The organism is Nocardia sp. NPDC004415, from assembly GCF_053602435.1.
In genome coordinates this window covers 1-56,863 of the sequence record NZ_JBSGDP010000013.1, presented here as the reverse complement: position 1 = coordinate 56,863, position 56,863 = coordinate 1, and the positions used below count along the sequence as shown (strand labels likewise).

Genomic DNA, 56,863 nt, shown 5'->3' with positions numbered 1-56,863 from the left:
TCCGCTCCACCCGCACGTCCACGGTCGCGCCGGGACGGACCATGCCCAGGAACCGGGTGGTCCAGGCGGTGAGAGTGCGTGCGGGAACGGAGCTTTCGGGATCCACCGCGACGACCGCGTGCTGGGCGGCGGCCGAGAGCCACATGCCGTGCACGATCGGGCTGCCGAGCCCGGCCAGCTTGGCGGCGGCCTCGGAGGTGTGGATCGGGTTGTGGTCGCCGGAGACGGCGGCGAAGGCGTGCATGGCGCGCGGGGCGGCCATGGTGACGTCGCGACGACGGCGTCGCGGGGTGTCGGTGGCCGCGTCGGAGACCGCACCGGCCGCCCGCGGCGGATCGGTGAGCTCACCCGCGCCGTTGCGTCCGCGAATCGCGAACCGCTCGACCAGCCGGGCCAGCGGCGTGGGCTCGAGCCCCTGATCCAGGATGAGCCCGACTGACACGGCCACCTCGACCACGCGGCCCATATCGGTGTCGACCACGTCGCCACCCTCGGCCCGCACCACGAGAATGCTGGTCTCGGAAGGCAGTTCGTTCAGCAGCTCGATCTGATGATCCAGGTGCACCAGGTCGAGCATGCCCTCGATCGTCGAGCCACCGGCGGGCGTGCGGGCCGCGCCGAGCACCGCGAACACCGCGGGCCAGCAGGCGCCGACGAGCACATCGGGCGCGGTGCGGCCGAGGGTGCTCAGCGTGGCGGGCAGCCCCGAACCGGTGACGCCCGCGTGGTCGGCCACCAGATCCGGCGTCCAGGCCAGGTTCAGGTGCGCCGCACCGGCTTTCACCTCGGGCAGCGCCTGCCCGGCGGCCACCCCGAGCAGCGCCGACATGGCCACTTCGGCATCGGCCTCGGTGATCACCGGCGCGCCACCGGAGTACACGCTCACCGGCACGGTGATCCGGATGGTCACCGCGTCACAGCTCTGCCCGACTTCGCCCGATCGGGGGCTCTGCGTGGTTACGCGAGCTGCCGCCTCCGAGCCCTGACCGGTCGGGCGGGCAAGCGGCACCGACAGCTCGACATAGCTGAATTCGGTTTCGGGCCCGGTGGTTTCGGTCAGCGTCGCGCCGGTGCGCGGATGCACCGCGCTCCCCTGCTCCACGACCCATTCGGCCAGGTCACCGAGCCGGTGCACCGGATTGACGGTGGTGCGCCCGGCCCACTGCACGTCGGGGGCGGCCAGCACGGTGTCGATCGGGCCCGCCACCACACCGGCCACGCGGCGCGCGTCGACCGGCGCCGGGGTCTGCCCCTCGGCGACCAGCGCCTGCGCGGTGTCGCGCTCGAAGCGGTCGAGCAGTTCACCCACCGGCTCGTCGACGCGGGTGATGCCCGCGACCGCGACGGTGCCCGGGATGATGCACACCTGATCGGCCGAGTAGCGCGGATCGTGGGCCTGCCACAGCGAATCCGAGCGCCACCAGCGCCGCACGTCGGCGTCGACGACCGGCACGAAGTTCACCGGCTTGCCCGGCGTCTTGCACAGCGCCACGAAGAACGGCACATCCGCCGGGTGCAGCACGGTCTCGGCGACCGCCGGGTACTGCTTCTCGAGCGCGCACAGCGCCTGCACCGGGTGGTCGAAGTCCGCGTCGTCGGCGAAGAGGGTCTCGATCTCGCCGCTGTCGGCCGGGTGCAGCCGGGATTCGGTGCGGCGCATCATCTCCGCGAAACGATCGCGCCAGCTGATGTCGAGCCAGTCCGAGCGGGTGGCGTCGAGCAGGGCCTCGCCGATGTCGCTGCCGCAGTCGAAGGAGATCGGCACCTCGCTCGACACCGCCAGCGAGACATAGCGTTCCAGCCACTGCTGGTACGTCATGGTGGCAACGTCACCGAAATACGGCTTGGCGGTGGCGTCGAGCGCGGCGATGATCTCCGCGCGGCGCCGCGCCACGGCCTCGGCGTCGCCGGCGACCTCGTCGAGCAGGCGGCCGGTGCGCGAGGCGGCGTTGTCGATCTCGTGGATGTCGGCGCCGAGCTGGCTGCGGCCCGAGGCCATCCCGCCGCGCGCGGTGCCCGCGCCGACCCACTCCGGCGTGCCGGGGGTGTCGACGAGCAGCTGCTTCACCTCGGGGGCGGTGGTCGCCTCGAGCGTCGCCATGGCGGCGGTGCCGACGAGCACGCCGTCCAGCGGCATCGCCGGGTAGCCGTGCCGGGTGGCCCAGGTGCCGGTGAGATAGTCGGTGGCGCGCTCGGGCGTGCCGATGCCGCCGCCCACGCAGACCACCACATTGGCGTGTTCGCGCAGCTCGGCGTAGGTGGCCAGCAGCAGGTCGTCGAGGTCTTCCCAGGAGTGGTGCCCGCCGGCCTTGCCGCCTTCGATGTGCATGATCACCGGGTAGTCCGGCACCGCGTCGGCGATGCGCAGCACCGCGCGGATCTGGGCGACAGTGCCCGGCTTGAACGCGACATGGCTGATGCCCGCCTCGCCCAGCTCACCGATCAGCGCGACGGCCTCGTCGAGTTCGGGGATGCCCGCGGTGACGATCACGCCGTCCAGCGGTGCGCCCGCCGCCCGCGCCTTCTGCACCAGGCGCTTGCCACCCAGCTGCAGCTTCCACAGATACGGATCGAGGAACAGCGAGTTGAACTGCACCGCCCGGCCCGGCTGCAGCAGCTTGCGCAGCTCCGTCATCCGGTCGGCGAAGATCTGCTCGGTGACCTGGCCGCCACCGGCCAGCTCGGCCCAGTGCCCCGCATTCGCCGCCGCGGCGACGATCTTCGCGTCGACGGTGGTCGGGGTCATGCCGGCCAGCAGGATCGGCGACCGCCCGGTGAGCCTGGTGAACGCGGTCTCCACGACCACCCGGCCGTTGGGCAGGCGCACCGGCTTCGGCGCGAACGCCGACCACGGGGTGGCGGATTCCGGCGCGGCACCCGGGGTGAGCAGGCTGCGCTGGCCGGGGCGAGTGGCGGCGGCGATCACGCCGACACCGGTGCCCTTGAGCGAACCGCCGGTCACCCGGGAGAGCAGATCGCCGGGGCCCAGTTCCAGAATCCAGCGCGCGCCCGCCGCGACGACGGCGTCGACGGTACCGACCCAGTCGATCGGGTCGACGAGCACCTGCTGGGCCAGCGCGGCGGCGAACTCGGCGTCGAGCTCGCACTGCCGGGCCCAGCCCGCGACCAGGTCGACGGTCTCGGCCAGCGCCGGGTGATGGAAGGCGACGTCGACCGGCACGTCCTCGAACACCGGCGCGAACACGGCCCCACCGCGCACCTTCGCCTCACGCTCGCGCGTCTGCTCCTCGGCGCGCTGCGCGCAACGCGCCCGCACCCGGTCGAGCTGCGCGGGCGCGCCCGAGAGCACCACCCGTCGACGCCCGTTACGAATGGAAAGCACCGCCGCGATCGCGGGGTCGACACCCTCGGCGACCTCGGCGACGATCGCGCGCAGTTCCTCGGGATCGACATTCGACACCGCGACCATGGGCGAGCGCTCACCGACCGGCATCAACCCGCGCCGGCGCGCCACGAGCCCGGCCGCCGCGCCGACGAGCTGGGCGATCGCCAGCAACTCGGCGTCCCGCGCCCCGCCCGCCTCGACCGCCGCGGCCGCGAACAGCCCCTGCGAGTGCCCGATCACCGCGACGGGCGCGTTCTCGGCCGGGTCCAGCCCCTGCAGCCGCAGCGCGCGCGTGGCCGCGAGCTGGGCGAGCAGCACGCCCGGCATGGAGACGGCCGCCGAGCGCAGCACCGCGTCCGAAGGCGCCGAGGACGGCTCCTCCGGCTCGTCCAGCTCGCTCTCCAGCACCCAGCCCATCGGATCGAAGCCGCTGGGACGCACCACCAGCAACTGCGCGGCGACCGGCTCGATCAGCGTCGCGGCCTCGCGGACCAGCGCGGTCAGCTCGGGCTCGAGCGCGCTGTCGCGACCGATCTCCTCGAGCTCCGCGAGCCACCGCGCGCCCTGTCCACCGAACGCCAGCGCGTATCCCACTCCGTTGCGCAGCTGTTCCAGCAGCGACACCCGGGCACCCAAGACCTGCCCGGATCCTGTTCCGAGCTCGGCGCTCTCGTTGATCGTCAAGACGCTCGACTTCCTTCTCCTGGCATTCCGCCCACCGACGGCACGCACACGTATCCGGCAGCCCTTCGGGCCTGTTGCGAGCCACGATCGCACAAAATCATGAGGAAAGCCTCACGTTTCCCCCCGCCACAGCAGCTACCGCCGAGTATTTCGGTACGTAAGTACCATTCCAATCTGAAACATGACCTCGCCTCATGTTTGAACCCGCAGGTGAGACCCCTCGCCACCATCCGGAAACATGAGCGCCCCTCACATTGAGCTTTACCGAATCGTTATAACCCCAGGTAGTGTTACCCACCGGTACGCCACGCCGCCGCGACGCTTCGCGTAGCCGGTTTTGCCCGGTAGAGTTTGGACGGTCGTACACATCCAAGCGCGAGTGGCGAAATTGGCAGACGCGCCAGATTTAGGTTCTGGTGTCCACGGACGTAGGGGTTCAAGTCCCCTCTCGCGCACAGATCGGTGGCATACCTGCCACTTTCGGGGCTCCAGCGTGTTCGAGTGCACTCGCACACGGAGGAGAACGACCTTGCACATCACCGACCTGCGGGAACACAAATCACAGGTGGCAGATCTGCCACTTTCCGCCCTGCTCGACACTCCCGGCAGCGGGGGCGGTGAGCGCCGGTGATCGAGCCGATCATCCCGCCCCAGACACCCCTTCAGGAACGCATCCACGGACCCTTGCCGGTCCTGGCCATCCCCCGCACCGCCGACCCCGACATCGTCTACGGCGTCTCCGTTGTCGGCGATGCGGGACGCGTCACAGACCGCGCGGTGCTCTCAGCACTCGACTGGCCACCGGGCACCCGACTGATGGTGTCGTGCCCAGAGGATCGCCTGATCCTCGTCCGCGCCACGACCGACGGATCCGTCCAGGTGACAGGTGCCGGGTTCTTCCGGGTTCCGGTCCGAAAGCGCCGCCGCGTCGGGCTGCTCGAAGGTGACCGAGTGCTGCTGGTGGCGCACCGGAAACTGCGGCGTGTGCTGATCCATCCCCCGGCCGTGCTCGACGGACTGACCGCCCAGAGCCGACGAATCCTGGAGGACTCGCTGTGACGATCCAGAGCCCTGCCCGCCCCGTCCCCACCGCGGACACCTTGGCCGCTGCACAGTTGCTCCTGGCCCAGATGGGCATCACCGCGGCCGACCTCGTCGACACCGTCCCCACGGCACCGACGTTCGCTGAGGTGATCCCACGCGTGCGGGCACGCCTGTCCGCGGGTACCGCCCGCACCTACGGGACCCATTTCGATCTGCTCGAATCCCGTTGGCCGGACCGGTCGTTGACCGATCCCACCCGCCACGAGCTCGAGGAACTCGCACAGGCGGTGCAGGCGAACGCGCGGTCGAATCGCGTGTCCCGGGGTGGGACCAGCGCGGTCGAACACTTCGTGGCCGCCGCGCGCTGCCTCTACCGCCATGCCGAAGAGGCCGGATGGATTCGGCCACAAGACAATCCGGCGCGGCAGCTGCGCATCCCGTCGCGGCGGGCATCCCACCGGTACGCGATCCCCTCGGGGCAGGTCGCCGAGATCTGCCAGGTCGCCTCCACCTCCGGCGACGACCCCGACCTCGATTCGTTGATCCTGCGATTCCACCTCGAAACCGCGTGTCGGCGCGGCGGCGCGTTGGCGTTGCGTCCCCAGGATCTCGACCGTGACCAGTGCCTGGTGTACCTGCGCGAGAAGGGCGGCTCGGATCGCTGGCAGCCGGTGTCGCCGACATTGATGCGGCATCTGGATGACCACGCCGCGCAGCGCGGGGCACCTTTCACCGGTCAGTTGCTGCGGTATCGGCACGGGCGCCCGATCACCACCCGCCGATACGACTACATCTGGAGCCGAATCGGCGAGACGCTGCCATGGGTGACCACTCAAGGCGTGACCGCCCACTGGCTGCGTCACACTACTCTGACCTGGGTCGAACGGACGTTCAGCTATGCCGTGGCCCGGAGCTTCGCCGGGCACCAGGGCAAGAGTTCCGGCACGACCGACACCTACGTCAAGTCACACCTGCACGAAGTCGCCGCCGCACTGGCGGTCCTCACCGGTGAGCCGCATCCTCTCGCGCGCGGTGTCGGATAGGCGGGCACATCGAATGCCGCCCCCTGCGGCGATGCGGGTGTTCGTTTCCGAATCCCCAGGGACGCCTAGAAACTCTGGCTCTTGCGGAGAAACGGCCCGGCAGGAAACCCTGCCGGGCCGCGCATGTCTGATGGGTTAGCCGATGCCAAGTTTTTCCATTGCCCAGTCCGCCGCGCCGCTGTCGTCAGCTGCGGTGAACCTGCGCGTGTAGTAGAGGGGCGGCGTCACCCACCGCACCGAGCGCCACCCGCGATCCGGGCGGACGGCCCACCCGCCGTACTCGCGCCACAGCGGGAACCCTGGACGGTCACTGCGATAGAGCCGCCGGTCACGCACAGCGATCATCCGGCGGCGTAGCCACGAGGTCAGCGCGTTTGCAGCTCGTTTCATCTCGCACATCCTCAGCACGTCATGATTCTGGGCGCTGATGGGAACGCGGTTTGCGTCGTCGACCCATCGGCCGCAGTCTCCCATATGGTGGCGACACCCTTCCATGCCCCGTCCTCACAGTCGGCGTTTGTCGCGATGTTGAGTCGAGGTACGGGGATCTGTATCGACGGCTGGGAGCTGCGGGTGGTCCAGTCGCCGCCGCGTGGCTTGAACTGCAACGTCAGATTGAGCGAGAAGGCGGCCGGGGCCGTGATGCACTCGGCGTATCCGCCGCCGATGATCTGTCCGTGCTGGTCGTAGACGGTGCCGGTATAGAAGGTGAACGTGCACGACGGCGCGGGTGCGGCCGTCGCGGTGCCGCTGGCCGGGTTGGCGATCAGAGCGACCGCGATCGGTAGTACGGCGATAAGGGTCTTGAACGTCATCAGGTGTCCCCTTCGATTCGGCAACTGCGTCGACCGGAGCTAGCTGGAGGTGTGGGTCGCGAGTGCCCGGTTGAGGATTGTTCTGGCGTCCTCTCCGTAGGCGGCCTGGGCGGCGAGTCGATCGAAGCTGCGCGCGGCCAAGGCGACGTCTTCGACACTGGTGGCGGTGACCGCGCCTGTGACGGTCTCGATATCGACCGACACCAGGTCGTTGATGACGAAAAGCGTTGCGGGAGTAACGAATGTGGCGGTGATCGGAATGATTCCGATTTCCACGTTGGTTCGGGCTGCGAGGATTTCGCGGAGGAACCGGATCTGGGATGCCATCACCAGCGGGCTGCCGACCGTGCGCAGCAAGGCGGCCTCGCTGAACAGCAGCCGGAAGCGGTGGTCGGGGGCGTCGAGTAGGGCTTGCCGGTGCAGGCGGGCGGTGACGGTGTCTTCGGTGTCGTCGGGCACCTCGAGGGCGGAGACACACGCGGAGATGACGGCGCGGGCGTAGGCGGGGGTTTGCAACAGCCCGGGGATCAGGTCTGCGCTGTACCCACGCTGGTTGGTGGTGGCATCCTCGAGGTCGACCAGGCTGCGTTGCAGGGTCGCCAATCCGTCGTCACAGGTTTCGTAGTAGCTGGTGTAGGACATAGCGATCTAACCCTTCATCTGAGGTTTGATGGTCGATGGGATCGATGGGTGGTCCCGCCCGGGATCGTGAGTGCGGGTATCCCCCGGAGGCCGCGGCGGGGGCTGCGACCTCCGAGGGAACCTCCCCACCCTCGAGGCCGGTCGGCCTCAGCGCTGGGATCGCTGACGGCCTCGAGGTATTCGGGTGGTTTCGGTGTGCGGTGTGGTCAGTAGGGGCCGTGGTTTCGGGGCTTGGCGGCGTCCAATAGTTCGCGCACGCAGGCCAGGACGGTGGTGCCGGAGGGGCGGAACGGTGTGGTCGCGGGGGCTACCCAGGTGCGGGCGATGTGGTGCTCCGGTCCCGGGGATGGCAATGCGATCTCGCCGTCTCGGACTACGGCTACGTGTGCACGCCACAGTTGAGCGACCGCGACCGGGTCACCGATCGGGTCCATGTCGGCCCGGATGAGAAAGGACCACGTTCCGGCGCGGGGGTGGCCGATGATCGGACAGGGTCCTACGTTGCGGCGGTGCAATTCGACTTTGACCCGCTGGGCGAGGTCGGCGGGCATCATGACCGCGCCGGTCGATCCGGCCGACATCATGATCCGCCCTGTTGTCGGGTCCACGAAGGTCGGCAGGCCACAAACCTTGCGGTAGAACAGGCTTCGCGTCTGCGGCGAATCCTGCGTGGCGCTGGCGTGTGCGTGCGTCACTGCTCACCCCTCTAGCGAGGTCTCGCCCGGGGTCGTGGTGGCGAGAGCAACGATGCGGTCGATGTCGGTGACCTCGCATCCGAACCCGGCGGCCTCGAGTAGATCGGTGAGTTCACCGACTGTCAGCGGCCATTCGCCATAGGTCGACAGCAGCCCGACCGCTTCGGCGTGGGGCAGGTGTGGGTAGAACGTTTCGGCGACAGCGGCGCGCATCGCCTCGACGGACAGGGGCGGGTCGGGTTGGATCTGGTCGGCCAGGATCAACCGTCCGTCTGCGGCGATCACGCGCCGGAACTCCCGCAACACCGCCAACTGTTGGGTGGGCGGGACGTGGTGGAGGGTGAAGGTCGACACGACCAGATCGAACGCGCCGTCGTCGAACGGCAACGCGCACAGGTCGGCGTAGACGAACGCGAGCGCTCCCCGCGGCTTGCGGGGTGCGTGCAGTCGGGCTTGGTGCAGCATCGCCGGTGACAGGTCGCATCCGACGATCTCGGACTCGGGGTGTAGGTCCTGGATCAGTCGCGCCATCGTCCGGCCGCTGCCGGTGCCCGCGTCCAGTGCCACGCATCGGCCGGTGGGCAGTTGCCGCGATATCTGGTTCAGAACCTGTTCGCGGACGGGGGCTTGGGTGAAGTCGGAATCGAACCCGTCGGCTCGGCGGTCCCAGTGGGCTTCGCGCGCTTCGATTCCCGGGTCCTCGGTGTGGGTGTCGTATTCGGTACTCATGCCAGGGCCTCGAGGTCGATCGGCGAACTTGCACCGAGGTGATCGGTCAACAGCGCGGCCAACCGGTCGCGCGCGTCGGTCAGGTCGCCGGGCTCGCGGCCGGGGCCAGCGTGGACGATGAACAGGGTGTCGGTGGTCGCCGAGGTGGCTTTGGACTTCTCGCACTGACGGACCTCGAGGCGACACAACACGTCGGTGTCATCGAGGTAGGCGTACTCCCCGGCAGGCACCGGTACCGGTTCGGTCGCGCCGAGGGGCACGAACCGTTCGGTGCCGGTCGTCATCGCCAACCGCACATCTCCGGTGATCGTCGTCAGGTCGTGTGCGCCGAACGCCAACCGGGTCTGTGCCGACACGAGGTTGTAGATGTCGACGAGTGGATTGATGCGGGGCAGCCGACCGGCGCGGTGCAGCAACCGGTGCAGGGTTTCCGGAGCGGCAACCTCGCTTTTCGCGGCCTTGCCGACCAGGGTGTGTACGGCGCGGAACGCTTTGAACTCGGGTTCGGTCTTGAGGGTCTTCGGATCGGTCGCGGCCAGCAACGCCTTTTCGGCGGTTTCGATGGTGTGGTCGAGTTCGGGACTGGACTGTTCGGGCACGGTGATGCCGACGACGACGAACGCGATGGCCCGGATGCCGAGGTCGCTGACCTGTGGATCGATACTGAACGCGGTCACTACATCTCCTGACTGAGTTGGACGAATCGGTGAAAGGACGCTTTGCTCAGGCTCGGGTAGTCCGCCCGGCACTCGGTTTCCGAGACAGTCGGTACAAACGGTTCAGCATCGACTGTTGTTGTGGTGCAACGGTTGTGATTGCGAGCCATGGCGGTAGCAGGACGGAGGCCGCGCCGCAGGGCGATGGTTCATCGAACCTGTCGTCGTGGTCACCGGTGCCGGGAGATGATTCATCCCGGCACCGGGACGGTTGTGTGGTCCACTCGCGGACGGCGGCGGCGACTCGGGACAGCTCCAGCGCCGAAGCACCGATGTAGTCGGACGGGGCGGGGCCGAAACCGGCGAGGTGGCGACCGGGATTGCGCTGCGGCAGCACGTTCGAGCGGATCAGTCCGAGGCTCTCGAGGTTCGCGAGCGTCGCAGCAAGCTCGCATGCGGCGGTGGATCCAGCTGATTGAGCAGAGGTGGCGGGTGGAATACCACGCGAGGAAGCGACCTGTCGTGTCATGGGTGTGCTCGCTTCAATTCGTCGGAACATCTCATCTGCGGGGCCTCCTGGTGACGCACGTTCCAGCAGCGCGGGGTACCGGTCGAGAGATTGCGACGGATTCCCCTGTAACGGGCTCTGATTCACATCGTCGCGGTCTGACAGTCCCGCTAGGAACCGCGTAGTGGTGGGGTACCGTGGGCGTATCGTGTGCATTTCCCAGGTCAGGGGTGCTGTGAAGCAGGAAGCGGCGATGATACGAGGACGGGGCTGGACCGGATTCGAAGCGGCTGCGCTTCAAGAAGCGATGCGCCTGTCGATACGGGATTTCGCCGGATTGCTGGGTGTCGAGACGACCACTGTCACCAATTGGCGCGCGGGCCTCAGCGGCGTGAAACCTAGGTCTGCGGCGCAATCGATCTTGGACACTGCCTACCTACACCACGCAACTCCGGAGGACAGGGCACGATTCGATCAGATCGTGGCTGAAGGGGAAGCCGCTTGGAGAAGCCGACACCTTCCGTCACAGCGTGCAACCACGGCACCACCGATAGCCGCACTCGCCGCCCGCTCGGAGGGCGGAAGTCTGTCGATACTCGGGACCGAAGTCGACCGATTGTCGGAACTCGCTTCCGTCCCGATGGGCTCGGAGCAAGTGCTCGATCACAGCGCCGCGACATCACTGATGCGGTCGCGAGCGGCATCGGAAAGGTGCCTGGCCAGCTTCGCGGCCGTCACTGATCTGCTGGCCGGCCAGCGTCAGAGCATCGGTCCCGATGCGCTGATCGGACCGATTGAAGCTCACCGAGACGCGGTAGCTGCCCTGTTCCGTGCTGCATCCGACGATCGCAGCAAGCAGCACGCCGGGGCACTCCTGGGTGAGACGTCCGTGGTGGCGAGCCGAGTGTGGAGCGCCATCGGTGACAGGTCGATGGCGCTCACCCACTGCGCGTTCGCCCGCAAACTTGCAGATCAGTTGCAGGACAAGATGATGGGCGGGATCGCGCGCATATTCGAAAGCAACTTGCGGTCCGACGCCGCGACACTCATCAGTTCGGATGGCGATGTCGTCATCGGGCTCCGGATACTGAAGGAGGCTGCCGATGTCGCCGACTTCCTGCCGCCCGCCGCGCGAGCACGGATCGGGGCTGAGCAAGCACAAGCCTATGCGGTACTGGAACTGCGGGAAGAATGCGAGGAAGCGCTGGTTCGTGCGCAGCGCGCCGTCGAGGATATCGACGATACCGATCGCTCAGGCTTGTTCAGCGACTGGAACACCACCCGCATTCAGGTCTATGTCGGTACGTGCCAACTCCTCCTCGGCCAACCCAAGCGCGCGATTGCAGCGCTCACCGAAGCGTTGACCACCTCTGACGGTGACAGTCCCAACGTCGCCCTCGCCGCGAGGGTAGACCTCGCCAGCGCCTACGCGCTGTCCGGCGAGCTAGACGAGGGTTGCCGAATCCTCGGTGACACCTACTACGCACTTGCAGCCATGGGCAATCATCGCGGAATCGAACGCGCACAACGCGCCATCGAAAGGATGGCCCGGTGGCAGCACGAACGTCCCGTTCTCGCGATGCGGGAACGAATCGACAGCATCAACGGCTATTGATCGACCCTCGACCTCATCGTTGCGCGTATTGCCTCCACAACCGTATCCGGCTCGAGTCGATCGACAACTGCATCGGGTGAGTGCTCCGAGAGCTCTTCGGCCGTCAATCGGTGCGCCACGGCGACGACCCCGAAACCCGCATGGCGAGCGGTAGCGATGTCGTTCGGCGCATCGCCGACGATGACCGTTCGTGCCGGGTCGAGCGGATACCCGAACCTCGCTGCATAGCGGTCGGCCACAAACGCGGGCAGATCGAACCTGTCTCGAGCATCCGAGCCGAACGCGCCGATGTCTAGATCGAGCTGTGAATCAAGACCCGCAACAGCAAGTTTGAACGCGGCCGAAACCTTCAGATTGCCAGTGAGTGCGGTCTGAATGTATCCGTGCTCCGCCAGGGCCGCGATAGTGCTGGCGGCACCGGGGTAGGCAGCTTGGTCGCGGGCAAGCTCCGCCTCCCCCTGTGACATGACATCCATCAGCACCTCCGGGTAGCGGCTGAGACCTTCTTCTGCCGCCCCTTCAGCGATCCCGGAGGCGATCGCGGTGTCGACGACGATTGATTCGTCGGTATAGCCATGTACGCGTGAGGAGGGGAAGACGACGGCGGACTCCGCGAGGTGGTACGTGCTGGCCACGGCCCGCCGAAGCCAGCGCAAGTCTGCGGGGATCAGCGTTCCGTCGACATCCCAGACAATGAGTCCCGCATGTGTCTCACCCATGCTCACGGATTCTTGCAGACCGTGTTCCCTCCCGCAGGTGGCGCGCGATCCGCACGGGATTCTCAAGCTGACCCGTTTGGTCGGTGTTGCGATCCTGGCATCGCTCCATCTGCAAGAGGTGAGGTTTTTCGCCGCCCCGTAGCGTCACGACGTGGTGAGTGAGACGGTTGAAGGACCCACCGCATCGAATGCGTCGGCAGTGGCCCGGCGCGATGCTCTGGTGCTGGTGTTCGCCGCTGGGGCGGTGATCGGTGTGCTCGGTGGGCTGATCGGTCTTGGTGGCGCGGAGTTTCGGTTGCCGCTGTTGATCGGATTGTTCGGGTTCGCGGCGCTGCACGCGGTGATTCTGAACAAGGCGATGAGCCTGATCGTGGTACTCACCGCCCTACCCGCCCGGCTGCTAGCGCTCCCCTACACCGAGGTGAGCCAACATTGGACGATCGCCGCGAACCTGCTCGTCGGCAGTCTCGCCGGCGCATGGCTCGGTGCGGGGTGGGCTACACGGATGCATTCGCGCACTCTGTACCGGGTTCTGGCGTTGCTGCTTGTGCTGATCGCCGCGGCGCTGGCGGTAGGCCATCTCGGACACGTCGGCACCCTGGAGCTGCCGACAGTCGCGCGGGTCTGCGCCGCCGTCGTCGCAGGCGTCGGGATCGGGATCGTTGCCGCGCTGATGGGCGTGGCCGGTGGCGAGTTACTGATTCCGACGATCGTGCTGCTGCTCGGGGTCGATATCAAAGTCGCCGGGAGCTTGTCGTTGATGGTGTCGCTGCCGACGATACTGGTCGCGTTCGCCCGCTACAGCCGCGATCAGAGCTTCCAAATCCTGCGCGGCAACACTCGTTTCGTGCTCGTCATGGCGGGCGGGTCGATCGCGGGAACCATCGTCGGTGGCCTGTTGCTGGGTGTGGTCCCCAGTGCGGCGCTCATTCCGATCCTGACTGCGCTGATGCTCATTTCCGCGTTCAAGGTCTGGCGTCACCGGTAGCCGGTAGACAGCGGCGGTGATTCGTCGAGGTCAAGCTGAGCGTGGGGCGTACATGATGACCGCGACGCCGACCAGGCAGATCACCGCGCCGATCACGTCCCACCGGTCGGGCCGGAACCCATCGAGCGCCATGCCCCACAGCAGCGATCCGGCCACGAAAACCCCGCCGTAGGCGGCGAGGATGCGCCCGAAGTTGGCGTCGGGCTGCAACGTTGCGACGAATCCGTAGATGCCCAGTGCGATCACACCAGCACCGATCCAGGCCCAGCCGCGGTGCTCCCGTACTCCTTGCCAGACCAGCCAGGCCCCGCCGATCTCGGCGATAGCAGCCAGGACGAACAGCAGGATCGAGCGCACCACGGTCATCGGCTGAGCCTAATTGTCTGGTTCACGGGGTGGTGACCGTGGCTGAGCACCCACACGCCGAGCCCGCACACGACCCTGCTCCCTCGCCGGTGCCTGCGCTACTGCATCCGCGACGACGTGCCCGTGTGCGGGACCAGACCAACCCGGCAACTCCGATCCCGATCAGCGCGAAGCCGAGCGGTTCTAGCCAGGACACGCTGACCAACACAGTGCCGCTGCCGAGGACCCCGGCCGCGATCAGGATCGGGGCCAGGCAACAGCCGACACACAGCAGCGCTCCCGCACCGATCGGTGCCCACCAGCGCCGTGTCTTGGTGTTCGGTTCAGCAGCCACAGCCGTTACCTCCGGCGCTCGGGGTGGGGATGCCGTCCTCGAATTGGACTGGGCAGGAAGGGATTTCACTGCACGCAAGTAGGTCGTCACAGCCCGCCGCCAGCGCCGCGCGTAGCGTGTCGCGCACTGCGGTCAGTTCGGCGAGCTTGGCGTCGACCTCGGCCAGTTTCTGCGCCGCCCGGGCTTGTAGCCCGGTATCAGTGCGGCGACGCCGAGTCCCGGGTTGTGTGGCTGCCAGTAGCTCGGCGACTTCGTCGAGAGTGAATCCGAGGCGTTGGGCGGCCTTGATGACTCGCATTACGGTGACGGCTTGCTCGGAGTAGAGGCGATGCCCGCCCAGGGAGCGGTCCGGTTCGGCCAGCAACCCGCGGCGTTCGTAGTAGCGCAGGGTCTGCGCGTTTACTCCTGCGGCGGCGGCGAGCTCGCTGGTGCGCAGTCCGGCTGTCATCGCCGGGCCTCGATCGCGGCCTCGACGCGGGCGGCGAACGCGTCGAGTACCTCGACGTAGGCTGCCGGGACGCCGACCTGCATCACCAGGCCGGTGCCGGTGGTGTTGAAGTCGAAGGTGAAGAACGAGCAGCAGCTCGTCTCCCGTGCGGCGAGGTCCCGGGCCACGGCTTCTGCGTCGGCGGCAAGGACCAGGTCCAGCCGCGTCGGTGCGGTCCGGGTCGTACTGTGGACCGACTCGGCGAAGAACCGGTCGAACTCGGCGATCCGGATCGGTTGTTCGGTGGTGGGCAGGGTGCATGCGTCTGGCACCCAGTTGCCCTGAGCTGGTGAGATCGTCATGAATCCACGGTAAGCCTGTACCTGGGTACAGGATGCAAGTGCTGATTCCAGCCAGATCCGACGCTGTCATGGGGCAGATTGACTGGGCGTCCGCAACTACCAGTCGGCCCCGTAGCCGGGGTCGTGCTGTCGATGGTGGTCCGGAGTGAACTCGTCGATGCTGTTGTCTTCCCGGTCGTCCTCTGCGTAGATGTCGCCGAGTACGAGGTCTACGGCTTCGCTGATGGCTCGACCGGCGGGATGAGGTTCGTGGGTGTCCTCGATGGTGTCGGGGGCGGTGAGGTCGGTGTCGGTGATTTCCAGACGTGCCCAGAGCGCGGCGGCGGGCATTTCGTCGGGCAGCGGGCGGGTCCGGCCGGCCTCGGCGAGCTGGTGTTCTATGTCGATTCCGGCGTCGGCGGCGGCGTCGATGTGGGTGGCGATGACGGGCCACGTGGGGTCGGCGCTGATGCGGGGGTCGATGCGGTCGACGGTCGGTGCCCATCGGTGTTGCGGTAAGTCGATGCTGCTGTCGGCCTCGCGGATGCGGCGTTGCAGTCGTTGTTGGTGGGTGCGTTCGATGGCGAGGTGTCGGGTGGGTCCGGTCGGGCAGTGGTCGGTCTCGGGTACGTGCAGTCCGGCACGCCAGATGGCGAGGTCGGTGAGCAGTTCAGGGTCTCGTCCGAGTAGCGGTCGTGCCCACTTGGGGGCTGTGCTGGGAGTCCAGGTACGGGCGGTGTCGCTGATCTGTCGGGCGAGTTCGGCCACGATCCGTTCTCGTGCTTGTACGGGGGCGAGCGTGGCGGGATCGGCGGCATCGGTGGTGGTGATGGGGAGGCCGGGCGTCCAGGCCAGTGGGCCGGGTCCAGCGGAGTGGTTACCGGTGGTGTCCAATCGCCAGTCCAGAACGGCGGCGGGGTCGGTAACTGTATCGAGTTCGCGGGCGGCGATGGCGGTGCGCAGCTCGGCGATCGGGTCGGCTCCGCTGAGGGCGATCATGGCCAGATGCTGGCGTAGGACCGGGTAGGCGTCGCAGTCGGTAAGTCCCGGGACGAGACGTTCGGCGACGCGGTCGATGGTGTCGAGTCGCGTTGTGCCGACAGCGTGTTCGGCGGTCAGGCCGAGTGTGTCGAGGTAGATGTCGACGGCCCGGCCGATGCGGCGTGCGGGGTCGAGGGCGTCGCGGAGTTCGGTGTGGGCGGACTTGCGGGTGCCGTCACGGTCGAGAACGTGGGTCAGGTGTTCTACGGCGGTGCGGGGGTACTGGGCGGCGACGGTGTAGATGTCGCCTTCGGCGCCGTCGAGGGCGGTGGCGATGTAGGCGTGGTTGGTGTGGCGTCCGCGCGTCATCGCGACGTAGAACTGTTGGCGTGACTCACGCCCGGACAGGGCGACGTGGCAGGAATCCGCGGTGATGCCTTCCGCGGAATCGATGGTGGTGGCGTAGCCCAGGTGTAGGTGTTCACGCACATACTCACCCGGCAAGCGCACAACAGCTGCCGTGTCGCGCCCGTGTACGCGCCGCTCGACGGTCACCGATTCGTCGGAATGAACCTGACGAATGGTCCAGGTGTAGCCGTTGCGGACCCAATCGTGGTCTCCCAGTCGGAGTCGGCGATCGTTGCGGCGGGTGCGTACGGTGTCGCCGACTGACGCCACCAACCCGTCACCGAGGAACACATGTAGGTCGGCTGCGGTGCCCATGGGTGGGTCACTGTGGGCGATCCGGTGTGCGCGGGCGCGCACGTTCAACTCGGTCACGATGTCGTGGGTGGGTGCGAGCATGACCGCGTCGGAGCCGTTGGCGGTGTCGGCGGCCCATGCTCGGTAGGTGTCGTCGTAGACGCTGCCGAGGTGTCCAGCGTGGATTCGGCCGTTGTCGAGGTACCAGGCGAGTGCGGTCGAATCGCCGTCGCGGAGGCGTTTGGAGGCGAGCGCTTCTCCTCGTTGGGTGAATCGCACGACCTCGGACAGGGTCGGTGTCTGTTGTGGTGAGGCGTCGGCCATGTCGGCGTCGACGCCACCGGCGTCGATCGCTGGGAGCTGTTGGTCGTCGCCGATGCATCGCACGGTCGCGCCTCGCCCGGTCAGATACCGAAGCAGTTGCAGGCGTTTGGCGGTCGGGAGGGTGACGTGTTCGTCGACGATGACCAGTGTCATGTCGTCGATGTCGAGTACCCATTGCGGTAGGACCGGCGGGTGTTCGGTGGTCGCGGTGTCGCTGTGGTGACGGTCGATGACGTGGAGAAGTTTGTCCACGGTTTCGGCACGTGTGCCGATCGACTCACCCAGCACGGACGCGGCGGCGGCCGTAGGCGCCATGCCCAGCACGGTCCCTCCGGCGGATTCCCATGCGGTGGTGAGGACTTCCATGGCGGTGGTCTTTCCGGTTCCGGCGGGAGCGTTGGCGGTGTGTACGCGCAGTCCGGCGCTGGCGAAGGATTCGATGACGCGGATCTGGCCGGGGTTCAGTGGCCGATCGGGGTTCGCGGTGTTGTAGTCCGCGACCGCGAGTGCTACGTGTCCGGGGTCGAGGATGCGTCCGCCGGGTTCGACCGAGAGGGCGATGAGTTCGGCTTCGTCGGCGAGTGTGGATTCGGTGGTGTAGATCCGGGAGTTCGCGCGGGTGTGCATCGGGGTGCCGTCACGGCGGCGTAGCCAGGTCGGGACCGCGCGGAGGTCGGGTTGCTCGGTCATGTCGGGGTCGCCGCGTGCGATGGCCGAGGTCGGTGAGAGTGCTTGTTCGACAACCTCATCGGCGACGCGTGACCAGTCGTCGGGGGCCACGTTGCCGCGGAGTTGGCGTTCGACTTCGGCACGGAGGTTGAACTCCCGCCAGGTCGCGCGGCGTTCGGAGACCGCCGCCAGCGCTTGGTCGGCGATGTGGGTGATGAACGCACGATCCGGTACCGGACGCGGCGCGTGTGGGGCGGCCAGGACGCGGGGAATAATGGCGTCGACGGCGGCGGGGCCGCCCAGTAGCGCTTCGGCTTCGGCCCGCCAGGTGGCGCGTTGCTCGGCACGGGAACGCGGAGCATGCTTCTTGGGGCGGGTTTCCAAGGTGGCGCGTTGGGCCAGATGGTGCACCTGGTCTGGTCCAGGTTCATGCCCGAATTCGGCTTGCCATTGGGCGGTAAGGGTATCGAGTCGGTCGGTGATCGCGGCTGCGCGCCGGGACCAGTGGTGGATCAGCTCCAGGGGGACGCCGACGATTTCGCGGACTCGGACTTGGTCGGGGGTGCGGTCGGGGCGGGTTTCGAACCGGATTCCCAGTGCGATTTCCAGGTGGTGCTCGACGCGGGTGTCGAAGATTTCCGAGATCGTGACACCACTTTCGTGGAGAATTTTGCCGTCGATGGTGCGCCATTTGCCGTCAAGGGTCAGGACCCGGTTGCTCACCAGGACATGGAGGTGCAAGTCGGGGTCACCGGCGCGGGAGTCGCGGTGCAAGAACGTGGCGGCGATGATGCCTTCCACCTCGACCTGCCGGACACCGTTGCGCCCCAACCGTGTGAACAGAGCGTTGTCCTCGGCGAAGGTCAATGCGTCGGTGACCGCGCGGCGGACGGCGGTCTCGATGATCGTCTGCATATCGGGTGTGCCGATCGCCCACAACACCGCGATGCTCTTGACCGCGCTGAAGGTGAAGTCGTAGCCGGCGACTGCGGTGCGGTCCGGGCGCGTGTTCTTGGCGATCCATCCGGACAGTTCGCGTGCGTCCAGGGGTGGGCGTTTGTACTCGGTGGTGAACATGGCCTTCGCGACCTCGGTGCGGATGTGGGCCCGGGTGTCGTCGGGGATGTGGGCGGTGACGCAGGCTCCCATGCTGGTGTTGTGGTCGCGGTATGCCTGGGACTTGGCTTTTCGGTACTCGGAGACCGAGGTGTAGATCGCGTATCTGTTGCCGAGCCGGGTGGCCTTTTCTGCTCGCTTGGCGGCTTCGGCGGGCGGGACTCCGAGGTCGAGGTGCTGGGCTTCGGCGCGTTCGCGGACCGTATCGGCGTTCGGGTGCAGCCCTTCCCCGAACAGATTCCGCATCTGGTCTTCGGTGACCTCCGAGCCTTCCTCGATGCCGAGTGCGGACAGTCCGGTGCCGTACCAGGTTCCGGGAGCCTCTCCGTGCTCGTCGTAGTACTGCGACAGGGAGGCCCGCCCGCGTTCGGTGTCGTTGGCGGCGGTTCTCCGCATGTAGTACTCGTAGCCGCCACCTGCGGCGACTTTGTGCATTGTCGCGACCATGCCTCTATGAGGCACCCGCGAATTCGACTGCCGCAAGGGGCAATTGAGGCGGTCTGATGGCAGTCGACAACTTTGGACAACTCTGGACAACTTTCGACAACCGCCGTTATCGAATTGTGTCCGGACTGCGGTCCTGAGAACCCGAAGAACCCTGAGATGCAAGATGTCTGATCGTTTTAAGGGGGAAGAGAGAGTGGAGGTTTGGATCGGGAGGTGGTGTGAGCGTGACGGTGGAGTTTGGGCGGCGTGGGCTAGCGGTGTAGCGGGGTGTTTTGCGGAAGTTTGGTTGAGCGGAGTGATGCACGTTCCGATTGATGCCGGGGCGGATCAGAATTGAAGTCAGAGCCGACCCAGGCGAGACGGCCGACGGCCGACGGCCGACGGCCGACGATCAGCGCCAGCAATCATGCAGTGCACGTGCGTATTACCGGTGTCTCGGACCTCGGCGGGCTGGTGGCGTGAGCGGTCGAGTTCAGGTCTACTGGAATATGGAAGAGCCATTGATCGGGCAGAAAGGTTGTCCGATGTTCATTCATGCTCTTCTCGATCTCGGCTCGGCCGTGTGGAATGGCGACCGCGGCGGAATCTTTCGAGTGGTCCGGAGTCGGCGATGACTGAGTCTCCGCATGACATCGCGCGACGGCTTCTCGAGCAACTCGGTGTTCAGGCCGAAGACCTTGTGTCCAGATCGAATCCCGGACCGGTCCCGACCTTCGACGAGTACATCGCCCGCATCATCCCGACGGTCCGGGTGGGAACGTTGCGGACATACCGGCCGTATTGGCAGCGGCTGTGCGAGGACTGGGGTTCGCGGCGCATCGACGATCCGACGACGTTGGAGATGCAGGCGCTGGTCGAGCAGACCCGCGCCCGGGCGGTGTATCGACGTAACTCCCGCGACGGTCGGTCAGCTGCCGAACACATGGTCGGTGCGCTGCGGTACTTGTACCGCTACGCTGCCAGCGAGGGCTATGTCCGAACGGTCAACGCCGCCACGGAGTTGGCGAAGCCGCCCCGGCTTCCGAGCCCACGCGGTGCCATCGCGGCCGATCGGCTGGGCGCGATCATCGAGGCGGTGACCACGACCGGTGATGACACCGAACTGGACGCGCTGCTGCTGCGCCTGCATCTCGAGACGGCGTGCCGCACCGGTAGCGCGCTGGCGCTGCGTCCCTCGGACTTGGATGGCGGGCAGCGGTTGGTCAAGCTGCGTGGAAAGGGTGGCACGGTTCATTGGCAGCCGGTCTCGTCGATCTTGCTGGCGATGCTCACCGCCCATTGCGATCGGGGTGCGGCGCCGGGTGAGCAGTTGTTGCGCTACCGGCACGGTCGTCCGATCACCCGCCGCCGGTATGACCACTTGTGGATGCGCGCGAGTCGTGAACTGCCGTGGGTGGCGACCCAGCAGATCAGTACGCATTGGCTTCGGCACACGGTGTTGACCTGGGTGGAGCGAAACTTCGGCTTCGCTGTTGCTCGAGCGTTTGCCGCCCATGCGATCCAGTACACCCCCGGCGGTGCCACGTTGACCTACGTTCGGGCCAGCGTCCACGAGGTCGCGGGTGCGCTGTCGGCACTCACCGGTGAGGTTCATCCGCTGGCCGGGGACCAGGTGACTACCCCACCGGTGTTGCCGCCGTTGCCACTTCCGCACGGGCCCAGTGCTCGGCGCCGCTGAGCACGGACGCTGTCTAGGCCGAGACGGTCAGCCCGGCGCGGATCTGCTCGGTGAGCTGCGTGATGCGGGTGGCGATGTCGTCGCGGACGAGCCGCATGCGGTCGATGCCGTCGATGCCGCGTTCGGAGGGCTCGTCGGTGATCCAGGTCTGGACGGGAAGCCCTTCGGGGGCTTCGACTTTCGCCTCGGCGCCGAGGACGACGACGAGGTCGATGCCGGAGTAGAGGTTCGGGTCGATCGGTTTGGGGTGTTCGCCATCGGTGCTGGCGCCGACTTCGTCGAGGACCTGCACCGACAGGGCGTTGAGGCCGGAGCCGGGATCGGTTCCGGCGGAGTGGACTTCGATGTCGGGACCGGCGGTCTGGCGCATCAGTGCGGCGGCCATCTGGGATTTGCCGCTGTTGCGGACGCAGACGAACAGCACGGTGGGTCGTTTCGCGGCGGCTGTGTCGGCGGCTTGGTGGGTGAGCCAGCGTTCGGTGTCGATTGCTGCGGCGCAGCCGGATCCGGCGGCGGTGATGGCTTGGCGGTACCGGTGGTCGACGAGGTCTCCGGCGGCGAAGACGCCGGGCAGTGAGGTCGCGGTCGAGGATGGTGCGACGGTGACGTAGCCGTTGTCGTCGAGGTCGACCTGGTCGGCGACGAGGGTGCTGCGTGGTTGGTGACCGATGGCGACGAACACTCCGGTGACGGGCAGTTCGCGGGTCTCGGAGGTGGTGGCGTCGGCGATGGTCAGGCTCGTGACGGTGGTGTCGCCGTTGACGCGCTCGACGGTGGTGTTGGTGAGGAAGGTGATCTTGTCGTTGTGGCGGGCCCGGTCGAGCATGATGCGGGAGGCTCGGAAGGTTTCGCTGCGGTGGACGACGGTGACGCTGCGCGCGAACTTGGTGAGGAAGATGGCCTCCTCCATCGCGGAGTCGCCACCGCCGATGACAGCGATGTCGTGGTCGCGGAAGAAGAACCCGTCGCAGGTCGCGCAGGCGCTGACGCCGCGGCCGAGCAGTTCTTGTTCGCCGGGTATGCCGAGGTAGCGGGCCGCGGCGCCCATGGCGAGGATCACCGTCCGTGCCCGGTACCGGACGCCTCCGGCGACGATGGTTTTGATCGGGTCGCGCAAGTGCAGTTCTTCGACGTCTTCGGTGCGCAGGTCTGCGCCGAATCGTTGGGCCTGTTCGCGCATTTCGGCCATCAGCTCGGGGCCGGTGATGCCGGTGCGGAAGCCGGGGAAGTTCTCGACCTCGGTGGTGGTCATCAGCGCGCCGCCGAATTGGGTGCCCTCGAAGACCAGGGGCGCGAGTTCGGCGCGGGCGGTGTAGATGGCGGCGGTGTACCCGGCCGGCCCGGATCCGACGATGACGACGTCGTGGACTCGGTCGTCATCGACCACCGTCGGCACCAGCGGTTCCGCGGTGGTGATGGTAGTAGCCAGGGTGATCCCGAAGTCGGCGGGCATGGGTCAACGCTCCTGAAACGAGTTGATCGCGGTGGTCAACGCGGGATGTCGGAGAAGGGTGCAGGGCGGCTTGTGCGATCCGTCCTTGATTCCACATTATTAGTCAGCGATGATTGAGTCAATGAACACTGAGTGGAATGATGATGTCTTGGCCCGCCGGGTCGCGGTCCACGCGGCGTTGGCCGATCCCGCGCGCCTGCGGATCGTCGACGTACTGTCGGTGGGCGATGCCTCCCCCACCGATCTGGCGACGATGTTGGGCATGCGGTCGAACCTTGTCGCCCACCATCTGCAAACCCTCACCGATGCCGGAGTCGTGACGCGGCGGCGGTCCGAGGGCGACCGTCGCCGCACCTACGTTCGGCTGTTGCCACACGCCCTGGCGCCACTGCCGTCGACGACGGTGATGGCCGCGCAGCGGGTGTTGTTCGTGTGCACCGCGAACTCGGCGCGCTCCCAGCTGGCTGCTGCCCTGTGGTGTCGGGCCAGCGAGCTCCCGGCGACCTCAGCGGGCACCCATCCCGCCGAGCGGATCAATCCGGGCGCGGTCGGCGTCGCGCAACGGCGTGGGCTGGCGTTGGTGTCGGCGGCGCCGCAGCGGCTCGATGATGTTCTGCGCGAGGGTGATCTGGTGGTGTCGGTGTGCGACCGCGCGCACGAGGAACTGCTGGATGTTCCGATGCTGCATTGGTCGGTTCCCGATCCGGTCGGCGCTGAGGACGGCGCCGCGTTCGATCTCGCGTTCGACGACCTGTCCACTCGCGTCGATGCATTGGCCCGGCACGTCCATTGCGCCTGATCCCCGGTCGGTCCGATGCGGCCGACCTAGGGCGATCCACCGTTGTCGTTTTCCCGGCTTCCACGAGTGCATGGGCGCACGGAGACTGGTGAGGACTGCCGCGCTGGGGCAGCGCTACGGGAGCCCAGGCGGCCGATCCGGGCTGCGGATCGTCAGCTGTTCGCGATGGAAGTCGAAATGCTTTGCTGGATAACGATATACGTCCTCGAGTGTCATGTAGTCGCTGAAGAAGGGATCCCACCGGGTCGGGAAATGCATGCCACGGGCCAGGCTCGCCTCGGGCTCGGATGCCAGGCTCGCGCGGAGCGATCCGATCACGCGGTCGAGCTTGCGACCCATCCGGTGCCGGTCGTACACCCGCGCTGCCGCACACGAGCCTCGGTAGTTGATCCAATCGAACGGCCGCGTCCCCGCGTCGAGCATTCGCGCGAACGCGTGGCTCACCCCCGTCGGCAACCGACCCAGCAGCCGCACCAGCACCAGCAGCCGCTGCACAACCATGTAACCGAACACCATGTGGAACAACAACTGTTCATTGGTCCACCGCGTACCCTGCGAGCGGCGTTCGAAGTCGTCCGCATCCACAGAGTCCAACAGCTCGTGGAACTCCCGGCGGACACGCTCGAGCTCGGCATCGATCCCGGCCCGGTCGACAATGCGATCGTCGCTCATCTCACGCCGCCCTCCACATCACCTATCTCGATTGTCCTCGCTCGCTCGGCTACCCCACCACCTGGTGTCGCCGAGCCGAATCGGCAAGCAAGCGATCCACAGCGGCCGGAAGCCGGTTGGGCCGAGCTGGGCGGGTTCGGCGTCGATGTCGACCTCGATCGCGCCGAAGAGATTGACCTGAAGACCGCATCGACCCTGGCCGATTCTCGGGCGTGACCGCATCCTCCGTGCCGCGACCCGACGCCGGACGGGGTGGTGGTGCGGAGCGTGCAGCTGTACAGGCTGATCAGCTCTGCCTCGCAGCCTGCGTCAAGTCAAACGGGTGAATCATGCGTTGGATGCACGATCCTGGGCAGAGTCGCAGTTCGATCGTCATCATCGCAATGAACGGGATGGATCCCGGCTACCCTAGCTACCAGCTGATTTGGACAACGTGATCATGCTTTCGATGCAATTCTTCGCAGAAGCCTGCTCACCGCGTCATCGCGGTCATGACGACGTCCTTACGAGTCGATGAGCTTGGGTGTGCGTGGGATGGTCGCGATGGCGATGACCGCCGCGACGGCCGCGATGACGGCGAGGACGAGGTAGGTGCGGGCCCAGGTACCGGTCCAGCTCATCAGCGCCGTGCCGGCGAACGGTGCGGTCGCCATCACGACGACCACAGGTGCTGACATCAGGCCGTTGAGTCGACCGTAATGGGTTGCGCCCCAACGGTCGGTGATCGCGGTCGCTTGCACCAGGGTCATGATCCCGCGGATCAGACCCGCACCTATGGACACCGCGATCAGTGCGAATACGGTGGTGACCCAGCCCAGCAGAGCGGTCGCGATGGCGGTGGTGGCGAACGCGCCGACGATGCGGGCGGCGGGGGTGGTGCGGGTCATCAGCGGGATGTAGCCGAGGCGGCCCAGGACTTGCCCGGCGCCGCCGAGGCCGAGGGTCAGTGCGGCCAGCGATGGGGAGAATCCGCGTTCGATGAGCAGGGGGACGAGGTTGAACACCCCAGCGAACGCCGCGAACGCGCCCAGGCTAAGCGCGATCACCAAGGCCAGGAACGCGGGGCTGCGGACGATTGCCTGATGGTCGTCGTCGTGCGGGGTGATCGGGGGCGGTGCTGGTGGCCACGGACCTCTGAGGCCGAACAGATGTCCGGGCACCGTGATGACCGCCAGTACGAGGGTGAGGACGAGATAGGTTGCGCGCCAATCGGTGCGCTGGATCAGGACGGCGGTCAGTGGTGCGAATACGGTGCTGGCCAGACCGGCGGCCAGCGTCAGGATCATCAGGGCTTTGACGTGGTCGGTGCCGTACCAGCGGGTCAGTGCGGCGAACGCGGGCGGGTAGAGTACCGCGCCCATCGCGACCCCGGCGACGAGCCAGCCCAGGAAGAACACCGCCGGGTTCAGGGCGAGTGCCACGACGATCAGGGCGGGGATCGCGAGGACTGATCCCGCGGTCATGACGGTTCGTGGGCCGATGCGGTCGAGGATGCGTCCGACCGGGATACCGGTGAGGGCGGCGGCGAGTTGGCCCAGGGAGAACGCCGCGGTGAGCATCGGCAGCGACCAGCCGGTGTCGGCCGAGATCGATACCGACAGGACGGGGAAGGCGTAGTAGAGGATGCCCCAGCTGGTGATCTCGGTGAGGCACAACGTGATCAGGACTCGCCGTCGCAGACCGGCACCGGGTGAAGCCGGTCCGGTCTGCGTGGCCGTCACGGTTGACGACATGGGCGGGTCAGCGCGCGGGAACCGTGAGCGTCAGCACCTCGGGCGCGGCGGGCGCGCAGCAGCCGCCTGAGCTCGCGCCGTTCGGGTCGTCGAAGACTCCGGCGCCGCCGCAGACACCGGTGTCGGGCAGGGTCAGCTCGACACGGGCGGCGGATTCGTGGTCACCGGCGAGTTCGGCGGCGATGGAACGGACCTGTTCGTAGCCGGTCATCGCCAGGAACGTCGGTGCGCGGCCGTAGCTCTTCATGCCGACCAGGTAGACGCCGGATTCGGGATGGGACAGTTCGGCGACACCGTGCGGGTAGACGGTGCCACAGGAGTGCACGTTCGGATCGATCAGCGGCGCCAGACCCACCGGGGCTTGCAGGACGGGGTCGAGTTCCAGGCGGATCTCCGACAGCCACGACAGGTCGGGGCGGAATCCGGTCAGCGCGATGACGTTGTCGATTCCGTCGAGGCGGCGCCCGTCGTCGGCAACGAGGGTCGTACGGTTGTCGTCGTCGGTTTCGACTGCGGCGGTGCGGAATCCGGTGGCCACGGTGAGCAGTCCGTCCTCGACGGCCTTTTTCGCGCGCAGTCCGAGTGCGCCACGGGCGGGCAGTTCGTCTGCTTCGCCACCGCCGAAGGTGGCATCGGTCTGGCCGCGACGCAGGACCCAGGTCAGTCGGGTGCCGGGTTCGTTCGCCAGTTGCGACAGCGCCACGATCGCGGTCAGGGCCGAGTGCCCGCTTCCGGCGATCACGGTGTGCTTAGCGCGGTAGCGCGCCAGGTCGGCGTCGGATTCGAGGTCGGGCACACGGTAGTCGACGGCCTGGTGGCCACGTTCGCCCAGTGCGGGAAGCCCTTCGCCGCCAAGGGGGTTCGGTGATGTCCAGGTGCCGGAGGCATCGATGACCGCGCGTGCCAGGATCCGGTCTTCGGATCCGTCGGCGCGGCGCAGGTGTACCGACAGAGGTTCGGTGTCGCGTCCGGAGTCCACGACGCGGTCGCGGCCGCGGCGGGCGACGCCGACGACTTCGGTGTCGTAGCGCACCGCGTCGCCGAGAGCGTCGGCGAGTGGCGTCAGATAGTCGCGGGCCCAGTCCTGGCCGGTGGGGTAATCCTCGTCGGCAGGGGCGGTCCAGTCGGTGCCGTCGAGGAGACGACGACCCGCGGGCGCGATGAGTTCGGCCCATCGGGAGAACAAGCGCACGTGATTCCACTGCGCGACCGCGGCACCGGCTCGGGAACCGCGTTCGAACACCACCACGTCCTGGCCACGTTCGCGCAGCTCGGCTGCTGCGGCGAGCCCGACGGGGCCGGCTCCTACGACGACGACAGGCAGATCGGTCATCACAAGGCTCCATTCATCGACATGCATCTATGTATTGACCCGAACTTTATCGGCCACCATCGATGAATGCAACCATCGATTGTCATCTATATAATCGGCACATGACGTCCCTGGACATGCCCACCGTCCGCGACTCCGCCGCGCCCCGCGTCGACGCCCTGTCGATCGACGACGCGACCACCTACGCCGAATGGTTCTCCTGCCTGGCCGAACCCACCCGGGTCCGGCTGTTGCACCTGGTCGCCACGCGGCCGACCGGGATCACCGTCGGCGAGCTGACCGAGTCGCTGGGCATCACCCAGCCGACCGTGTCGCATCACGTGCGCAAGCTGGCCGATGTCGGCTTCGTCGGGGTCCACAAGAGCGGCACCTCCACCGTCGTCACCGTCAACCCGGCCTGCTGCACCGGACTCCCCCACGCCGCCGACGCCGTGATGGGTGTGCTGACTCCGCGCCCGTGCTGCCCGTCGGACCTGCCTGCCGACGTCTCCGTGCGCGCGATGACCGACGGCGATTGGGATGATGTGCGCCGCATCTACGGTGAGGGCATCGCCACCGGCAACGCCACTTTCGCCACCGAGGTGCCTGACCGCGAATACCTCGACGCCGCTTGGCTGCCCGCCCACCGGTGGGTCGCCGAGATCGACGGCGAGGTTGTCGGCTGGGCCACGCTCGCCCCAGCCTCGAGCCGCGACTGCTACGCGGGTGTCGCCGAGAACTCCGTTTACGTCGCCGAGGCCGCCCGTGGACGCGGTGTCGGAAAATCGCTGCTGCACCGCCAGGTGATCGCCGCGGATGCCGACGGCCTGTGGATGGTGCAGACCTCGATCTTCCCCGAGAACCGCGCCAGCATCGCTCTGCACCATTCCGCGGGATTCCGCACCGTCGGGGTGCGAGAGCGCATCGCGGTCCTCGACGGCGTCTGGCGTGACACCGTGCTGCTCGAACGTCGCGCGGCCACCGACAGCCCCGGCATCGCGGCGGATTCCTGCGGCCTGGGAGCCTGCCGATAGCGTCGACGGTCGTCGCGTTCACCCGTTGTTCGCTTGCCCCGTGATTCGATGACCGTCAATATCGATACGTGTCGAAACCGCCCGCATCCTGTCAGCCACAGGCATCACCCTCCTGTGAGGTCATCCCGCTGACGCGTGAACCGCTCTCCGCCGAATCCGCCACCGAACTGGCTGCCGCGTTCAAGGCATTGTCGGACCCGGTGCGGCTGCGGCTGCTGAGCCTGGTCGCCAGCCACAGCGGCGGCGAAGCCTGTGTGTGCGACCTGTCCGCGGGATTCGAATTGAGCCAGCCCACCATCTCCCACCACCTCAAAGTGCTGCGCGAGGCGGGTCTGCTGTCGAGCGAACGCCGGGGGGGCCTGGGTGTACTACCGGATCGAGTCACAGGCACTGGCGCCGCTGTCGCGTCTGCTCGACATCCCTGTGATCGAAGTGGGTGCCCGGTGACCGACCACGTTCGCCGTTTGCTGGCCGAATTCGTCGGCACCGCCGCTCTCGTCGCGGTCGTGGTCGGTTCCGGTATCGCCGCTCAGCAGCTCACCGACGATGTCGCCCTGCAGTTGCTCGCCAACTCCACCGCGACCGTGTTCGGCCTCGGCGTGCTGATCCTGGTGTTCGGCCCCATCTCCGGCGCGCACTTCAATCCTGTTGTCTCGGCAGCTGATTGGCTGGCCGGACGCCGGTATGGCACCGGGCTCACCGCCACCGATGTCCTGACCTACGCCATCGCTCAGATCGCGGGCGCGATCACCGGTGCCGTTCTGTCCAACGTCATGTTCGACCTGAGCGCCTGGCAGATCTCCACCCACGACCGCATCACCACCGGCCACCTCGTCGGTGAAGTCGTCGCCACCGCCGGGCTGATCGCGGTGATCTTCGCCCTGGCCCGCAGCGGCCGCGCCGCGATGTCGGCCGCCGCCGTCGCCTCCTATATCGGCGCCGCGTACTGGTTCACCAGTTCCACCAGTTTCGCCAACCCTGCCGTCACTATCGGCCGGATCTTCTCCGACACCTTCGCCGGGATCGCGCCCGGTTCTGTGCCGGGGTTCATCCTCTCGCAGATCATCGGCGGCGCACTGGGTTTGGCGTTGATCGTCGCGCTGTATCCGCGCTCGGTAGCCGAGGCTGCCGGCAACGCGGTCATCCCCCATCCATCCACCACCGATCACTGACAACCCCCTCACTGGGAGCACACATGTCCGACAGCCCCGTCGCGCCCGCCGTTCACCTGCGCTCGACCCTGACCATCGACCAGCGCCACGCGCTCACCACCGCGGCGACCCGGCTACACGAGGCTTTCGCCGAGACCTACGGACGCGAGACCATCGAACACTTCCTCACCACCAGCTACGACGAGTTCGCCTCCCGCGCAACAGTGATCAACTATCTGCCGCTGCTGGCCGAGCGCTTCGCCCGCCAGCGCCTGCTCGCCCTGGCCAAGGTCGAGGGAAAGCTCAACACCGACAAGCCGATCGCGCTGTTCTTGTGTACCCACAACGCCGGGCGCTCCCAGATGGCGCTGGGCTGGTTCACCCACCTCGCCGGTGACCGGGCGATCGCCTGGTCGGGCGGATCGGAGCCGGGTACCCACATCAACCCGGTCGCGGTCGAAGCGATGAACGAGATCGGCATCGACATCACCGGCGAATTCCCCAAGCCCTGGACGGAGGAGATCCTGCGCGCCGCCGACGTCATCGTCACGATGGGCTGCGGCGACGCCTGCCCCATCTACCCGGGCCGCCGCTACGAGAACTGGGAACTGACCGACCCCGACCGTCAGTCTCTCGAGGTCGTGCGCGGCATCCGCGACGAGATCGGCAACCGCGTCCGCGACCTGCTCACCTCTCTCGACATCACCACCCACTGAAAGGACACCCCGTGTCGACCAAGCCCAGCGTGCTGTTTGTCTGCGTCCACAACGCCGGACGATCTCAGATGGCACAAGGCTTTCTGACCCACCTCGCCGGTGACGCCATCGAAGTGCGTTCCGCGGGCAGCGCTCCCGGCGATGCCCTCAACCCGGCTGCGGTCGAGGCGATGGCCGAAGTCGGCATCGACATCACCGGCCAGGCACCCAAGATCCTCACCCCGGATGCAGTCGAGACCTCGACGGTGGTGATCACCATGGGTTGTGGTGACGCGTGCCCGTACTTCCCGGGCGTCGACTACCGCGACTGGAAGTTGGAGGACCCGGCGGGCAAGGGCGTCGAGGCCGTCCGCCCGATCCGTGACGAAATCCGTACGCGCATCGAGAAGCTCATCGCCGAACTGATCCCGGCGTAGCGAACGCTGTCGCGGCCCCGGGGCACCATCGCTGTCTCGGGGCCGCGACGTATCAGGGATCAGTGCTCGGCGGGCATAGTGGCCAGCTGGTCGACCCTCACGGGGTGACGCCGACATTGCTATCCGACCGAGCTGCCTGCTGCGGGTGACCTCCATGTGGGAGCGCATCCCTGTACCGAGGCAGGGGGATGGTCTCAGGGATTTCCCCGATGCGGTCTCGGCCGACGAACTCGCAGACTGGATGCATCGGTTGGAGATCGAAATGGGGTACCGATGAAGCAGCCTGGTAGTGACACGATCGCGGCGATCTTCGACCGCAACGCGCAGCGCTACGACCGTCAGATGGGCGAGTTCGAGCGTCTAGTGCTCGGTGACGCTCGCCGGTGGGCGCTGGATCACGCGCACGGCCGGGTGCTGGAGATCGCTGTCGGGACCGGACTCAATCTGCCGCTCTATGGCGAGAAGGTGGATTCGGTGATCGGTGTCGATCTGTCCGAGGGCGTGCTCGATATCGCGAGGAGGCGCCCCTGTCGCGAGGGTCTGCTGGTGGAGTTGCGGCGTGCTGACGTACAGGACCTGGACCTGCCCGACGCCAGCGTCGATGCCGTCGTCTCCACCTACAGCTTCTGTACGATTCCGGATCCGGCCCGCGCGTGCGCGCAGGCCTATCGGGTCCTGGTTCCGGGCGGGGTGTTCGTCCTTGCCGAGCACGGGCCTTCGACCTTCGCGCCGGTACGGGCGTTGATGAGACTGGCCGACCCCATCAGTGTGCGATTCGGCGCGGATCATCTACTGCGAGATCCGATTCCCTATGTCGAGGCAGCTGGGTTCACAGTCACCGAGTCGCGCCGCAGCGGCCGCGGCGGGGTCACGTTCCGGGTGTTGGCGCGCAAGCCGAACTAACGGCCCGGCTCCCGGTGGTCATCCCACGATGAGGGTGTTGCCGTCGACGGTGACTGTTCGTTCGGGCAGGGGCTTCTGGGCCGGGCCCTTGGCGACAGATCCGTCGGCAAGCCGGAACTTGCTCCCGTGGCAGGGGCATTTCGCGACGTCACCGTCGATGTCGGTGACCGCGCACCCTTGATGGGTGCACAGTGCGGAGAAGGCCTTGTACACGCCGTCGCTGGGTTGGGTGACCAAGATCCGGTGCTCGGGAAAGACTGCGGCGCTACCGATGTCGATCCCGGCACGCGGGACCCGCACCGGCTGACCGTCCGATTGTGATGCTTGCCCGGTCGCGCAGCCGGTGACCGCGACGGCGCACAGGGTGCACGCTCCGGCTAGGGCGGCGCGTCGGGTGATCGGTGTGGTGGTGGCGGGGTTGGTGTTCATGCGGCCACCAGCAGTCCGGTCGCCCACATCGTGACCAGACCGGCCGCGATCCCGGCGAGCGTACGGACACCGATCGTGGTGGTACCAGGTTCGCGCACGCTGGGGGTGATCTGCACGATCACCTGGACGATCGCGCCGACACCGATACCGAGCAGCAGTGCAGAGACCTCGGGGTTGTTGGCACCGGCCCCGATGACCGCGCCCAGAATCGCCGGTGCACCGGCGATCAGCCCCAGCCCGGCCAGGGCGGCCAGCGAGGGACGGCGCTCGGTCAGCGGCGCGACGACGGCCAAGCCCTCGGTGGTGTTCTGGATCGTGAAGCCGATGACGAGGAAAGCTCCGAGGGCGAGTTCGCCGATGGCGTAGGCGGATCCGATGGCCAGTCCTTCGCCGAGGTTGTGCAGCCCGATGCCGATCGCGATCATCAACGCCAACCGGATGCCATTCGCCGTACCTTGTTCGACGGCGGCTTGTCGGCGCCCGCGCAGCCACTGGTCGACCGCGGTCAGCGTCAGGAACGCCAGGATCGCACCCAGGACGACCAGCGAGGCCCCACCGAACGGGCCGCCGGAGGAATCGGCGATCTCGAATCCTTCGCGGGTGCCTTCCCAAGCGAGGAATACCAGCAGCCCGATGGTGAACCCGAGCAGTATCCGCACGGTGGTTGCGCCGACCGAGCGCAGGAAGGGCAGGAACAGCATGCCGAGCACGACGGGGATGATGCCGACATAGGTGCCCAGCAATGCCATCAACCCGAAGAACGATGCTCCCGCCCTGGGGGTTTCGACCGCGGCGGCGATGTCGTGTTCGATCACCAGGCCGGTGGAGGTGAGCATCGAGATCTTGTAGGGCTGCCCGTTTTGCCACGGGTAGTCCAGCACCAGGTGCGCGGCGGCCAGTCGCCCGATGGGTTCGTCGGCGCCGGTGAAGTCGACGTAGGCGTCGTTGACGAAGATCTGCGCGACCGTGACCGGGTCGGGTCCGGTGTTGCGCAGGTTCAACGCGATCGAGCCGGGCTCGAGGACGACTTGTTCGACACCGATCTCCTCGACCGGTGGCCCTGCGCGGTCGGGCAGACTCGCGCCACCGAGCAACGCGATACCGATAAGAGCCAGTACGAGCAGGATCAATGTGGCCACCCCGAGGAGCCAGGGTCGGCGGGAAGGGGGTGTGGTGGTGTCCATCAGTCGCTCACCTCGAAGAACCCCATCCACCCGAGTTCGGCGAATTCGGTCTTGTGGGCGTGGAACATGTACTTGCCCGGGTGCGGGAACCGCATCTCGCAGATGCCGCGCTGGCCTTGACCTTGCACGATGGTGTCGGTGAATTCCGAGGACTGCAACCGGGTTCCGGTCGGGTAGTAGTCGAAGAAGTTGCCGTGCACGTGGAAGCTGTTGATCGGGTCGTACTCGAGCACGTTGACCAGGTAGACACGGACCAGTTCGTTGCGCTTCACCCGCACCGGTTCGTGCATGTAGTGGAACGGGATCCCGTTGACCGCGTAGAGCTGGTTGCCCTCACCGTCGAAGGTGGTGTTGTAGCCGTGCATCACCATCACCATCTCGTCCGCGGGCGGGCGCGGGCTGGGCGGGTCGACGATGAAGGTGCCGTACATGCCGCGGGCGATGTGCTCGGCCAACGGCCCGACGTGGCAATGGAACAGGTGCAGCCCGAACGGGGTCGCGTCGAACTCGTAGGTGGTGGACTGGCCCGGGTGGATGATCCCGGCTCCGAGTCCGGCGATGCCGTCCATCTCGGCGGGGTGGATGCCGTGGAAGTGCAGGGTGTGCGGATGCTCGGAGCCGTTGCGGAAGTGCACGCGCAGCAGGTCGCCTTCGCGACAGCGCAGGGTCGGGCCGGGGATGCGGGCGTTGAGCGTCCAGGCGGGGAAGGTGACACCGGGCGCGACCTCGATGTCCTCGTCGCTGGCGAAGACCTCCCACTCGCGCAGCGTCCGTCCGTCGGGCAAGCGCGTCGTGGTGCCGTAGTCGAAGTCGCGCAACACCTGGGTCGGGTTGAAACCGTTCGCGTCGTGATCGACGGTCTGCCCGATGCGGAACGTCGGGCCGTCAGCTCCGCCGCCGTGGGCACCACTGTGGCCGGAGGGGGTTTGTGCTTGGGCTTTGGCTGGTGAGGCGTCGAGCAGGCTGCGACCCGCCAGTGCCAAACCGGCGGTGCTCGCCAGTGCACCGCCCAACAGGAGTCGGCGGTTCGGTTCGTTCATAGCATGCATAGTTTGGCATACCGAAATATTTGATTCAATAGCCCGAACTCGAGTCCACCGGTGGGTCAATCTTCCCAGGTGAAGGGCAACCCCGCAGCGAATCATGCGTCACCTACGACGCTGTTCGCTGCGGGTCCTGCGACGGTGCGCCGGCGGCGGTTCGATGGTCAGCGATCCCGGTCCGGTTCTTCGATGTCAGCCATGCGCGATGCTCGGCGTGAGCTGATCGTGGTGCTCACTGACGGTGGTCGGGCCGACGTGCCAGACGGCCGCAGTGGCGATGTCGAAGAACAGGCCCACGATCTGTACCCGACCTTCCGCTACCCCCGCCGACAGCGACGGGTGCTGCGCGACAGCGGCGATCTGTACAGCGACGTTGACCATGGCGAGCTGATCGCTGGCGCTGAAGCCGGCCGCGGCCGCTGCGGCGGCGACAGGATGGTTGTCGCGGTAAGCCCGCAGGCTGGGCTCGGCGTGAGCGAGCCAGTCACGCAGGGCTGGCGAGTTCTTGGTCGGCTTTCCGAGCAGGGCGCCCATGGCTCCGCAACCGGAGTGCCCGCATACAACGATGGAAGAGACTCCGAGTTCGGCGACCGCGAAGTCCAAGGCGGCGTCGACGGAGGTGTCGAGTCCGTCGACGGGAATGAGATTGCCGATGTTGCGGATGGTGAACAGGTCACCGGGCCCGCTGTGGGTGATGAGGTTGGGAACGACTCGTGAGTCCGCGCAGGTCAAGAAGAAGGTGGTCGGGTCCTGGCGGTCACGTAGTTCGCTCAGATGCGCCCGCATCAATGGCGCGTGACGGCGGTGGTAGCGCGAGATCCCGTCGAGCATGGGGCGCAGCGGGCCGAGGCGCAGGAGTGATTGAGTGTTGGTGTCCTGCCAGGCTTTCCACGGTTCCACGCCGCGAGCTTGTGCCGAGGATGCGCGTTGGGGTGGGCCTTGAGTGGTGGCCGACAGAGTATGGGAGCCGAGCTCGTCGATCAGGACGGTACCGCCGGCCTCGCGATGGCGGCGTTCCCAGTCGTGCAGAACCTCGGTCGCGGCATGGTCGATGAAGTCCACCGTCAGTTCCACCGTGACGTCGGTGCCTGTGGGCACCGAGTCCAGCACGCCGGAAAGCTTGGGCAGTGAAAGGAACGTGCAGGTTCCCTCGATGACGACCCGCCATCGCAGCGCGTTCAGTTCACCGACCGGCTCGGCGTGGATGTCCGCGCGGGCGGCACGCCAGACGACGAGAGCGATCGCGACGATCAGGCCGATCAGGACGCCTTCGAGGAGGTTGAGGAACATGACCCCGGCCACCGTGATCAGATAGACCCACAGGTCGCCGGTGCGGCGGGCGAGGCGGATGTGGGCGAGTTTGACCAGCTGGATACCGATGACGATCAACAGTCCGGCCAGCGCGGACTTCGGGATCTGCTGCACGACCCCCGCCAGCAGTACTGAGAACAACAGAATCCAGACACCGTGCAGGATGGTCGAGGCCTTGGTTTTCGCACCGGCGGCGACGTTGGTGGCACTGCGGACGATGACGCCGGTGACCGGGAGTCCGCCCAGCATGCCGGAAGCCATGTTGGCCGCGCCCTGGCCGACGAGTTCCCGGTTCAGATCGGTCCGGGTGCCGGAGTGCATCTTGTCCACCGCCACCGCTGAGAGCAGGCTCTCCACGCTCGCGATCAATGCCACTGTCAATACGCCGGTGGCCACGGCCAGCCACTTCCCGTCGGGCAGGCTCGGCAGGGCGATCGCGTCGAACAACGATCCGCTCATCACGATCCGCTCTACCCCCAGCGGCGCGACCAGTGAAACGATCGTTGCGGCGACGACCGCGACCAACGCGCCGGGAACGCGCCCCAGCGCACCGGGGACTTTCTTCCACGCGAGCAGTGTCACGATGACGATGAGCCCGACCGCCAGGTCTCCCCAGTGCAATCGGGTCAGCTGCGTAGGCAACTGACTCAGGTTCTGCCACACCGAGCTTCGTGATGTTCCGCCGAGCAGCACGTGAACCTGCTGCAGCGCGATCGTGATACCGATTCCGGCGAGCATGGCGTGGACGACGACCGGGGAAATCGCCAGGGCAGCGCGAGCAATGCGGCTGAGCCCGAACAGAATCTGCAGTGCCCCGGCAGCGACAGTGATCGCACAGGTGACCTGCCACCCGAACTTGGCGACCAGCTCGGCGACTACGACGGTCAGCCCCGCTGCGGGCCCACTGGCCAGCAACGGCGATCCACCCACCGCGCCGGCGACGATGCCTCCGATGACCGCGGCGATGAGCCCGGCCATGATCGGGGCATCGGAGGCGATGGCGATGCCCAGCGACAGCGGCAAGGCCACCAGGAACACCACTACCGACGCGGGTAGATCGTGGCGAAGTATTCCACGGAGTCGCTCGTCGAGGGGTGACTGTGCTGGGCGTAGGTCGCCTGCGCGCTCGGGCGCCTCGGCCTGGGACATTGTTTCCTCCACCGGTGTCGGTTCGCGGGTCACGTCGACGGGGTGCCGTCGTCGGTCGAAGGTGGGAGCGGGATCGAAACGATTCCTGCGCTTCCGAACCCGACGAAGCGATGGTTCCCTGCCGGGGGAAGGCATCGCTCCGTCGGGCGTGTGCCAGAACCTGATGAGGGGACGAACGGCACGGCCGGAACCATAAGGGGCGACGCATAGTTGAACCTGTTGCCTGAGTCACAATCCAGCTAACTCTAAGCCACTTCTCAGAAACAACTATGCTGGATAGTACTTAGCTGTGCGTAGAACCAGGAAGGGTCGCAATGGCAGGCGGGGTGGATAGGTCGGCAACGATCAGCGATAGTTGATCGAGCGGCCCTTGCACGTTTGCAGGTAGGAACCGCCACGGCCGCGGCTCACAGCGTGCCTGGAATGGCACATCGGAAAGGCTGGCGATGAACGGGTTGGGCACATTGGAAGCCCGCGTGATGGATGTGTTGTGGGACACCTCCGAAGCGCTGACGGTGCGCGACATCCTCGAGCGACTTCCCGATCCCTACGCGTACACCACCATCCTGACGGTCTTGACCCACCTTCACGAGAAGGAGTGGGTGGTGCGAGTAATGCACCGCCGGGCCTACCTGTACCGCCCGGCGCAATCCCGCGCGGAAGCGACTGCCGAGGTCGTGCGCGGGATCATCGACTCCAGCAACGACCCCGAATCGGTGCTGCTCCACCTGGCCTCCATCGTGACCGAGGCCGAGTCCGACGCATTCCACCGTGGGCGCACCCAGCCCAAGAAGAAGCGGTCGAGGAAGTGATCGTTGCCCTGGGCGCGGCCTGGGCCACGGCGCTGCTGGCGGTGGCGGCGCCAGCCGTCCTCCGGCGCATCACGCCGTCGATGACGCCCCGCGTCGCGGTCGCGTGCTGGCTGACCAGTCTTTCCTCGGTGATTCTGCTCGCCGGCACGGCGGTGATCGCGGCAATATGGCCCGGCCACGCTCCCGGAGTGGACGTTGCGGAGACCGCGATGCTGTGCCTGACTCGCGTCGTCCACTCCGTGCCCGACTGGATGTCCGCACCCCTGACCGGGGTGACACTCGCAGCGGTGCTCGGCATCGCGAGCCGGATCGCGATGAGCGCACGGCGCCATGCCAGAGCGGGGGCGCGCGTGCGCGACTACCACCGCGACGTGGTCAGCATGGTGGCTCGCCGCGGCCGCGGCAGCGAGGAAGTGCCGGTGATGTGGCTCGACCACCCCAAACCGATGGCCTACAGCGTCGACGGGCGTCCTGGGATGGTCGTTGCCACCGAAGGACTTGCCCAGAAGCTGAATGAGAGCCAACGGCAGGCGGTACTCGCCCACGAGCTGGCGCATCTTCGTGGCCGCCATCATCGGCTGATCCGAGGCTGCGAAGTGCTGGCGGCGGCGCTGCCGTGGATCCCGCTGTTCGCGAATGCACCCAAGGAGGTCGCGGCATTGGCGGAGTTCGCGGCGGACGACTGTGCCGCTGCCGCCACCAGTCCCGCGACGATCCGATCGGCGCTGTGCGCTGTCGCCGCCACGACGGGCGACGAGCCGTCGGCGAGGCTGTCTTTGGGTGGGCAGGTGCTGCAGCAACGCCTACGCAGACTCGACGACGTGAGTCGTTCCCGCAGGTCCTCGCGGTGGCTGGCAGTAGTGCTGTCGCCGATCCTGGCGGTGGCACCGGCTGGTGTGCTCGCCTGCGCCGCGGTGGCGTGCCTGGTCACCTCGTGAGCCCAGCCCATCGCTCGTCAACTATGTAGCATAGTTGACGGTGCCCGGTCGCCGCCGGAAGCAGCGTGGCGACGAGTGCCTCCGCGAACGTGATTGATCGAGAGGCCGGAAATGCTCGGACGGACTGTGGTTGTCGCAGTATTGACAGCCCTGGGGTTGGCGTTGACAGTCGGCCCCGCGCAGGCACACAGCCAGCTCGACAGCTCGGTCCCTGCCGCCGACTCGACGATCGACACGCCACTGACGATGATCGAGCTGACGTTCAATCAGCAGATCGGGACGGCATTCGCCAATGTCGGACTGACCGATGCCGATGGTACGAGCTGGGCTGCACAGGTCGCCAAGGTCGAAGGTAAGACCCTGCGTGTCGCCGTGAGCCCGACCATGCCGGCACAAAAGTACACCGTTGCCTACCGGGTGGTTTCCGATGACGGCCATCCCATCACCGGCTCCTACAATTTCACCTACACCGTCGCGTCGGCCACGTCCGCGACCAGCCCTTCCACCACGCTCGCGCCGACCGACGCCGATGCATCCGGCGATTCTTCGGCTACCTCGCCGGTGCCGTGGCCGCTGATCGGCGTGGCGATCGCGTTGATCGGCGCCGCTGCGGTAGCGCTGCGCGTGGCCACCCGAACCAAGCCCTGACCCGCTGCCCATGGTTTTGACCGACCTGCTCGCCACGTCGATCCAGGCGCCCGATTCGGCGCCATCGGTCGGTTCGATGCTGGCCTGGAATCCCCAACCTTTTCCGGTCCTTCCCGTGCTCGCGATCGCGGCCGCACTCGCCTACCTGGCGGGTCTCGCGCGGCTGCGGCGATTGCAGCGCACATGGCCCTGGTGGCGCACCGCGTGCTTCCTCGGCGGCTGCCTGCTGCTGGCGGCAACCACTGGCCTGGGTATCGAGGGATACGGCTACCAGTTGTTCAGCGTGTGGATGTTTCAACATTTGACCCTGTCGATGACGATCCCGCCGTTGCTGGTGTGGGGCTGTCCCGGGCTGATGTTGCTGCGCGCCACACCCCATCGAGGACTGGGTCGCCTGGTCCTGGCTGTCGCGGTGAGCGGGCTGCGTAGCCGTACCGCGCGATGGGTGCTCCACCCCGGGTTCACCATCCCGTTGTTCCTGTTCAGCTACTACGGGATCTACCTGACACCAGTATTCGACACCATGGCCTCGACGATCCTCGGCCACCAACTGCTCGAAATGTTCTTCCTGCTCAGCGGCCTGTTGTTCGTCGTTCCGATCCTGTCGGTCGGTCCGCTGCCCATTCGTCAGACCAACCTCGGGCGGTTCTTCGACCTGTTCGTGGAGATGCCGCTGCACGTCTTCTTCGGCGTCATCTTGATGATGGCGACCACGCCACTGGTGGAGTTCTTCGCCGCTCCCCCACCGCAGTGGGGTATCGACGCGCTGCGCGACCAATATCTCGCAGGCGCACTGGCGTGGTCCTACGGCGAACCGGTCGCACTTGTCGTCGTTATCGTCTTCGCGATCCGCTGGCGCCGCGACGAGGTGCGTGAGAATGCCCTGGCCGATCAACGCGCCGACCTGGTCGGAGATGACGAGCTGGCCGCCTACAACGCGTTTCTGAAAAACCTTCATCCCTCCCGCCCCACCGGGTCACGTCCATCGCTTCTCGCCGACCAGCCAGCCCGCCACACACACGATGCCTCTACCGACTCCACCATCACCATGGCAGCCCCGGCACCGCTGGTGGTTCGACAGCACGAAGGAACACCCGATGAGTAGCAAGACCAGTCGTCCCGGAAAGCACAGCACCAGAGGCGGCCCCCGCACAGGCAAGACGGTCAGCGTCGGGTCGATGGGGCGTAAACAACCACCCTGGCTGCTGATCGGGGCAGCAACAGCCATCCTCGTGTTGACCGTCGGGCTGGCTGTGCATTTCGTCCCGAAATACCGTGAATTCTCCCAGGCTCAGCGCTACGTGCCCGGGAGCAGCCAGCCCGACCCGTCCGAACTCATCGACGGCGTGACCAAACAGGAGTACCCGGCGGGCAAGCATGTGCGGGCGATCCAGCGCGTCGCCTATGACCAGGCTCCGCCGTTCGGCGGCCCACACGATCAGAGCTGGGCGACCTGCACCGGCGAGGTCTACACCATCCCGATCCGTAGTGAGAACGCCGTCCATTCACTCGAACACGGCGCCATCTGGGTCACCTACAACCCCGATCGTCTCGCCGAGCGCGACGTCGAAACGCTGCGAAACGTGGTAGACGGCAAGCCCTACATGTTGATGTCGCCGTACCCGAATCTGGATTCGCCCGTGGCCCTGCAATCTTGGGGCCGCCAGCTCAAGCTCGACCAGGCCGACGATCCCCGGATCGCGCGATTTGTCACAGCGTTGCGCCAGAATCCGAACACCCACCCCGAGCCGGGTGCCAGCTGCGCGACCCCTGGCGCCGGATTCGATCCCGACGCACCGCCTCCGTTCGATCCCACCCCGCCGGGCCCCGACGCGGTCCCTCTCGCTCCATCCGGGGGCGGCGTCCCCGCACCGTCAGGGGGACAACGGTGACATCGGAATCATCAACACCCACACCCGAACCGGCGCCAGCCACGGCGCCCTCATCGCGCCGATCGGCAGCGATCAAGGCCACGGCATTGGTTGCCGCGCTGATCGTGGGACTCCTCGCGGGGTACTGGATACGCGATGTCGTCACTGCGGACACGTCGGAGCCGACGCTCGATGTCGTCGACGTCGGCTTCGCCCAAGATATGGCGACCCACCACAACCAGGCTGTCGAGATGTCGGCGACAGCGTTGCAGCAAGCACAGGACCCGGCAGTGCGGACGTTGGCCTTCGATGTCCTCACAACCCAGCAGAGTCAGCTGGGAATGATGCGTGGCTGGCTGATGCTGTGGGATCGGCCGGTCTCTTCCGAGCAACCGATGCGATGGATGCGCCGAACTGAATCTCACACCTCGAACGCAGATCATCAGATGCCGCAGCAGGATTCGATGCGGATGCCCGGAATGGCGACAACCGAGGAACTCGCGGAACTACGCCGAGCCCGGGGCGCCGACTTCGACACCCTGTACCTGCAACTGCTCCTCCGCCACCACGAAGGCGGAATGACCATGGCGCGCGCAGCTCGTGACAACGCGACAATTCCCGCCGTGGCGGCATTGGCCAAACAGATCGACGACGCACAAACCGCAGAATCGCAGGCTATCGCCGACATGCTCGCCCAACGCGGCGCGCCCCCGCTGCCGATGAATTGAGTTCTGCAACCCGAACCCACCGCCCACGGCATCATCTATCTACCAACCCACCACACCCACTTCCTCGCCCCGACGTTAGGACCCGCTGTGCCGCACCATCGAATGACCTCCGGATCGTTGTCGGTCAACGATCTACTTGGAGGCGCTACCGACGAACCTCGAGCACGACACCGGATGGCACCTGATACCACCGCCCGGTTCAAGGGGATCGCTGGTGCCGCGGTGGCCGCCGGGGCGATAGTCGGCACGATGGCTCAGGCCGCGCCCGCACTCGCGGCGCCGGCTGACCTCGGCGCCGACGGAATTTCCGACACCGACGACAGTTCCGCCGCAGCCGTTTCCGATACCGCACCAGCGTCCGCCACCCCATTCGGCCTGGCAGGCCTACCCCTCGAACTCGCCGCACCGCTCGCGCAAGCCGAGCAGATCATCAAGGACCTGCAGGCGGCATCCCCTTCGGTAGCGCCGCCCGTCTCGGCGCCCGCCGTACTTCCTGTCGGTGGCGAGATCAGCTCCGGATACGGCAGCCGCTGGGGTGCGTTCCACTACGGTGTCGACATCGCCGACGCGATCGGAACTCCGATCCGTTCCGCGATGGGTGGCACGGTGATCGAGGCCGGCCCGGCATCGGGGTTCGGTCAATGGGTCCGTGTGCAGCAGGACGACGGCACTATCGCGGTGTACGGCCACATCAACGAGTACTACGTGCAAGCCGGGGATCGGGTCGACGCCGGCGATGTGATCGCGGCGGTGGGCAACCGCGGTCAATCCACTGGCCCTCACCTGCACCTCGAGATCTGGGACCAGAACAGCAACAAGATCGATCCTGTCGCCTGGCTGGAAGGTAACGGCGTGCTCACCGAACAGCGTTGGGGCACGGATTGATCGGATGAGGTAGCCGAGGCGGAGGCTTGGTGCCGGGCCTTCTGAACTCGGAACCAGCACCGGCAGCTTTCAGCGGCGCGTTGCGGCCAGATGGCCCGGATCAGCTGGGCCGGTGCGCGACACGTGGCGTCACTGCTCTGCTGCCAGGCGCTCGATCACAGGTTGCAGGTCGCTGGTCAGCAGAGCTCGCAAGAACACCGCGGCGACTCGCTGGTTCCTGTCCAGGATGAGGGTCGAGGGAATGACGCTGGTCGGATAGCGGCCGCCGAGGGCGACGAGGGTGCGCATCGGTGGGTCGTAGATCGACGGGTAGCTGACCTTGTTGTCGATCACGAAGTCCTGCGCCTTGTCGCGTTGCGGGTCACGGACATTGATTCCTAGGAACTGCACGCCCAGGTCCTTGGTTGCCGCATAGGCACGTTCGAGGTCGTCGGTCTCAGCTCGGCATGGTCCGCACCATTGACCCCAGAGATTGATCACCACGACCTGCCCGGTGTAGTCGGCCGCCGAGATGGTCTTGCCTTCGGTCATGAGATCCGGGCCCGCGAGGGCGCCGACCTTGCCGCGGCGTTCCGGTGGATCGTAGAAGATGTCGGTCTGCCCTCCGGGGGACACGAAGTCGAACGTGCCACCGCCGGTAGCGACCGAATCGGAGCCGGAGGTGCAGCTTGTCACCGCAGTGATCGCCGCGGCGCACAGTGCCAGCGGCCCCACCCATCCTGATCGACGGAGCCCCGGATGCCGGCGACGGCATACGCGCCATCGGGAAACCGCCGACCGTTGGCTTTGAGGTCGCATGCGTGTGCCCCTTCTCGAATCGCTGGATCGTGCCCAGACACCCGTATCTACTATGCATCGTAGTAGAAGCGGCACCGACCGCGCGGCACACCGGGTCGCCGCGGATTGCCGCGCCGACAACCAGCCAACGGTTAACATGCACATGTGCGCATGTTACGATTTGAAGGAAGGGACACGAAGAGACTCGACGGTGGCGAGCATCGAGACAGGGAGGCGCGACAAGTGGGCTCAGGGCATGGACACAGTCACGGCACCAGCAACCCGGACCAGGGCAGCGCCTCGGCCAAATACACCACCCGACTGGCTGTGGTAATCGGCCTGGGCCTGATCACGTTCGCCACCCAGGTTGTGGTCGGGCTGTCGACTTCGTCGCTGGCACTGCTGTCGGATTCGGCGCATGTGTTCACCGATGTGTTCGGCGTGTCGATGGCGCTGGTAGCGATCCTGATCGCCCGCCACGCCACCCGCGGTGGAGCTCGCTCGTTCGGAATGTATCGCGGCGAGGTGTTCGCTGCGCTGTTCAACGCGATCCTGCTGTTCGCGGTCGCGGGCTGGGTCCTCTACGAAGCGATCGGACGGCTGTCGGATCCGCCAGAAGTCCCTGGTCTTCCGGTGGCGATCGTCGCAGTTGTCGGTCTGGCGATGAACGTGGCCAGCATGCTGATTCTGCGTCAGGGCGCCAAGGAAAGCCTCAATGTGCGCGGTGCGTACCTGGAAGTCATGGCCGACATGCTCGGCTCGCTCGGGGTGCTGGCCAGCGGCCTGATCACCCTGTTCTTCGGCTGGCGCTACGCCGACCCCGCGATCGGTGTAGCGATCGGACTGTTTGTGCTGCCCCGTGCGTTCAGCCTCGGCCGCCAGGCGTTGCGCATCCTCTTCCAGCACGCCCCCACCGGCCTGGACCTCACCGAGATCGAGCAGTCGCTTCATCGACTCGACGGCGTGCGCGAGGTGCACGACCTACATGTGTGGACTCTGACCCCGGGCATGGAGGTCGCCTCCGCGCACCTGGTGATCGCCCCTGATACCGACCCCGACGTGGTGCTGGGTTCAGCCCAGCAGCTCTTCGCCGATAGCTACCACCTGGGCCACGCAACGGTCCAGATCGAAGCCGAAGGCAACACCGAACGTTGCCGCAACACCACCTGGTGATCCGCGGCTTCGACCCACGAACGACAACTCGACATCAACTCGAACCGGGGAAAGAAAAAATGATCGCTTGGTTGGCGCTGGCCCTGTATCTACTGTTCGGCGCGCTGGGATTCGGATGGCGCAGCTGGCGCCAACGACGGGCGACCGGATCGACTGGCTTTCGCGGTATCAGCGGCCGCCCAGGCTCGCTCGAATGGATCGCCGGGGCCGGGTTCATTGTCGCGATTGCCGTCGGCGTTGCGGCACCCCTCCTACAACTGGCTGATCTCACCGCTCCCCTACCGATTCTGTCTGCTCCCCCGATCCAGGGCATCGGAGTCCTCATCGCGGTCGCGGGCATCGCGGCGACGGTGTATGCGCAAAACCAGATGGGTGAGTCCTGGCGTATCGGTGTCGACGAGACCGAAACCACCGCTCTGGTGCGCACCGGGGTGTTCGGGCTCGTCCGGAACCCGATCTTCACCGCCATGCTCGTCTTTGCCGCCGGCATCACGCTGATGATTCCCAACCCAGTCGCCGTGGTGGGTTTTGCGCTGCTGCTGATCACTATCGAGTTGCAGGTCCGCGTTGTCGAAGAGCCCTACCTGGCTCGCGTCCACGGCGCCGATTACCGGGCATACCTTGCCAGCACCGGCCGCTTCGCTCCCGCAATCGGACTGGTGAAAGCGTGAGCATGCCCGCTGCAGCAGTTCGCGGGGTCACGCCAACGCGGCATCGAGCGCGGCGGTCAGGTCGCCGTAGTCGCCAACGCTGATCTTCTTCCCGTTGAGGAAGAAACTGGGGGTGCCTTGCACCCCCAGGGCCACGCCCTCGTCGAAGTCGGCGCGCACCCGCGCGACGGTGACAGGGTCGTTGTAAGCCAGATCGTAGGCTGCCAGGTCCAGACCGAGGTCGGTGGCGAAGCCGCGAAACACCTCATCTGCGGGCACCCGCTTCTCGCCCCAGCTGGCCTGCGTCTCGAACAGGCGCTGATACATCTGCTCGAAACGCCCCTGTCCGGCGGCCGCCTCGGCGGCGCGGGCCGCACGGGTGGAGTTGAAATGCGACGGGATCGGAAAGTACCGCACCACGAAACCGACGCGGTCGCCGTATTCGGCGCGCAACTGCTCCATCACCGGGAATGCCGCTCGGCACGCTTCGCACTCGAAGTCCAAGAACTCCACCAGCGTCACCCGCGCGTCGGCCGGCCCCGATAGCCGATGACTGTTCGGGCGCACCACCTGCGCCGGTTCACCGGTCGCCTGCACGCTGTCTCCCGGACCGCTACCGGGTCGGGATTCATCGTTGCGGGTCACGGCCAGCACAATCGCACCGAGCACGATCACCACCACCGCGGCCACAGTGGTCAGGATCCGCGCGCGACGCGAAGTCGAGCGGCCGCTCACCGGACGCGACTCCGGGCAAAAGGGACAAATAGGGCTACTCCGAGCATGGCGCATATGCTACTGCGACACCGAACCGGCACAGCAGAGCGCAGCTAGCCGACGTTTTCGGGTCGCGAAGACCAAGATGTCGGCGTTGACCGTTCACACAACTCGATGGTGGACGCACCGAGATCCGCGGCCAAGGTGGGCATAGCAACGACCTTGTGGTCGTGACACAGGTCGGGTACCGGCCTGCGTCATGAGGTCGGCACCCGGCCTGTTTTCGTGGGTCGCGATCTGTCACATGGGACAGCACGGGCCCATCACTGCGCACATCCAGTCGCAGAGCATCTTGAGCGGGTTCATCTCGAGCACCTCCTTCCCTGGTTGTCTCCCTGTGCTGCCGCAGCGTCCGGTCTTGCTCAGGCGCGGCCCGCTACCGACGGGAGTTTCTCCGGTGGTGGGCCGCAGGGATGCTAAACGTTCCAGTCGAGTGGAAGGTCAAGTCTTGTTTCGACGACGCCGGTCAGGACGGAGCAGCGGTGGCGGTGTACCCGAGCTCTGCGATCGCGGAGATGACGTGTTGCGGGGTCGTGACCGTCGGGTCGATCTCGACGATCGCGAGGCCGGTCTTCTTCGAGGTTCGGGTGTCGTGGACCCCGGGTAAGTCGACGAGCGTGTCGTCGATGAGCAGCGCGCAGCTGGCGCAGTGCATGCCGTCGATGCGAAAGGTGTGGGTGTTCATGGCTTTTCGTGTCCTTCTCAGTCGACGGTGAGGTGGCCGGTGTACATGCCCATCCCGCAGGCGTAGTCGAGTCGGCCCGGGGCCAGCACTCCGAGCTCGAGGCGGGTTTGTCCGGTGGTGGGCAGGATCGTCTGGATGTCGAGGCTGGGGATGACCAGCGACCGGATGCACCCCTGCGTACCGCTGGTCTGTACGACCAGCGTGGTCGGCAGTCCGGCGCGGACGGCGATATTGGCCGGGCTGTAGGCGCCGGTCCGGGCCGTGACGGTGACCGTCTGGATCCCATCGACGACGACCGCGCCGGTCGGGTCGGCTGCCGGAGTGGTCGAGCCGAGCGATTCGACGACGCGGCTGGCGGCCAGTGGTGATCCGGCCAGTTCCAAGCCGCCGTTGAGGGTGTAGAGCCCCATGCCCAAGACCAGCACGCCAGTCAGTGCGGCCAGGCGGCCCCGCCACGCGGTCGCCGTGACGCGTGCGGCGTAGCCGAGTACCGCGAACAGCGGTCCGGTGCCGATGACGAACACCGCCATCGTCGCCGCGCCCCACCATGGCGACCCCGATGCCAAGGCCAGGGCTTCCACCGACAGGGTGACACCGCAGGGCAGCAGGATGGTCAGGGCGCCGAGTAGCGCCGGTGCCAGCGCCGACTGCCACCGAGCGCCATCACGGACGACCCGCATCCACGATGCGGGTGGCTCGATCACGATCGCCCGGAAACCGGGTACACCGAGTTGAGCGAGCCCGAAAACGACGATCAGCACCCCGGCACCGATCTGGAGCCAGGTGCGGGCGCCGACCGACAGTTCGACAGCCCCGCCGAGCGCTCCGAGTAGCGCTCCGAGCGCGGTGTGAGAGACGAGTTTCCCGGCGAGGAATCCCCCGACGGGGGCGAGGTCATCACCCAGACGCGTACTCACCGCGACAGGGAGGCCGCTGCTCGGGACGGCGGCCGCGCTGCGGCGTTGCCGGGTGATCACCCCGGCGAGCAGGCCGCCTTGGACGGCGGCACAGGACACGCCGCCGGCGAACAGGCCGGTGACGAGGACAGGGACAAGGTTCACGTTGGACACTCCTGCGTATCAGCGAAATCGACACGTGCACAAGCACTCCCGCGCCGTCGGCGACGCAGCACGGGATCGTCCCTTCGCTAGGCGAGGGACGTGGAGCGCAGGGTGTCTATGTCCGCAGGATGCACAGTTGAGCCAGGCTGGGCGGCCTGGGCAGTACAGGGTGCAGCACCGGAATAGGTGGTTGGGGATCTAATCCGCCGAGCAGGGCACGCTGTACGGGACCGGCGATCGCAAGCACGGTCAGCACCGCCAGAAAGATCGCCAGGCATGCCATCGCGAGCCCTGCTGCCAGGCCCACGCCGGACTGCTCGTCCTCGGCCATGGTCATCGCGTCGTCGGCGATGATGGCGTGCTGATCCTGTTCGTACCCACCCGCGGCATCGTGTCGATCGCCAGGACTGGCGTTGTCGTCGGCGAGGCCGCACTGGCCGGCTGCGACCGCGCCGGTCGTCGGCATGATCATGCCGGCCATGGACGCGGCGTGGCATTGCGCGCCCTGGATCAGGGCCACGCCGACCAATGCCGCCAGCATCATCGCGAGCCGGAGGAATCCGGTTCGACGTTGCTGGTGCGGGGCGGCGATCACACAGCGATCCTAGCGACGAGGCTTTCGGTGAGGCTGTCCGTAGGCTCGACGGCGAGGAGGCGCGAAATGAAGATCGGCGAACTCGCCGCCGCGAGCGGTGTCACCACCAAGACGATCCGGTTCTATGAAGGCCAAGGGCTCATGCCCGAACCCGATCGCACACCCGGCGGTTACCGGGACTACACCGCCGATCACATCGCACGCCTGCGCTTCATCCGACGTGCCCAAGCCGCTGGTTTGTCTCTGCGCGAGGCAGCACAGATCCTATCCATCCACGACTCCGGCGAGCAGCCTTGTGGACACGTGCGCACCGTGCTCAACGAACGCCTCGACCATGTCCGTGCTCAGATCGCCGAGCTCACGACGCTCGAATCCCACCTGCACGCACTGCTCGCCATAGCCGACGCCGACCCGGGCGGTGCCCACGCCGACCCGGGCGGTGCCCACGACGGCGCGGGCGTGTGCTGGATCCTCGAGGGGCGGGATTAGCCGCCTGAAGGCGGGATCAGCGCACCCTGCGCGGACGGTCTGTCCATCGCCGCCGCCGGACTCTGTCGGGGCGTTGCATCGCGGGCAGACAACCCGCCACCCCCGCGCCGGCATTCATGGCCTGGGCACATCAGCTTGGCAACCACATATTCGCGACTCTGCTCCGGAACGACCTGTAGCGCCGTCTGTCGCGCGTGCGCTACCGCCGCGGGCGTCCCGATTTTTGCGGCACGGCGGGGAGCCACCAGTTCCAGTCACCGAACATCCGCATCAGAGCTGGGACGAGAACGAGTCGGATGAGCACGGCGTCGATGGATACCGCTACAGCAAGGGCAAGCCCGAGCTGTTTGAGTTCGAGAATGTCGGCGGTGAGGAAGCTGGCGAAGATGGCGATCATGATCGCTGCCGCAGCGGTGATGGGGCGGGCGGTATGGGTGAGCCCGGCGGCAACGGCGTGTTGATTGTCGCCGGTGGCGTCCCACTGTTCGCGGATGCGACGGATGAGGAAGACCTCGTAGTCCATCGACAGCCCGAACAGTAGGGCGAATACGACAGTGGGCAGGTAGACCTGGACGAATCCCGGGCTGGTGAAGTCGAGGACATTCTCGCCCAGACCCCACTGGAACACCGCCACAGTGATACCCAGAGCGGCGCCGGTGGCGAGCAGGTTCATCACGATGGCCTTGACCGGTAGAGCGATGCTGCGGAACGCCGCGATCAGGAAGATCAGCGAAGCCGCCAGCACCAGAACTACGACCAGCGGCAGTTTGGAGGTCATCTCGTCGGACAGGTCGACGAATTCGGCAGTGCTGCCGCCGATCTGGATCGCCGTCTCCGGTGCTGTCGCGGCGGCGCCGGCACGGAGGTCGCGGATGAGTTCGGTGGCGTCCATCGAGTCGAACGGCACTGCCGGGATGGCCATCGCGAGAATCCGCCCGTTGCCCACCTGCGCCGGGAGCACGGTCGCGATGCGGTCGTCGCGGGCGATTCCGGCGAGGAACTCGTTGACCTGCGCCGCGGCGTCGGCGCTCAGAGGAGTGTCGGCGGCACCGGTGGCGATGATCTCCACCGGTGAGAGCGCTCCGGCGGGGAAGTTGGCGGTCAAGGCGGTGGTGGCGCGTCCGGTTGGAGTGTCGTCGAGGGCGCTGGTTCCCATGTCGAGGCCGTAGCGGATCCCGAAGACCGGCAGCGTGGCCACGACCAGGATCGCGATCACGGCCGTGCCGAACAGGACCGGTTTGCGCATGACCAGGTACGCCCACCGCGCCCACCGGCTGGCCCCCGCACCGTCGGGGACCGCCGCGGCATCGGCGGGCTGCCACCGAGACGGGAGGCCGCCACGATTGACGGCGGGCCCCAGAGCAGCGAGCAGGGCGGGCAGCAAAGTGACTGCAACGAGGAGCATGCTGGTCACGGCGGTGGCCACGCCGATGGCGATGCCGCGGAAGATCGGTGCCTGGATGACGATCAACGCACACAGCGAGATCATCACCACCAGCCCGGACACGAGAACTGTTTTTCCTGCGGTGGCCAAGGAGCGACCGACGGCAGCGGCGATCCCGCCATGGTCGGCGCGGCTGGTGACACGGTGGCGGGACAGCTCTTCGCGGAAGCGGCTGACGATGAACATCGCGTAGTCGATACCGACACCGAGTCCGACCATGGTGGCCATGGCGACGGTCAGCGAATCGAACGCGGTGATCGTCGTGAGGGTGAACAACCCCCCGGTCGCGGCCAGCAGGCCGGCGATGGCCACACCGATCGGGACCGCCGCGGCGGCCAGAGCCCCGAGCGCGAGCACCAGCAGCACCAACGCGACCGGGACGCCGATCGCTTCGGCGCGGGCCAAGTCGGCGTTCTGCAGTTCGGTAGCCGCGTTCTGCACTGCCGAGTACCCGGTCAGCCCGACCTCGACGGGGCCCTCACCGTCGGCGACGCCGATGGCGTGTTGCAGGTCTGCGGCGATGTCAGCGCGTTCGGCCATGTCACCGTCCATACCGGCCAAGGCGATCGCGACGTGGCCGTTGGCCGAGATCTGGGTGCCTGGCAGCCCGAGGTAGGGGTCGGCGACCTCGGTCACCCCGGGCACTTCCCGGGCGGCGGCGACGGTGCGGGCAACGGCTGCCCGGAAGTCGGGGTCATCGGCGGTGAGGGTCGGCGAGTGCAGCACGAGGACCGCTTGTTCGGCGCCGAACTGCGGGAAGTGCAGGGCGACGAGACGATCGGCTTCCGCGGACTGGGAGTCTTCGACACCGAAGTCCATGGCGCCGAGCCGATCCTCCAGCAGTGGATACGCCGCCCCACACACCACCAAAAGCAGCGTCCAGATCGCCAGAACCACGCGTCTGTGTCGAGCGATGGCTGCACCCCACCGGTACAGCACGCCGGAATCTGAAACCGGTGTCGGTGGTTGCGGCGACTCTGCCGTCTCAGATATCTGCTGCGTGTTCACGTGATCTACCTCCGTAGCCGACGATCATTGATCGTTGAAACACGATGTAATCGATAGAATGAGATTAATCACCAAGTATGTCGATATCAATAGCTTCTGGCGCTATCATCGTTTTATGACGATCAATCATGGCGGAGACTGCCTCGTCGGGACAGAAGGCTTGGACCCGGCAGTGGCGTTGTTCCACAGCCTCTCCGACGCCACACGGTTGGCGATCGTGCACCGGCTCGCGTGTGGGGAGGCACGAGTGTCGGACCTGATGACAGGCCTGGAGTTGGCGCAGTCGACGGTGTCGGCGCACGTGGCGTGCCTGCGTGACTGTGGGCTGGTCGTGGGCCGCCCGCAGGGTCGGCAGGTGTTCTACAGCCTGGCCCGCCCCGAACTGATGGACCTGCTCTCGGCAGCGGAGACCTTGCTGGCCGCCACCGGCAACGCAGTGGCGTTGTGCCCGAACTACGGGACCGACGCCACCACCCCGACCGACACCACCACGGAGGTGCGGGCATGAGCGACGCGTGCGGCTGCGGCCAGGACGAACCCACCGGCGAGCACGAGGACGACCAGGAGCGCGAACCTGAGAAGCTTTGGCAGGTCAGCGAACTGCGCGCAGCCGCGCTCGCCGGCGTGCTGCTGTTCGCAGCGCTGATCGTCGGCTGGAACGGCGGTCCGCGTGCGATCGAATTGGGCTTAGAGGCCGCCGCGCTGGCAGTCGGCGCCTACACCTTCGTACCGTCGACGATCAAGCGGCTGGCCAAGGGCAAGATCGGTGTCGGAACGCTGATGACGATCGCCGCGATCGGTGCGGTGATCCTGGGCGAGGTCGGCGAAGCCGCGATGCTGGCGTTCCTGTTCTCCATCAGCGAAGGCCTCGAGGAGTACGCGGTCGCGCGCACTCGCCGCGGCCTGCGGGCGTTGCTGAAGCTGGTGCCCGAGCAGGCGACAGTGCTGCGTGACGGCGTCGAAATCGTTGTCAGCCCAGCGGAATTGCGGGTCGGGGACCGGATACTGGTGCGCCCCGGTGAGCGCCTGGCCACCGACGGCGTGATCGTCGAAGGCCGCAGCGCGGTGGATGTTTCAGCCATCACCGGTGAATCGGTACCCGTCGAGGCAAGTCCGGGCACCGAGGTCTACGCGGGGTCGATCAACGGCACCGGCGTGCTCACCGTCGAGGTGACCACCACAGCAGAGGACAACTCGCTGGCGCGGATCGTCAAGATCGTCGAAGCCGAGCAGGCCCGCAAGGGCGAGGCGCAGCGTTTGGCCGACAAGATCGCCAAACCACTGGTCCCGGGCATCATGATCGCGGCCGCGGCGATCGCGGTGATCGGATCGTTGCTCGGTGATCCCACGACGTGGATCGAGCGCGCGCTGGTGGTGCTGGTCGCGGCGTCACCGTGTGCGCTGGCAATCGCGGTGCCGGTCACCGTCGTGGCCGCGATCGGTGCGGCAAGCAAGCTCGGTGTGCTGGTCAAGGGCGGCGCCGCGCTCGAAGCGATGGGCAAGGTGAACGAAGTCGCGCTCGACAAGACCGGCACGCTGACCGCGAACAAGCCTGCCGTGGTCGAGATCTCGGCCGTCGACGGTGTCGATCCCGACCGGGTGCTCGCTGTCGCGGCGGCGCTGGAATCACGCAGCGAACATCCCCTCGCCCGCGCGATCCTCGCTGCCGCGGGGCCGATCACTGCAGCCACCGACGTCGAGGCCGTCACCGGCGCCGGCTTGACCGGTCTGGTCGACGGGCGCCCGGCGCGGCTGGGCAAGCCGGGATGGATCGAACCCGGCGGGCTGGCCGATGACGTCGGGCGAATGCAGCACGAGGGCGCAACCGCGGTCCTGATCGAACTCGACGCGAGCGTGATCGGTGCGATCGCGGTCCGCGACGAACTGCGCCCCGAAGCCCGCGAGGTCATCGACCGCTTGCACGGTTTGGGTGTGCGGGTGTCGATGCTCACCGGCGACAACGCCCGCACCGCTGGCGCGCTGGCCACCGAGGCCGGGATCGAGGACGTGCACGCTGATCTGCGGCCCGAGGACAAGGCTCGTATCGTGGCCGAACTACGTAAGAGCCGGTTCACAGCGATGGTCGGTGACGGTGTCAACGACGCCCCTGCTCTGGCCACGGCGGACCTGGGCGTGGCGATGGGCGCGATGGGTACCGACGTGGCCATCGAAACCGCCGATATCGCGTTGATGGGTGAGGACCTGCGGCATCTGCCGCGTGCGCTCGAGCACGCACGCCGGGCCCGGTCGATCATGTTGCAGAACGTGGGCTTGTCGCTGGGGCTGATCACGATCCTGATCCCGCTGGCGCTGTTCGGGGTGCTCGGGTTGGCGGCGGTGGTGCTGGTGCACGAACTCGCCGAGATCATCGTCATCGCCAACGGCGTGCGCGCCGGACGCACCAAGCCCCTTCCTGCAGTGAAGGGTTCAGCAGATGCGCCGAGTCCCGCGCTGGCAGGAGCGGCGTCGTGACCGTGACCGCAACGTCAGCCCCCGCCGGTACCGGGTGGAGGCGGCGGCTGCGGTGGGCAGGGGCCGTGGCCGTGCTGGCCGCGGTCGACCTCGGCATCAAAGCCTGGGCGCAGACCGCGCTCGACGGGTCCCCGATGGAGGCGGGGCCGGTGGATCTGCGGCTGGCGTTCAACCCTGGTGCGGCGTTCTCGATCGCCGCTGACGCGCCGGCATGGGTGATGCTCGCCCTCACGACTGCGATCACCGCGGTGGTCACGGTCGTGGGATTGTGGATCGCGCCGCGGGCGAAGCTGCTCACCAGGGTCGCGCTGGCCGCGATCGCCGGTGGCGCCGCGGCGAATGTCATCGACCGTGCCGGTGACGGGTTGGTCACCGACTACCTGCATACCGGCTGGTGGCCCACCTTCAACCTCGCCGACACCGTCATCGTGCTCGGCGCGACAGCCCTTGTCGTCACGACTCTGCTCGGAACCCCCGACGAGCGGGGGTAGCCGAGTCGCACCGGGACGGTGGTCGGGGTTCAGTCCCCGGCGGCGAGGGTGTCGACCGCGGTCTGCAGGCGTCGTCCGGCGTCGGCTGCGACCTCGGCGAGTTCGGGTTCGTCGGTGACCTGTACCATCAGTTGCGGGTTCATCGCCTCCACCAGAACTGCGCCTTCGGTGGTCGGGTGCTCGCGCACGATTACGTTGCAGGGCAGGAGTAGTCCGATCTGACGGTTCACCTCGACGGCTCGGTGCGCGAGCGGTGGGTTGCAGGCGCCGAGGATGAGGTAGCGCTCCATGTCTTCGCCGAGCTTGGCTTTGAGGGTGGCCTGCATGTCGATCTCGGTGAGCACACCGAATCCTTGTTCCTGCAACGCCGCTCGGGTCCGGGTGACGGCGTCGGTGAACGAGGTCTGCAGTGTGGTGGACAGTGCGAGTTTCATCGGTTCGGACTCCGTTCGTCTCGAGGGAAGTGTCAGGAAGCTTGCGTGATTGTCTGCGGGGTGCGGCAGCTCGCCCGCTGCAGCCCGACCTTCTCCATGACCAGACTGGCGGGGCACCATCCGACCGCGGAGTAGAAGACCAGGTTGGCGCCCACGAAGCCGGTGAGGAGCAGCCACCACGGCGAGAAGGCCAGTGTCAGTGCCACACTCAGCACCACCATCACCCCTGCCATGAGTGGCACAACTCGTTCGACGGTCCAGCCCTGGTGTCGGGGAAGGCTTTTCACGGGCGACTCCCTTTCGTGTAGATCTGTCAGGCGAGGGCGAGGAAGAGCTTCTCGAGCTCGGCTTCGCTCATCGGCTCCTTGCCGTCCTCGGACTCCCCGGTCAGGCATTCGCGCAGGCCGCTGGCCACGATCTTGAATCCGGCCCTGTCGAGCGCGCGTGAGACCGCGGCGAGCTGTGTCACCACGTCCTTGCAGTCGCGTCCGTTCTCGATCATCGAGATGACCCCGGCGAGCTGTCCGTGCGCGCGCCGCAACCGGTTGAGAACCAGCGCGATGCTCTCTTCGTTTCCGACCATGGCGAGTCCTTTCGGCGAACCTGACCCCACTATACCCCAGGGGGTATACAAGACGGAGTGATCCCCGCCATGCATACCCCGTCGCGTCAGCCGTGCGAGAAGCTGATGTTCGGCAGGATTCGGCGCAGCCAGGTAGGAGACCACCAGGCGGCGTGGCCGGTCAGGCGAAGCAGAACCGGCAGCAGCACGAGGCGGATGAGGACCGCGTCGAGCAGGACGGCGACACCGAGGATGATGCCCATCTCCTTCGGCGGCAGCGGTTCGGCCAGTGCGAAGGTGAAGAACACCGCCACCATGACCGCGGCCGCGGCGGCGATGACGCGGCCGGAGTGCGCGAGGCCCATGACGTGTGCGACCTTCGGGTCACCTGACTGCTCGTAGTGTTCCTTGGCGGTCGAGAGCAGGAACACCGTGTAGTCCATCGCGATGGCGAAGATCATCGCGAAGAAGAACACCGGGCCCCAGCCGTCGAGGAAACCTTGCGGGGTGAAGCCGAGCAGGCTCGCCCCGTGTCCGTCCTGGAAGATCAGCTTGGCGACCCCGAACGCAGCCGCGGTGGAGAGCAAGCTCACCACGGTGCCCAGGACGGCGATCAGCGGCGCCTGCAGTGCGACCAGCAGCAGCACAAACCCGAGGACGAGGACGATGCCGACGATCAGCGGCAGGTAGTCGTTCAGCGCCTGCTGCAGATCGAGGTTCTCCGCCGGAGCGCCGCCGACCAGGGCCTGTTCGGGTAGGTCCGAACGCAGTTGGGTCAGGATCGAGACCATCGCCTCGTCGGAGGGGTCGACATTTAGGATCGCCTGCAGCATCACATAGTCGGAGCCATCCAGGGCAGGCTGCGGCGGGGTGATCATGGCGATGCCGTCGGCCGCCGAGGCTGCCGCCGCGGTCGCCTCGGCCTCGGCGGTGGGGGCGACGATCTGGAGCATGCCCGGCGCACCCTCGCCCATCTGCGCCTGGACCAGTTCGTAGCCCTGGCGGACCGGGGCCTCGCTGGGCACCACCTGGATCGAGGGCATCGCGACCTCGAGCCCCAGCACGGGGATCGACAGCGCGATCAGCACCAGGAACGAACCGACGGCGAACGGCCATGGGTGCTTGTGCAGCAGGTGGCCCCATGCCTCGAACCGTGGGGACCGGTGCTGCTGTCGCTTGGCGAAGGGGAGCGCGCCGGCGTTGACCTTCGGTCCGAGCTTGCCGAGCACGGCGGGGAGCAGGGTCAGGGTGGCGGCGAGGACGAAGGTGACCGCGAGCATGATGCCGACGGCCATGGTCCGCACGGCGGGGGCGGGGACCAACAGCACGGCGGACAGGGACACGAGCACGGTCAGGCCCGAGAGGACGACGGCCTTGCCCGCGGTGTCCATGGTTTCGGCGACGGCGGCGCGGACGTTTCCGGTCTTGCTCAGCGCGTCCCGGAACCGCGCGACGATGAACAGGGCGTAGTCGATGCCGAGGGCGAGGGCGAACATCATCGCGAAGTTCATCGCCCACACCGAGATCGGCGTGACGGAGTTGAGCAGCACGAGGCCGCCGGCCGACGCGACCAGGCCGGCCAGGGTGAGTAGCAGCGGCAGTCCCGCGGCGACGAGGGAGCCGAACGCCAGCACCATGATCGCGAGAGTGACCGGCCAGGAGAGCATCTCAGCCTGGATCATCGCGTCGTGGTTGGCCTTGTTGAAGTCACTCCAGAGCGCCGATGCACCGGTGGGATAGACCTCGATGTCGGCGGTGGACAGTGCGCCCAGTTCGCCCTTGAGTTCGTCGACGGCCTTGACCATGTCGTCGGTGCTCGCGTTCGCCCCGGCGATCAGGATGCCGGTGTGTCCGTCGGGGCTGATCGACATGCCGGGTTGGGGTGCGATGACTTCGCCGAATCGCGGGTCGTCGGCGAACACCGCGGTGACGTCGGTGAGCACTTCTCGAACCTGCGGATCCGTGACGGTGAGGGTGTCCGAATGCACGACGACCTGCACCGCGGCGGAGGAGTTCCCGCCGAAATGTTGCTGGGCCAGCTCGCGGACCTGCACCGATTCCGAGCCGTTGGCCTGCCAACCGGCGCCGGCCAGCGAACTGAAGACGCTCGGGGCCGCAGCTCCGAGCGCGATCAGCGCGATCAGCCACATCCCGAAAACCCACTTCGCATGGGTGGCCATGGTCGCGCCTAT

54 protein-coding genes, 1 tRNA gene and 1 pseudogene (1 of these 56 cut by a window edge) are annotated in these 56,863 nt (G+C 66.9%); 26 read left to right on the top strand and 30 right to left on the bottom strand.

The window, feature by feature from the left end; translation table 11 throughout:
- Window positions 1–4,030: the 5' portion of a fatty acid synthase subunit beta domain-containing protein gene (locus ACWEMY_RS09050; RefSeq protein ID WP_452389548.1), read on the bottom strand. 5,324 nt of this gene lie to the left of the window's left edge; only the first 4,030 of its 9,354 coding nucleotides appear in the window; its start codon is at window positions 4,028–4,030; its stop codon lies off the left edge, out of view.
- A 373-nt stretch (window positions 4,031–4,403) separates the two neighbouring features.
- Between ACWEMY_RS09050 and ACWEMY_RS09045 the strand changes: the two genes are divergently transcribed.
- The 3 genes from ACWEMY_RS09045 (at window position 4,404) to ACWEMY_RS09035 (ending at window position 6,117) form a co-directional block, all read left to right on the top strand.
- Window positions 4,404–4,485 (top strand) — tRNA-Leu (locus ACWEMY_RS09045).
- Window positions 4,486–4,657: 172 nt separating this feature from the next.
- Window positions 4,658–5,089, top strand: coding sequence for a hypothetical protein (locus tag ACWEMY_RS09040; protein ID WP_452389547.1), 432 nt, complete (start codon window positions 4,658–4,660; stop codon window positions 5,087–5,089).
- Window positions 5,086–6,117 (top strand): tyrosine-type recombinase/integrase, encoded by a 1,032-nt coding sequence (locus ACWEMY_RS09035; RefSeq protein WP_452389546.1) that lies wholly within the window; start codon window positions 5,086–5,088, stop codon window positions 6,115–6,117. The genes ACWEMY_RS09040 and ACWEMY_RS09035 overlap by 4 nt, the downstream gene beginning before the upstream one ends.
- A 135-nt stretch (window positions 6,118–6,252) precedes the next feature.
- Here ACWEMY_RS09035 and ACWEMY_RS09030 read toward each other — a convergent pair whose 3' ends face one another.
- The 6 genes from ACWEMY_RS09030 to ACWEMY_RS09005 form a co-directional block, all read right to left on the bottom strand.
- Complete coding sequence (locus ACWEMY_RS09030) at window positions 6,253–6,507, bottom strand: hypothetical protein (RefSeq protein WP_365015539.1); 255 nt, start codon at window positions 6,505–6,507, stop codon at window positions 6,253–6,255.
- Window positions 6,508–6,518: 11 nt separating this feature from the next.
- Window positions 6,519–6,932: a hypothetical protein gene (locus tag ACWEMY_RS09025; protein ID WP_452389545.1), complete on the bottom strand. Its 414-nt coding sequence runs from the start codon at window positions 6,930–6,932 to the stop codon at window positions 6,519–6,521.
- 39 nt (window positions 6,933–6,971) lie between these two features.
- Window positions 6,972–7,574, bottom strand: coding sequence for a DUF5753 domain-containing protein (locus tag ACWEMY_RS09020; protein ID WP_452389544.1), 603 nt, complete (start codon window positions 7,572–7,574; stop codon window positions 6,972–6,974).
- A 206-nt stretch (window positions 7,575–7,780) separates the two neighbouring features.
- Window positions 7,781–8,269 (bottom strand): DNA-directed RNA polymerase subunit beta, encoded by a 489-nt coding sequence (locus ACWEMY_RS09015; protein WP_452389543.1) that lies wholly within the window; start codon window positions 8,267–8,269, stop codon window positions 7,781–7,783.
- A gap of 3 nt (window positions 8,270–8,272) precedes the next feature.
- Window positions 8,273–8,998 carry a class I SAM-dependent methyltransferase gene (locus ACWEMY_RS09010; RefSeq protein ID WP_452389542.1) on the bottom strand — a complete coding sequence of 242 codons (726 nt, stop codon included), beginning with the start codon at window positions 8,996–8,998 and terminating at the stop codon, window positions 8,273–8,275.
- A complete protein-coding gene (locus ACWEMY_RS09005; protein WP_452389541.1) occupies window positions 8,995–9,675 on the bottom strand; it encodes a B3/B4 domain-containing protein in 681 nt (226 codons plus the stop codon). Before ACWEMY_RS09005 ends, ACWEMY_RS09010 begins: the two co-directional genes overlap by 4 nt.
- A gap of 722 nt (window positions 9,676–10,397) precedes the next feature.
- Between ACWEMY_RS09005 and ACWEMY_RS09000 the strand changes: the two genes are divergently transcribed.
- Window positions 10,398–11,777: a hypothetical protein gene (locus ACWEMY_RS09000; RefSeq protein ID WP_452389540.1), complete on the top strand. Its 1,380-nt coding sequence runs from the start codon at window positions 10,398–10,400 to the stop codon at window positions 11,775–11,777.
- Here ACWEMY_RS09000 and ACWEMY_RS08995 read toward each other — a convergent pair.
- Window positions 11,771–12,496, bottom strand: a complete 726-nt coding sequence (locus ACWEMY_RS08995) for an HAD family hydrolase (protein WP_452389539.1) — start codon at window positions 12,494–12,496, stop codon at window positions 11,771–11,773. The genes ACWEMY_RS09000 and ACWEMY_RS08995 overlap by 7 nt on opposite strands.
- Before the next feature lie 151 nt (window positions 12,497–12,647).
- On the opposite strand from ACWEMY_RS08995, the gene ACWEMY_RS08990 reads away from it, so the two are divergent.
- Window positions 12,648–13,484, top strand: coding sequence for a TSUP family transporter (locus tag ACWEMY_RS08990; protein ID WP_452389538.1), 837 nt, complete (start codon window positions 12,648–12,650; stop codon window positions 13,482–13,484).
- A gap of 30 nt (window positions 13,485–13,514) precedes the next feature.
- On the opposite strand, the gene ACWEMY_RS08985 is transcribed toward ACWEMY_RS08990, so the two are convergent.
- The 4 genes from ACWEMY_RS08985 to mobF all read right to left on the bottom strand — a co-directional run bounded on the left by ACWEMY_RS08985 (window position 13,515) and on the right by mobF (window position 19,179).
- Window positions 13,515–13,850, bottom strand: a complete 336-nt coding sequence (locus ACWEMY_RS08985) for a YnfA family protein (RefSeq protein ID WP_452389537.1) — start codon at window positions 13,848–13,850, stop codon at window positions 13,515–13,517.
- A 323-nt stretch (window positions 13,851–14,173) separates the two neighbouring features.
- Window positions 14,174–14,632 carry a MerR family transcriptional regulator gene (locus ACWEMY_RS08980; RefSeq protein WP_452389536.1) on the bottom strand — a complete coding sequence of 153 codons (459 nt, stop codon included), beginning with the start codon at window positions 14,630–14,632 and terminating at the stop codon, window positions 14,174–14,176.
- A complete protein-coding gene (locus ACWEMY_RS08975; RefSeq protein ID WP_452389535.1) occupies window positions 14,629–14,973 on the bottom strand; it encodes a hypothetical protein in 345 nt (114 codons plus the stop codon). The genes ACWEMY_RS08980 and ACWEMY_RS08975 overlap by 4 nt, the downstream gene beginning before the upstream one ends.
- Window positions 14,974–15,069: 96 nt before the next feature.
- A complete protein-coding gene (mobF, locus tag ACWEMY_RS08970; protein WP_452389534.1) occupies window positions 15,070–19,179 on the bottom strand; it encodes a MobF family relaxase in 4,110 nt (1,369 codons plus the stop codon).
- A 622-nt stretch (window positions 19,180–19,801) separates the two neighbouring features.
- Here mobF and ACWEMY_RS08965 point away from each other — a divergent pair.
- The gene (locus ACWEMY_RS08965) at window positions 19,802–20,869 is read left to right on the top strand and encodes a tyrosine-type recombinase/integrase (RefSeq protein ID WP_452389533.1); all 1,068 of its coding nucleotides are present in this window, start codon (window positions 19,802–19,804) and stop codon (window positions 20,867–20,869) included.
- 13 nt (window positions 20,870–20,882) lie between these two features.
- Here ACWEMY_RS08965 and trxB read toward each other — a convergent pair whose 3' ends face one another.
- Complete coding sequence (gene trxB, locus ACWEMY_RS08960) at window positions 20,883–22,256, bottom strand: thioredoxin-disulfide reductase (RefSeq protein WP_452389590.1); 1,374 nt, start codon at window positions 22,254–22,256, stop codon at window positions 20,883–20,885.
- A 175-nt stretch (window positions 22,257–22,431) separates the two neighbouring features.
- Between trxB and ACWEMY_RS08955 the strand changes: the two genes are divergently transcribed.
- The gene (locus ACWEMY_RS08955; protein ID WP_452389532.1) at window positions 22,432–23,121 is read left to right on the top strand and encodes an arsenate reductase/protein-tyrosine-phosphatase family protein; all 690 of its coding nucleotides are present in this window, start codon (window positions 22,432–22,434) and stop codon (window positions 23,119–23,121) included.
- A gap of 114 nt (window positions 23,122–23,235) precedes the next feature.
- Here ACWEMY_RS08955 and ACWEMY_RS08950 read toward each other — a convergent pair whose 3' ends face one another.
- The 3 genes from ACWEMY_RS08950 to ACWEMY_RS08940 all read right to left on the bottom strand — a co-directional run bounded on the left by ACWEMY_RS08950 (window position 23,236) and on the right by ACWEMY_RS08940 (window position 26,859).
- On the bottom strand, window positions 23,236–23,793 hold the full coding sequence (locus ACWEMY_RS08950; RefSeq protein ID WP_452389531.1) for a DinB family protein: 558 nt from the start codon (window positions 23,791–23,793) through the stop codon (window positions 23,236–23,238).
- A 503-nt stretch (window positions 23,794–24,296) separates the two neighbouring features.
- A complete protein-coding gene (locus ACWEMY_RS08945) occupies window positions 24,297–25,526 on the bottom strand; it encodes an MFS transporter (RefSeq protein WP_452389530.1) in 1,230 nt (409 codons plus the stop codon).
- 7 nt (window positions 25,527–25,533) lie between these two features.
- Window positions 25,534–26,859 (bottom strand): FAD-dependent oxidoreductase, encoded by a 1,326-nt coding sequence (locus tag ACWEMY_RS08940; protein ID WP_452389529.1) that lies wholly within the window; start codon window positions 26,857–26,859, stop codon window positions 25,534–25,536.
- 101 nt (window positions 26,860–26,960) lie between these two features.
- Between ACWEMY_RS08940 and ACWEMY_RS08935 the strand changes: the two genes are divergently transcribed.
- The 6 genes and pseudogenes from ACWEMY_RS08935 (at window position 26,961) to ACWEMY_RS08910 (ending at window position 31,058) form a co-directional block, all read left to right on the top strand.
- Window positions 26,961–27,872, top strand: a complete 912-nt coding sequence (locus ACWEMY_RS08935) for a helix-turn-helix domain-containing GNAT family N-acetyltransferase (protein WP_452389528.1) — start codon at window positions 26,961–26,963, stop codon at window positions 27,870–27,872.
- Window positions 27,873–27,940: 68 nt separating this feature from the next.
- A pseudogene (locus tag ACWEMY_RS08930) lies at window positions 27,941–28,319 on the top strand (ArsR/SmtB family transcription factor).
- Window positions 28,316–29,044, top strand: coding sequence for an aquaporin (locus tag ACWEMY_RS08925; RefSeq protein ID WP_452389527.1), 729 nt, complete (start codon window positions 28,316–28,318; stop codon window positions 29,042–29,044). Before ACWEMY_RS08930 ends, ACWEMY_RS08925 begins: the two are co-directional and overlap by 4 nt.
- A gap of 23 nt (window positions 29,045–29,067) precedes the next feature.
- Window positions 29,068–29,739: an arsenate reductase ArsC gene (locus ACWEMY_RS08920; protein WP_452389526.1), complete on the top strand. Its 672-nt coding sequence runs from the start codon at window positions 29,068–29,070 to the stop codon at window positions 29,737–29,739.
- Between the two features lie 11 nt (window positions 29,740–29,750).
- Complete coding sequence (locus tag ACWEMY_RS08915) at window positions 29,751–30,155, top strand: arsenate reductase ArsC (RefSeq protein ID WP_452389525.1); 405 nt, start codon at window positions 29,751–29,753, stop codon at window positions 30,153–30,155.
- Window positions 30,156–30,428: 273 nt separating this feature from the next.
- The gene (locus ACWEMY_RS08910) at window positions 30,429–31,058 is read left to right on the top strand and encodes a class I SAM-dependent methyltransferase (RefSeq protein WP_452389524.1); all 630 of its coding nucleotides are present in this window, start codon (window positions 30,429–30,431) and stop codon (window positions 31,056–31,058) included.
- An 18-nt stretch (window positions 31,059–31,076) separates the two neighbouring features.
- On the opposite strand, the gene ACWEMY_RS08905 is transcribed toward ACWEMY_RS08910, so the two are convergent.
- The 4 genes from ACWEMY_RS08905 to ACWEMY_RS08890 form a co-directional block, all read right to left on the bottom strand.
- Window positions 31,077–31,487, bottom strand: coding sequence for a Rieske (2Fe-2S) protein (locus ACWEMY_RS08905; RefSeq protein ID WP_452389523.1), 411 nt, complete (start codon window positions 31,485–31,487; stop codon window positions 31,077–31,079).
- The gene (locus tag ACWEMY_RS08900) at window positions 31,484–32,671 is read right to left on the bottom strand and encodes a ZIP family metal transporter (protein WP_452389522.1); all 1,188 of its coding nucleotides are present in this window, start codon (window positions 32,669–32,671) and stop codon (window positions 31,484–31,486) included. The genes ACWEMY_RS08905 and ACWEMY_RS08900 overlap by 4 nt, the downstream gene beginning before the upstream one ends.
- Window positions 32,671–33,711 (bottom strand): multicopper oxidase domain-containing protein, encoded by a 1,041-nt coding sequence (locus ACWEMY_RS08895; protein WP_452389521.1) that lies wholly within the window; start codon window positions 33,709–33,711, stop codon window positions 32,671–32,673. Before ACWEMY_RS08895 ends, ACWEMY_RS08900 begins: the two co-directional genes overlap by 1 nt.
- A gap of 195 nt (window positions 33,712–33,906) precedes the next feature.
- Complete coding sequence (locus tag ACWEMY_RS08890; protein ID WP_452389520.1) at window positions 33,907–36,174, bottom strand: SulP family inorganic anion transporter; 2,268 nt, start codon at window positions 36,172–36,174, stop codon at window positions 33,907–33,909.
- A 446-nt stretch (window positions 36,175–36,620) separates the two neighbouring features.
- Here ACWEMY_RS08890 and ACWEMY_RS08885 point away from each other — a divergent pair, with 446 nt between their 5' ends.
- The 7 genes from ACWEMY_RS08885 (at window position 36,621) to ACWEMY_RS08855 (ending at window position 42,056) form a co-directional block, all read left to right on the top strand.
- Complete coding sequence (locus ACWEMY_RS08885) at window positions 36,621–36,986, top strand: BlaI/MecI/CopY family transcriptional regulator (RefSeq protein WP_452389519.1); 366 nt, start codon at window positions 36,621–36,623, stop codon at window positions 36,984–36,986.
- Window positions 36,983–37,924 (top strand): M56 family metallopeptidase, encoded by a 942-nt coding sequence (locus tag ACWEMY_RS08880; protein ID WP_452389518.1) that lies wholly within the window; start codon window positions 36,983–36,985, stop codon window positions 37,922–37,924. The genes ACWEMY_RS08885 and ACWEMY_RS08880 overlap by 4 nt, the downstream gene beginning before the upstream one ends.
- 126 nt (window positions 37,925–38,050) lie before the next feature.
- Window positions 38,051–38,572 carry a copper resistance CopC family protein gene (locus tag ACWEMY_RS08875; RefSeq protein WP_452389517.1) on the top strand — a complete coding sequence of 174 codons (522 nt, stop codon included), beginning with the start codon at window positions 38,051–38,053 and terminating at the stop codon, window positions 38,570–38,572.
- Window positions 38,573–38,582: 10 nt separating this feature from the next.
- On the top strand, window positions 38,583–39,677 hold the full coding sequence (locus ACWEMY_RS08870) for a cytochrome c oxidase assembly protein (RefSeq protein ID WP_452389516.1): 1,095 nt from the start codon (window positions 38,583–38,585) through the stop codon (window positions 39,675–39,677).
- On the top strand, window positions 39,670–40,464 hold the full coding sequence (locus tag ACWEMY_RS08865) for a DUF3105 domain-containing protein (RefSeq protein ID WP_452389515.1): 795 nt from the start codon (window positions 39,670–39,672) through the stop codon (window positions 40,462–40,464). The genes ACWEMY_RS08870 and ACWEMY_RS08865 overlap by 8 nt, the downstream gene beginning before the upstream one ends.
- Window positions 40,465–40,550: 86 nt before the next feature.
- The gene (locus tag ACWEMY_RS08860) at window positions 40,551–41,171 is read left to right on the top strand and encodes a DUF305 domain-containing protein (RefSeq protein ID WP_452389514.1); all 621 of its coding nucleotides are present in this window, start codon (window positions 40,551–40,553) and stop codon (window positions 41,169–41,171) included.
- 174 nt (window positions 41,172–41,345) lie between these two features.
- Window positions 41,346–42,056 carry a M23 family metallopeptidase gene (locus ACWEMY_RS08855; protein WP_452389513.1) on the top strand — a complete coding sequence of 237 codons (711 nt, stop codon included), beginning with the start codon at window positions 41,346–41,348 and terminating at the stop codon, window positions 42,054–42,056.
- 129 nt (window positions 42,057–42,185) lie between these two features.
- Here ACWEMY_RS08855 and ACWEMY_RS08850 read toward each other — a convergent pair whose 3' ends face one another.
- On the bottom strand, window positions 42,186–42,854 hold the full coding sequence (locus ACWEMY_RS08850) for a TlpA disulfide reductase family protein (protein WP_452389512.1): 669 nt from the start codon (window positions 42,852–42,854) through the stop codon (window positions 42,186–42,188).
- 222 nt (window positions 42,855–43,076) lie between these two features.
- Between ACWEMY_RS08850 and ACWEMY_RS08845 the strand changes: the two genes are divergently transcribed.
- Both ACWEMY_RS08845 and ACWEMY_RS08840 read left to right on the top strand, forming a co-directional pair.
- On the top strand, window positions 43,077–44,006 hold the full coding sequence (locus ACWEMY_RS08845; RefSeq protein ID WP_452389511.1) for a cation diffusion facilitator family transporter: 930 nt from the start codon (window positions 43,077–43,079) through the stop codon (window positions 44,004–44,006).
- 59 nt (window positions 44,007–44,065) lie between these two features.
- Entirely contained in the window at window positions 44,066–44,677 is a 612-nt protein-coding gene (locus ACWEMY_RS08840; protein WP_452389589.1) for a methyltransferase family protein, read from the top strand.
- A 27-nt stretch (window positions 44,678–44,704) separates the two neighbouring features.
- On the opposite strand, the gene ACWEMY_RS08835 is transcribed toward ACWEMY_RS08840, so the two are convergent.
- The 4 genes from ACWEMY_RS08835 to ACWEMY_RS08820 all read right to left on the bottom strand — a co-directional run bounded on the left by ACWEMY_RS08835 (window position 44,705) and on the right by ACWEMY_RS08820 (window position 47,771).
- A complete protein-coding gene (locus tag ACWEMY_RS08835; RefSeq protein WP_452389510.1) occupies window positions 44,705–45,346 on the bottom strand; it encodes a DsbA family protein in 642 nt (213 codons plus the stop codon).
- Window positions 45,347–45,896: 550 nt separating this feature from the next.
- Window positions 45,897–46,115, bottom strand: a complete 219-nt coding sequence (locus tag ACWEMY_RS08830; RefSeq protein ID WP_452389509.1) for a heavy-metal-associated domain-containing protein — start codon at window positions 46,113–46,115, stop codon at window positions 45,897–45,899.
- A gap of 17 nt (window positions 46,116–46,132) precedes the next feature.
- Entirely contained in the window at window positions 46,133–47,176 is a 1,044-nt protein-coding gene (locus ACWEMY_RS08825) for an urease accessory protein UreH domain-containing protein (protein ID WP_452389508.1), read from the bottom strand.
- A gap of 115 nt (window positions 47,177–47,291) precedes the next feature.
- Window positions 47,292–47,771, bottom strand: a complete 480-nt coding sequence (locus ACWEMY_RS08820) for a hypothetical protein (protein ID WP_452389507.1) — start codon at window positions 47,769–47,771, stop codon at window positions 47,292–47,294.
- A 66-nt stretch (window positions 47,772–47,837) separates the two neighbouring features.
- Here ACWEMY_RS08820 and ACWEMY_RS08815 point away from each other — a divergent pair, with 66 nt between their 5' ends.
- Window positions 47,838–48,260: a heavy metal-responsive transcriptional regulator gene (locus ACWEMY_RS08815; protein ID WP_452389506.1), complete on the top strand. Its 423-nt coding sequence runs from the start codon at window positions 47,838–47,840 to the stop codon at window positions 48,258–48,260.
- 199 nt (window positions 48,261–48,459) lie between these two features.
- On the opposite strand, the gene ACWEMY_RS08810 is transcribed toward ACWEMY_RS08815, so the two are convergent.
- Window positions 48,460–50,712, bottom strand: a complete 2,253-nt coding sequence (locus ACWEMY_RS08810) for an MMPL family transporter (protein WP_452389505.1) — start codon at window positions 50,710–50,712, stop codon at window positions 48,460–48,462.
- A 115-nt stretch (window positions 50,713–50,827) separates the two neighbouring features.
- Between ACWEMY_RS08810 and ACWEMY_RS08805 the strand changes: the two genes are divergently transcribed.
- Genes ACWEMY_RS08805 through lspA form a run of 3 tightly spaced genes read left to right on the top strand, consistent with a single transcriptional unit; the run spans window position 50,828 to window position 53,675 of the window.
- Window positions 50,828–51,220, top strand: a complete 393-nt coding sequence (locus tag ACWEMY_RS08805) for an ArsR/SmtB family transcription factor (protein ID WP_452389504.1) — start codon at window positions 50,828–50,830, stop codon at window positions 51,218–51,220.
- On the top strand, window positions 51,217–53,184 hold the full coding sequence (locus ACWEMY_RS08800; RefSeq protein WP_452389503.1) for a heavy metal translocating P-type ATPase: 1,968 nt from the start codon (window positions 51,217–51,219) through the stop codon (window positions 53,182–53,184). Before ACWEMY_RS08805 ends, ACWEMY_RS08800 begins: the two co-directional genes overlap by 4 nt.
- On the top strand, window positions 53,181–53,675 hold the full coding sequence (gene lspA / locus ACWEMY_RS08795; protein WP_452389502.1) for a signal peptidase II: 495 nt from the start codon (window positions 53,181–53,183) through the stop codon (window positions 53,673–53,675). Before ACWEMY_RS08800 ends, lspA begins: the two co-directional genes overlap by 4 nt.
- Before the next feature lie 29 nt (window positions 53,676–53,704).
- Here the strand turns inward: lspA and ACWEMY_RS08790 are convergent, their stop codons facing one another.
- The 4 genes from ACWEMY_RS08790 to ACWEMY_RS08775 all read right to left on the bottom strand — a co-directional run.
- Window positions 53,705–54,109, bottom strand: coding sequence for a DUF302 domain-containing protein (locus tag ACWEMY_RS08790; RefSeq protein ID WP_452389501.1), 405 nt, complete (start codon window positions 54,107–54,109; stop codon window positions 53,705–53,707).
- 32 nt (window positions 54,110–54,141) lie between these two features.
- Entirely contained in the window at window positions 54,142–54,396 is a 255-nt protein-coding gene (locus ACWEMY_RS08785) for a YgaP family membrane protein (protein WP_452389500.1), read from the bottom strand.
- A 26-nt stretch (window positions 54,397–54,422) separates the two neighbouring features.
- Complete coding sequence (locus ACWEMY_RS08780) at window positions 54,423–54,692, bottom strand: metal-sensitive transcriptional regulator (protein ID WP_452389499.1); 270 nt, start codon at window positions 54,690–54,692, stop codon at window positions 54,423–54,425.
- Window positions 54,693–54,778: 86 nt separating this feature from the next.
- On the bottom strand, window positions 54,779–56,863 hold a 2,085-nt coding region (locus ACWEMY_RS08775; protein ID WP_452389498.1), incomplete at its 5' end, for an MMPL family transporter.

Coding starts and splice junctions, on each gene's coding strand:
- ACWEMY_RS08840 (WP_452389589.1), top strand. CDS start 44,066: ATGATCGCTTGGTTGGCGCTGGCCCTGTATCTACTGTTCGGCGCGCTG.
- ACWEMY_RS08910 (WP_452389524.1), top strand. CDS start 30,429: ATGAAGCAGCCTGGTAGTGACACGATCGCGGCGATCTTCGACCGCAAC.
- ACWEMY_RS08780 (WP_452389499.1), bottom strand. CDS start 54,692: ATGGTCGGAAACGAAGAGAGCATCGCGCTGGTTCTCAACCGGTTGCGG.
- ACWEMY_RS08975 (WP_452389535.1), bottom strand. CDS start 14,973: ATGACGATCTCACCAGCTCAGGGCAACTGGGTGCCAGACGCATGCACC.
- ACWEMY_RS08920 (WP_452389526.1), top strand. CDS start 29,068: ATGTCCGACAGCCCCGTCGCGCCCGCCGTTCACCTGCGCTCGACCCTG.
- ACWEMY_RS08980 (WP_452389536.1), bottom strand. CDS start 14,632: ATGACAGCCGGACTGCGCACCAGCGAGCTCGCCGCCGCCGCAGGAGTA.
- ACWEMY_RS08935 (WP_452389528.1), top strand. CDS start 26,961: ATGACGTCCCTGGACATGCCCACCGTCCGCGACTCCGCCGCGCCCCGC.
- ACWEMY_RS09025 (WP_452389545.1), bottom strand. CDS start 6,932: ATGACGTTCAAGACCCTTATCGCCGTACTACCGATCGCGGTCGCTCTG.
- ACWEMY_RS08890 (WP_452389520.1), bottom strand. CDS start 36,174: ATGTCCCAGGCCGAGGCGCCCGAGCGCGCAGGCGACCTACGCCCAGCA.
- mobF (WP_452389534.1), bottom strand. CDS start 19,179: ATGCACAAAGTCGCCGCAGGTGGCGGCTACGAGTACTACATGCGGAGA.
- ACWEMY_RS08955 (WP_452389532.1), top strand. CDS start 22,432: ATGATTGAGTCAATGAACACTGAGTGGAATGATGATGTCTTGGCCCGC.
- ACWEMY_RS08815 (WP_452389506.1), top strand. CDS start 47,838: ATGAAGATCGGCGAACTCGCCGCCGCGAGCGGTGTCACCACCAAGACG.
- ACWEMY_RS08870 (WP_452389516.1), top strand. CDS start 38,583: ATGGTTTTGACCGACCTGCTCGCCACGTCGATCCAGGCGCCCGATTCG.
- ACWEMY_RS08900 (WP_452389522.1), bottom strand. CDS start 32,671: ATGGACACCACCACACCCCCTTCCCGCCGACCCTGGCTCCTCGGGGTG.
- ACWEMY_RS08885 (WP_452389519.1), top strand. CDS start 36,621: ATGAACGGGTTGGGCACATTGGAAGCCCGCGTGATGGATGTGTTGTGG.
- ACWEMY_RS08805 (WP_452389504.1), top strand. CDS start 50,828: ATGACGATCAATCATGGCGGAGACTGCCTCGTCGGGACAGAAGGCTTG.
- ACWEMY_RS08790 (WP_452389501.1), bottom strand. CDS start 54,109: ATGAAACTCGCACTGTCCACCACACTGCAGACCTCGTTCACCGACGCC.
- ACWEMY_RS08865 (WP_452389515.1), top strand. CDS start 39,670: ATGAGTAGCAAGACCAGTCGTCCCGGAAAGCACAGCACCAGAGGCGGC.
- ACWEMY_RS08945 (WP_452389530.1), bottom strand. CDS start 25,526: ATGTCGTCAACCGTGACGGCCACGCAGACCGGACCGGCTTCACCCGGT.
- ACWEMY_RS08850 (WP_452389512.1), bottom strand. CDS start 42,854: ATGCGACCTCAAAGCCAACGGTCGGCGGTTTCCCGATGGCGCGTATGC.
- ACWEMY_RS09030 (WP_365015539.1), bottom strand. CDS start 6,507: ATGAAACGAGCTGCAAACGCGCTGACCTCGTGGCTACGCCGCCGGATG.
- ACWEMY_RS08950 (WP_452389531.1), bottom strand. CDS start 23,793: ATGAGCGACGATCGCATTGTCGACCGGGCCGGGATCGATGCCGAGCTC.
- ACWEMY_RS08800 (WP_452389503.1), top strand. CDS start 51,217: ATGAGCGACGCGTGCGGCTGCGGCCAGGACGAACCCACCGGCGAGCAC.
- ACWEMY_RS08895 (WP_452389521.1), bottom strand. CDS start 33,711: ATGAACGAACCGAACCGCCGACTCCTGTTGGGCGGTGCACTGGCGAGC.
- ACWEMY_RS08855 (WP_452389513.1), top strand. CDS start 41,346: ATGGCACCTGATACCACCGCCCGGTTCAAGGGGATCGCTGGTGCCGCG.
- ACWEMY_RS08940 (WP_452389529.1), bottom strand. CDS start 26,859: ATGACCGATCTGCCTGTCGTCGTCGTAGGAGCCGGCCCCGTCGGGCTC.
- ACWEMY_RS09020 (WP_452389544.1), bottom strand. CDS start 7,574: ATGTCCTACACCAGCTACTACGAAACCTGTGACGACGGATTGGCGACC.
- ACWEMY_RS08995 (WP_452389539.1), bottom strand. CDS start 12,496: ATGGGTGAGACACATGCGGGACTCATTGTCTGGGATGTCGACGGAACG.
- ACWEMY_RS09010 (WP_452389542.1), bottom strand. CDS start 8,998: ATGAGTACCGAATACGACACCCACACCGAGGACCCGGGAATCGAAGCG.
- ACWEMY_RS08985 (WP_452389537.1), bottom strand. CDS start 13,850: ATGACCGTGGTGCGCTCGATCCTGCTGTTCGTCCTGGCTGCTATCGCC.
- ACWEMY_RS08965 (WP_452389533.1), top strand. CDS start 19,802: ATGACTGAGTCTCCGCATGACATCGCGCGACGGCTTCTCGAGCAACTC.
- ACWEMY_RS08830 (WP_452389509.1), bottom strand. CDS start 46,115: ATGAACACCCACACCTTTCGCATCGACGGCATGCACTGCGCCAGCTGC.
- ACWEMY_RS08905 (WP_452389523.1), bottom strand. CDS start 31,487: ATGAACACCAACCCCGCCACCACCACACCGATCACCCGACGCGCCGCC.